Origin of the sequence: Streptomyces sp. NPDC002619 (assembly GCF_042889305.1) — a bacterium.
Taxonomy (GTDB): domain Bacteria; phylum Actinomycetota; class Actinomycetes; order Streptomycetales; family Streptomycetaceae; genus Streptomyces.
Window position 1 is genome coordinate 1 of the sequence record NZ_JBIAQV010000046.1, and the last position, 50,171, is coordinate 50,171.

Below are 50,171 nucleotides of genomic sequence, written 5' to 3' on the forward strand. Positions count from 1 at the left end.
GGGCGAGGCCCAGAACGACAAGAGCCGTATGACGGGAGACTGTCACGTACGGTTCCGTGGGAGCCCGGGGGTGAGAATCCCCCGGGCGACCCGACTACTAGTGAGCGTTTTTCATCCTCGGTCTGACTGGTCAGATGCAAGTGGGGACGGCCTGAACCAGGGTGGTGATGCGGATGTTGGAATACCTCAGCTGCCGCAGCAGCCGCCAGTCCTTCAGCGTGGCCGTGGCCTGCTCGCCCAGGGCCCGGATCTTCCCATGGGGGACGTTCACCGCCTGCTGAACCTGCGGACCGGTTGTCCCACTGGCTGCGGTAGGGCACCAGGACCGCGGGGCCGGTACCTTGGTGCCCCTTGTCCCCCTTGTCCGCGATGCAGATCGCCTCCGCTTCCACGAATGAGCCGCGCGCCGAGATCGCAGAAGCCTGCCGTGGAGCGGCGGCGACAGGGTGGGGTGTGCTGATGGAGTCGGCTACCTACCTCGAACTCGACCGATGCGGCGCTGAATCATTGGTCATCAGCGGCTGGTTCTGCGTCGTAGGGCTCGAATTCGATGTAGTCGAGAGGGTCCTCGTCGCGGCGTCCGAGCGGGGGCAGGCCCTCGGTCGCGTACCGGCCGCGCAGCCACTCCAGCAGGGTTTTGGTGAGGTCGGTGTTGAGCGGTGGGCCTTGGTCGGCATGGCGCGGTACGACGATCAATGGCCAGTCGTCCGGCGTGGCACCTTCGGTCAGCCAGCACAGTTGGTCGCCGTCGATGGAGTCGGCGAAGGGCAGGAATCCCCCGGGCTCGGGATAGACAGCCAGGGGATGATACTCAGGGAACTTGGCTCGCTGCCCCTGGTAGGTCTCCGCGTACCACTCGGCCCACGGTGCGAGCGCGTACTGGTCCTCGCCGAAGGGGATGTTGAAGCGCAGCCAGCCGCACCAGGAGCCGGCCCCGTACCGCTCCATCAGTCGTACGTACTCGCCGGGCAGACGTGTACCCAGCCGTTCGTACAGCCAGTCCCAGCTGTGCTTACCGAGCGCGGGTGTCTCCGGCGGCGGGACGAGTGCGATCAAAGTCTCCAGCCCGCTGCCTGTGGTGAGCGCCGCCCGCTGCTGAGCGGTTGGCTCCGGTCGCCGAGGCGGCGGTGTCCACGGGGTGCGCTCCAGGTCGGTTTGCATGCCACTTCGGGCGGCCACCGGGCGCATGCCGTCGGCCACGAGCCTGGCCAGCGTCGGCACGAGCGGGGTCGCGAAGCGCCGCCAGGGGTCGCGGCCCGCGTTCTCGTCGTCCTGACAGTGCATGACGACCGGCCACTGGTCGGGGTCGTCGGATGCGGTGGTGTCCCAGTAGAGGGTATCGGCGGTACGGGTGGCGCCGAAGGGAAGGACGCCGGGGGCGTTACGCCGAGTCTGCTGGACCCAGGCCCCATAGTCGAACCAACCGCGGTTGACGCATGGCATGTGAAGCCAGAGCCAGGCGCCAATGTCGAGTGGGCCGTACGCGGCGGCGATGGCCTTGTAGTCGGCGGGCAGGCTCGTCCCCAACCAGGACTCGACTGCCGCCCAGTCGACAGGTACGGCGTAGTCGGCCGGCGGATCGCCGAAGATCTCGGCGAAGGCGTTGACGTGCGGGTCTGAAGCATTCACGGGTCTATAGACCTTTACCGGGAGCGAACGGGTGTTGACCGGGAGGGCGGGGAAGCACATGAGCTCCTTCCAACCTGCGGCAAGGACAGGGTGGTTGGGCTGACAATGTGGTGAAGCCCCTGGTAGATGGGTTTTCGACCAAGAGAACCGTCTCCACCAGAGGCTTCGCATGCTTGTCTACCCGTCGGGCGTCGACGTGTCCAGTTCTGCCCTACGCTTCCTGTCCACCCGTCTGCGGCAGCACCGTCGCGCGATCGGCTCCCACTGGCGGCGTCTGAGCGCCGGCCGGCAGGCCCTGCTCACGCTCGCCCACCTGAGGGTGGGACACACGTATGCCCAGCTCGCGGCCGAGTTCGGCGTCGGGATCACGACCGCCTACCGGTATGTCACCGAGGCTGTCGAACTCCTGGCCGACCTCGCGCCCACCCTGACCGACGCGATACGGGCCGCGTCGACGAAGGCGTTCGTGATCCTCGACGGCACGCTCCTGCCGATCGACCGCATTGCCGCGGACCGGCCTTTCTACTCTGGGAAACACAAGAAGCACGGCATGAACGTGCAGGTCCTCACGGATCCCTTCGGCCGACTGCTGTGGGCCTCACCGGCCCTGCCCGGCGCCGTCCACGATGTCCGCGCGGCTCGCGAACACGGCATCGTCGACGCCCTCGCCGAGACCGGCGTCCAGTGCTGGGCGGACAAGGCGTATCGGGGCACCGGCGGCACGGTCCGTACCCCCTGCTGGGGTCGCTGGGAAATCCTTTCCGCCGGTCAGAAGGCCGTAAACCGGTCCCACGCGAAAATCCGCGCACTCGTCGAGCAGGCCATGGCTACCCTCAAAGCCTGGAGACTCCTCCGCAAGCTCCGGTGCTCGACCACCCGCATCACCGCTCTCGTCCAGGCCGTCCTCGCCCTGCATCTGGCCAGCTCAGAGTGAGATGGAAAGAGCTCAGTGTCGTTAGGCTGACCGTTCTGACTGATGCGGGGGATGACCGCTGTGGGGTCTGCCCCGGGAGCCGAATCCGGGTCAAGGAACGGGCAGTGGACGACACTCATCTCCTTCGCCGTCTACATGGCCGAGCCCACTGCGAATTGGGTGCTGGGGCCGATGGCCGCCCGCCGCTTGAGCGACAAGGGTGGAGCCATAAAGCATCCGCCGACCCCATTGCCACAGCCGCAGACGCCTCTGGCACGGCAGCACATGAAACTGCGTTCGGCTGTGCAGCCATGAAGAGGCTCGGCCGTATGGAGGCATGAGGAAGTGAACAACCAGGTCATCGCCGCCGAGAATGCGGGCCTGCGCCCCGAGTACCTCGCCGCGTTGCGTGAAACGTTGCATGAGCAGCGCCTGTTCCGCCAGGAGCAACTGCGGCAGATCGCAGCGTCCTCCCAGCCGCGAGCCGACCACATGCGCTGGTAGCAGGCCGCTTCGCAGATCGAGGTCCACGTCAAGCTCGCCGCTTCGGCCCGGATGGTCCTTGCCGACGTGGAAGCGGCATTGAATCGGATGGACCAGGGCCGCTACGGCAGGTGCCACCTGTGCGCCAAGCCCATCGCACTGGACCGCCTCAAGATCATGCCGCACGTCCGCTACTGCGCACGCTGCCACCAACTTCGGGAAGCAGGACAGTGACGGGCACCAGGCTCCGGAGTCGTCCTTGACGTTCCTGCTGTCGCCTTCGTTCAAGCCGAGTGCCGTGGTGCCGCAGGTCCTCTGCCCGTGGGAGGTGGGTCGGCTGCAGTGAGGTTCGGGCTATGGCTCGATGAGCCCGGCGCGGATGGCGTAACGGGTGAGTTCGAGGCGGTCTTTGAGGCCGAGTTTCTGCAGCAGGTTGGCGCGGTGGCGTTCGACGGTCTTGACGCTGATGACGAGCATGTCGGCGATCTGCTGGGAGGTGTGGCCTTCGGCGACGAGTTTGAGGATTTCCTCTTCGCGGTCGGTGATGGCCCGCTCGGGCACGGGCTCACCGTGCCGGGCTCGGTCGAGGTAGTTGCGGACCAGGGCATTGACGGCACCTGGGTAGAGGAAGGGCTCGCCGCGCACGGTGGCGCGGCAGGCTTCGACGAGGTCACGGTCGGCGACGGACTTGAGGACGTAGCCGGAGGCGCCGGCTGCGAGGGCTTCGAAGAAGTACTGCTCGTTGTCGTACATCGTCAGCATGAGGAGGCGGATGTCGGGCTGGGTGCGGGAGAGCTCGCGGGCGGCCTGCAGACCGGTCATGCGGGGCATGGCGATGTCGAGGATGGCCAGGTCCGGGCGGTGGGTGCGGGCGGCTTCGAGCGCCTCGGCGCCGTTGCCGGCTTCGGCGACCACGGTCAGGTCGGGCTCGGCATCAAGGATTAGGCGGACTCCGCGGCGGACCAGAGCGTGGTCGTCGGCGAGCAGGATGCGGGTTTCGGTCGCCTCGGGCATAGTCAGTGGCTCCCGTGGTGGGTAGGGACGACGAGACGTACCTCGGTGCCGCTGTCGGGGCCGGGGCCGAGGGTGAGGTCGGCGCCGATGAGCAGGGCACGTTCGCGCATGCCGCTGATGCCGGCCCCCTCGGGAGCGCCGCGGATGCCGTGGCCGTCGTCGTGGACGCTCAGCTCCACGCCTGCGGGGGTGTGCATAAGGGTGAGGTCGACGCGGCGGGCGCCTGAGTGGCGGGCGGCATTGGTCAGGCCTTCCTGGGCGACGCGGTAGAGGACGAGTTCGGTGTCCCGGCTCAAGGGAGACAGGTCGGCGTCGATGTGGTGGCGTACGGCCAGGGCGGGGCCCGTGAACTCGCCGGTGAGGGCTTTGAGGGCGCTGGTCAGTCCGAGTTCTTCCAGGACGCCGGGGCGCAGGCGGCGGGCGATGCGACGGATTTCGTCGAGGCCGGCGCGCGTGCTCTCCTGGACCTGGTGGAGTTCTTCACGTACGGCGGGTGGTGCGTGATCAGCGACGCGTTTGAGTTCGAGCAGGACGGCGGTGAGGGTCTGGCCGACCTCGTCGTGGAGTTCCTGGGCGATGCGGTGGCGTTCGGCTTCCTGTGCGGACAGGGCGCGGGCGGCGCTGGTGGCGCGTTCGGCCTCCAGCCGGTCGAGCATGGCGTTGAAGGTCGTGATCAGTTCGGCGACCTCACCGCGACCGCCGACAGCCGGGCGCGTTCCCGGCCGCAGCAAGTCGGTGGTGGTCATGGCGCGCGTGAGGCGTTGCAGGGGGGCGAGCCCGACGCGCAGCAGCACGCCATTGGCGATCAGCATCGCGGCCAGTCCGACGGTGAGGACGGCGGCCTCGGTGAGCAGAACGGGGGTGGAGACGGTGACCGGTCCCAGCAGCAGGGCGGTCGCTGCGGTCAGCACCACGGCGTTGAGCAGGAAGATCCGCCAGAACAGGGGCATCGACCCACCTCTCCTCCCGTCGCTGTGCCAGCGGCTGTGACCGGCCTGGCTCGCCCACCGGTGTAGGTGCCCCGGCCGACGAGGGGCCCTCGGCCTTCAAAGTCAGCCTGCGGGGTGCGGTGCGCTGGTGTCCATCGGTGCCGACGCCCACGTACCGGGCCGGTTGTGGGGGTCGGGCACCTACGGAATGGGTGCTGGACCCGATGGTGGTGCCACGAGGCCGCGTGTGAAGGTGGCAAAGACCCCGCATCAGGGCCACGGAGGGAGGAGCCATGGCACAGCCCAAGACCGATCCGCTGCGTGATCTTGAGGCACAGACGCAGCAAAGCGACTCGCATTTTGCCCGCGGTTTGCAAAAGGGGCGCCCACGCCAGCCTCGCGAGTACCGGCGAAGGCGCGGCCCGGCTCGGGCGCTGCTGGCACTCTCTTTGGCGTTGCTGGTCACGGGCATCGTGCTGCCTCAGGGGCTGCTTCTTGCGGCCAGCCTGGTCACGGCGGGAGTGGCGATGTATCTGCTCACGCCGCCATACGACTCAGACCACCCTGACCTCCCCTTATGCGCGCCCGTGCGCTCCGCCTGACCACGAGTACCGAACCCTGACCGACCCCGGAACAAAGGAGGATGTATCGGATTCCGTCACTTTCGGCATGCTATGCCCGCCGCACTGCGGAAGGTGGTGACCCGTGGGACATGCTGACACCCTGCTCGCCATGGGCGGCGCCTTCCTGGCCGCCGCCGTCTTCGCCCGCCTCGGCAGGCGGATCGGCCTGCCGACCATCCCGCTGTTCATGCTCGCCGGCATCCTGCTCGGCCCCCACACCCCAGGCCCGGTCCTGGTCGAGGACCCGCACGACTTCGAGATGCTCTCCGCGCTCGGGCTGGTGCTCCTGCTGTTCTACCTGGGCCTGGAGTTCCACCTCGACGATCTCAAAAGCGGCGGCAGGCGCCTGCTGGCCGCGGGCGGAACCTACCTGCTGCTGAATGTCGGCACGGGTCTGGGATTCGGATTCGCCCTGGGATGGGGAGCACGGGAGGCCCTGGTCCTCGCTGGCGTCCTGGGCATCTCCTCCTCCGCGATCGTCACCAAGATCCTCGTCGACCTCGGCCGCATCGCTCGCCCCGAGACCCGACTCATCCTGGGGGTCACCGTCGTCGAGGACATCTTCCTCGCCCTGTACCTTGCCGCGCTCCAGCCCGTCCTCGGCGGCGCCCAGGGCATCGCGGACACGATCCTCCAGGCGGCCAAGGCGTTCGCATTCCTGATGGTGCTGGCCATCGCGGCCCGCTACGGCACCCGCCTGATCGGGCGCCTGATCGCGGTGCGCGACAACGAACTGCTGGTCATCAGTTTTCTCGGCGCCGCGATCCTCATCGCCGGCGTCTCCGAGGTCCTCGGGGTGGTCGACGCCATCGGCGCCTTCATGGTCGGCCTGATCCTCGCTGGAACCCCCTCCGCTCCGCGGATCCGTGAACTGGTGCATCCGCTGCGCGACGCCTTCGCCGCGATCTTCTTCTTCGCCTTCGGCCTGGCCATCAACCCAGCAGACATCGCCTCCGTCGCCGTACCGGTCGCCGCCGCCGTCGCACTGACCATCGCCATGAACGTGGCCGCGGGACTGTGGGCAGCACGCCTGTACCGCTACGGCCCTCAGCCCGCCGCGAACATCGCCACCACGCTCCTCGGGCGTGGCGAGTTCGCGCTGATCCTGGCCGCCATGGCCGCCAGCGCCGGACTCGACGGCCGCCTCGCCCCGTTCATCGCCAGCTACGTCCTCGTCCTCGCCGTCCTCGGCCCCATCGTCGCCGGGCGCGCGCACCTGCTCGCCCGCGCCCTGCACGCCGCACACTCCCTGCTGCCCGGCGGCCGAGCCTGCCACCCCACGGCCGCCGTCCCGCACGCCGACCAGGCACCGGACCCGCCCGACACCACCGCTTCCCGTTCCACCAGCGACAACACTCCGCCGGCCTCGTCCGCCCTGTCCGCGGAAGCGGAGCGATAGCGCCAGCCCCGAACGGGGCAATGCCGCCAGCCGACGGCCACACGCAGGCACCATGCGCGAGACCGCCCCAACTACGGGGTCCCCGTGGCCGGGAAGGCGCGCCGGTGCGCGTGCATCAACTGCTCCCAGCCGTTGCCGGTGCGGTCCCGCGGTGACAGGCGGTTCTGCTCCACGCGGTGCAAGGCCGCCGCACGGCGGTGGCGCCGCCACCAGGTCGAGGCCGGCAGCGGCCTCCTGAGGGTCCTGGCAGAACACACCCGGGGGCTGCGGGCCGCGGTCGACGGTGAAGGTGAAGAACGAGCAGCAGCCGCTCTCGCGGGCCACGAGGTCGCGCACGGTCTCCGCCGCGCGCTTCCTGCCGGTGCGCATCAGTTCCAGACGCAGCCGCTCCGGCCGGGAGGAGCCGGCCAGTCGCTCGGCGAACAGCGTGTCGAACTCCGCGACCCGCAGCGGCTGCTCGGTGGTGGGGCGTTCCGCATGTCGTACTACTGGGCCGTCGTCGTGCCCCACGCGTTGCTGCCGATGACGCCGCCGAGCGAGCACTCGCCGGGCGGTGACGGTTCGGATCCGAACTTCAGGCCGGTCGCCGCACACCGACTACTGCATGGCCGCGGGCGGGAGAGGCTGCTCCGCCCAGATGGTCTTGCCTGGGTGTCGTGGCGAGTACCCCGGCCGATGGGCCAGGAGGCTCACCATCGCAAGGCCGCGTCCTCCCTCGTCGGTCTCGGCGGCGCGGCGGACCTGGGGCGTGGCGGTGCTGCTGTCGGAGACCTCGCAGATGAGGGACTGGCTGTGGAGCAGGCGGAGTCGGATCGGCCCTCGTGCATGGCGGGCGGCGTTGGTGGCCAGTTCGCTCACGAGCAGTTCGTCGCGCCGCAGGCGGTGGCCTCCCAGCGGCTGACGGCATTCGCCGACGGGGTCCGGCGCCGTATCGAGGAGGAGACCCGGGCCTTGGCCGCGGACCTGCGGTGCTGTGAGCGGACCGCGTCCGGATCACGCCGGTCTGTACCGAGATGAGGAGGAAAGTGATGCCGCATACCGTGGAGTGGAAGGTTCACCTCTACCTTTTCGAGGACGAGGGAACGACGAAGGCACGTGTGGTGCTGGACACCCCAGCCAGGGCGCTCACCGGCCACAGGGCCGCGCGCTGCAACCCCGTGGACACGGATGTGCCGGAGATCGGTGACGAACTGGCGGCGGGCAGGGCCATGTGCGACCTCGGCCGGCAGCTGGTGGATGCCGGCGAGCGTGACATCGACGGCATGGGCGCACCGGCGACCGGGCCAGGTACGCGCCCGACGGCGGGATGGCCCGGGTGACCGACCGCGGCGCAGCGACCGAACCTCGCGGATGCCCGGCGGGGCGGGCGCGCCGACGCAGCGCAAACAAGGAGGACGACCGATGACACTTCCCGTCCGACGCAGCAGGGGCGCTCTCCCGGTGTGGGACCCCTTCCGCGAACTCGAAGATCTGCACACCCGGATGGACCGGCTCATGCAGTCCGCCTTCCCCGGTGGCGGTGAGTTCGGCGCGGCCGAGGGGTGGGCGCCCCTGGCCGATGTCGAGTACACCGAGGACGCCTACCTGGTGGAGCTGGAGCTTCCCGGTGTGGGCAAGGACCAGATCACCGTGGAGGTCACCGCCTCCGAGCTCGATGTCCACGGCGAGATCAGGGAGAAGGAACGCACCGGCGTGGTTCGGCGGCACACCCGCCACATCGGGCAGTTCGACTACCGCACGAGTCTGCCGCCGGATTCCGACACCGAGCACATCAGTGCCGAGCTGACCAACGGAGTCCTCACCGTGCGTGTCCCGAAGGCCGAGCAGGCCAGGCCGCACCACATCGAGATCGCCGGCTGAGCCGGAAGCGGGACCCGTTGCCGAGGGCCGTGCGGGCCACGGCAAGCCGACGTCCTTGATTCCGTCCGCGAAGGGCCGCCGGTCCTGCCGTCGGCCCTTCGCCCGATCCCGGTCCGGCGATGCCTTATGGACCGGTGGGGGAAGTCCGTGAGTCGTCGGTCCGGTACGCGATGTGCTCGGCGACCGAGACCACGCCGTCGACGCTCCTGCGTTCGGTACAACTGCGTCACCGTGCTGCCAGAACCCGGTCGCTCCACGGTCGAGCCGCATCAGCGCTGCCCTCTCCTTGTGAGGAAAGCCTCCCACGGCGAGATCATTTGTCAGACACGGCCTAGCAGTGTGCCCGGAGTGCGGCCACGAATGGGTTCCCGCCGAGGCCGGTGCCGAGAGCGGCGACTTCGCCGGGGAGCGCGTCGTCAAGGACGCCGTCGGCAACCTGCTGCAGGGCGGCGACACCGTGGTCGTCGTCAAGGCGCTCAAGGTCAAGGGCAGTCCCTCGGGGATCAAGGCCGGCACCAAGGTGCGCAACATCCGGCTGTCGACGGGGTGGACGGCCACGACATCGACTGCAAGATCGACGGCTTCGGGGCGATGCAGCTCAAGTCGAGCGTGGTCAAGAAAGCCTGACCCCGAGACGGGCGCCCCCCTGCACGGAGGGGTGACCAGGGCTGTAGCAGGATGCCGAATTGCATAATTTCGCAATTGGTTAGATGCTTTGTTGGCTGTGCTTGCAGGTAGCCGCGGGCACAGCCTTTCGCGTCCGCCCCCGGGTGGGGCTCGTAGGGGAAGCCGAGGAGTCGTGTCCATTCCGCTGTACCAGGCCAAGGCCGAGTTCTTCCGGATGCTGGGGCATCCGGTCCGGATACGGGTGCTGGAGCTGCTGCAGGACGGGCCGACGCCGGTACGGGACTTGCTCACCGCCATCGAGGTGGAGCCCGCCGGCCTGTCGCAGCAGCTGGCGGTGCTGCGCCGCTCGGGCATCGTCACGTCGACGCGGCAGGGTTCGACCGTCGTCTACGAGCTGGCCGGCGGAGACGTGGCCGACCTGATGAAGGCGGCGCGCCGGATCCTGACCGAGATGCTGACCGGGCGGAACGAGCTGCTGGCCGAGCTGCGGGAAGCCGAGGTCGTCGCGCGATGACCACGGCATTCGGCCGGGTGTGGGCCCGGATCGCCGCCCTGCTGCCCGGCCGCACCGATCTGGCGGAGATACGGCGTGACCCGCGCCGGGACCTGCTGGCCGGCCTGACCGTCGCCGTCGTCGCCCTGCCGCTCGCGCTGGGCTTCGGCGTCTCCTCGGGGCTCGGCGCGGAGGCGGGCCTGGCGACCGCGGTGGTCGCCGGTGTCCTCGCCGCGGTCTTCGGCGGCTCGAATCTGCAGGTGTCCGGCCCGACCGGCGCGATGACGGTGGTACTCGTACCGATCGTGGGCCAGTACGGGCCGGCCGGGGTGCTCACCGTCGGCCTCATGGCGGGCGTCATGCTCGTCGGCCTGGCGGCACTGCGGGCCGGCAAGTACATGCAGTACGTGCCCGCCCCCGTCGTCGAGGGCTTCACTCTCGGCATCGCCTGCGTGATCGGCCTGCAGCAGATCCCGAACGCCCTTGGCGTGACCAAGCCCGAGGGCGATCGCGTCCTGGTGGTGACGTGGCGAGCGGTCGAGGAGTTCGCCAAGGCCCCGAACTGGACGGCGGTCGGCTTCGCGATCGCGGTGGCCGTCGCCATGCTGCTCGGCGCCCGGTGGCGGCCGACCGTCCCGTTCTCCATCCTGGCCGTGATCGCTGCGACGGTCGTGGCCGAGCTCGCGCACCTGGACACGGCGAAGCCGATCGGCGATCTGCCGTCCGGGCTGCCCGTGCCGTCGCTGTCCTTCCTCGACCTTGGCTCACTCGGCACCCTGCTCGCCCCGGCCGTGGCGGTCGCCGCCCTGGCCGCGCTCGAATCGCTGCTGTCGGCGTCGGTGGCCGACGGCATGACGGTCGGCCAGCGGCACGACCCGGACCGCGAGCTCTTCGGTCAGGGCCTGGCCAACATCGCTGCCCCGCTGTTCGGCGGTGTCCCGGCGACCGGCGCGATCGCCCGCACCGCCGTCAACGTGCGCACCGGCGCGAGCTCCCGGCTGGCCGCACTCACCCACGCCGCCGTCCTGGCCGTGATCGTCTTCGCGGCGGCACCCCTCGTCTCGAAGATCCCGCTGGCCGCCCTGGCGGGCGTCCTGCTGGCCACGGCGATCCGCATGGTCGAGGTCGGCTCGCTGCGGGCGATGGCCAAGGCGACCCGCTCGGACGCGCTCATACTCGTCCTCACCGCGGCCGCCACGCTCGCCCTCGACCTCGTCTACGCGGTCATCATCGGCCTGGTCGTGGCGGGCGCGCTCGCCCTGCGCGCCGTCGCCAAGCAGGCCCGCTTCGACCAGGTGCCCCTCGACAGGGGCGACCACAGCGCCGAGGAACACGCGCTGCTGGCCGAGCACATCGTGGCGTACCGCATCGACGGCCCGCTGTTCTTCGCCGCCGCGCACCGCTTCCTGCTGGAGTTGACCGAGGTGGCCGACGTCCGGGTCGTCATCCTGCGCATGTCCCGGGTCTCCACGATGGACGCCACCGGGGCGCTGGTCCTCAAGGACGCGGTGGAGAAACTTCACCGGCGCGGCATCCTCGTGCTCGCCTCGGGCATACGCCCGAGCCAGCTCCAGGTCCTCGACTCCGTGGGCGCCCTGGAGCTGCTGCGCCACGAGGGCCGGGAGTACGCCACCACCCCCGAGGCGATCCGGGGCGCGCGCGATCACCTGGAGAAGGCCGGGGTCCTGCCCGCCGTCCCGGCCCAGCCGGCCACAGCCACCAGCGAGGAAGCAGTCCGATGAGTACCCGTCCCGCCGTACTGCGTATGACCGAGGTCTCCGGTCCGGAGGCCGTGTGGCTGCTGGAGGGCAGCAGCCTGGGGCGGCTGGTGTACGTGCAGCGCGAGCAGGCCGTTGTCCGTCCCGCTCGGCACGTGTGGGAGTTCGGCAGCCTGATCGTCCGCACACCCACCCCAGCCGCGGCGGTGTCTGTGTCCGCGACGTACCAGGTGGACGAGGTGGGCGCTGTGACAGGTACCGGCTGGACCGTCACCGCTTCCGGGCCCGCCGACGCGATCACCGATCCGGACGAGGCCGCCCACTACAAACGCACCCTGCCCGGCTGGGTCCACGGTCCGCACGACACACTCGTCCGCATCCGCCCGCAGACCGTGACCGGCTTCCGCTTCGCCCAGGGTACGGAGGGCTGATGTCCACCCAGCTAGAAGCCCTGCCCTACCGGCACGTGGTCACGCTGCCCGCCGAGCCGTCGGCCGTCCGGATAGCCCGCGAGGCGGCCGAACAGGCACTGGTGGAGTGGGGGATTGGCCTGCGCCACCCAACCGTGGACCCGGCCCTGCTGATCGTCAGCGAGCTGGTCACCAACAGCGTGCGGCACGCTGCGGTCCTCTCCCCACAGGTCACGGTGATCTACGCGGCAGGCCCGGACTGCCTCGCCTTCGCCGTCCACGACCGCCACCCCTACCAGCCCGCGCTGTACGGGGCCGTCACGGGAACCGGGGCCGGGGGGCTGGGCACCGTCATGGAGCTGGTCCTCGGTCTGGGCGGTACGGCCGTCGTCCGCGCGGATGCCGATGGCGGCGGTAAGAGCATCTGGATCACCCTCCCCCTCTGAATCCAACCGGGCCGCACGGCAAGGAAGTCCACCACCATGACCATCGACTGGCGCTACACCGCCGAGGAGAACCTCGGCATCCTCTCCGTCGCCGGATACCTCGGCCCCGACGCCGTCCGCCGCTTCACCGGCGCGGTCGGCTGGGCGCTGGTGCGCGGCACCGGCCCGGTCATCGTCGATCTGACCGAGCTGCGTAGCTGGTCGGCCGAGGGACAGCTGGCGATCATCGACGCCGCCCGCCGCCTCGCCCAGGCAGGCCGTGGTCTGGAGCTGGCCGCCATTCCCGCCGACGGGTCTCTCGTCCCCGCCGGGGGCTGCCCGCCCATCCCGGTCCATGCCGACCTGGCTGCCGCGCTTGCCGCGCACGACTCAGAGCACGGGGAACAGGTGGAGGGGCGTCACGAGTGGCGCACCACGGGGTGGCCGGATGGAGATGAGCCGGGCAACTGACCTCGCCGGCTCTCACCCCGAGGCGAAGGCACCGTCGCCGTCCCGTACGGGCACGAGGGCGGAAGCGTCCTCCTCGGTGGCGATCGCCACGTCCTCGACGAAACCCATCGCGGCCAGCTGACGGCCGGAGGCGCTGGTGGCGACCGCGTGGGCGAGGTCGGCGGTGCCTTCGTAGCACGCCTTCGCGGCGGCGGCCTCCGTGGACAGCGGGCCCGCGCCCTGGGAGTACAGGTCGCAGATGAGGGCTCCGGCGCCGAGCAGGTCTTCCGCAGCGGGGCGCAGGCTGCCGTCCGGCCACAACTCGCCTGCAGCGATCACCGCGCCGGGGTGTTCGGGAGTGCCGTAGCCCCGCGCAGTGAGCCAGTTGCCGGCCGCGGTGATGTTGCGCAGGCAGGCGCCGACCACCCGCACAGCGGGCGGGGCGGCGGCCGCGATCGCGGCGCCGTTCGGCGACGGCAGCACCAGACGGGCCACGAAGGGGGCGGCACACAGGTGGGCGGGCGACAACGACCAGGGTGTGTCCGACGTGACGGCGTGGCGATGAACGGCCAGCCGGCCGCCCGATTGCCGGGCATACGCCGCAGCGGCCTGGGCGGCGCCGGTTTGTTCGACCTCGGTCGCGGGCCCGCCCGGCCACCAGAAGGGAAGGACACGGATCCCCCCTGTCGACGGCCACACTCACCGCCGTGGTGAACGACAGCACGTCCACAGCGACCAGACAGGCCGCCTCGCCCGCGAGATGGCTCGCACCTGAAGGACCCCACTCGAAGCGGATTCCGCTGCCTGACTGAACGTCCCAGTCACCCATTACGTCTCTCCCCCGCTTACCTGCCGTGCATGGGTTCAGTCGCGCTTGGTGTCCTGCGTCGACTGCGCACCACTGCCGCCCAGCGACAACCTCAACAGGCGGCTGTTGCCACAGCGCGGGCAGGCGCCGCCCGGGCCGACGGCGGTGGGGCGGCACTTGAGGCGGCAGGCGGGGCACTTGAGCCAGGTGACGCCGAAACCGCGCAGCGGCGTGATCCTCACGCGAACCTCCCTCACACGACCTCAGGAATTGCTAATATTAGCAATTCCTGAGGTCGTCACCGCTGGATTCGGCGGTACTCGTCCCCGGTGCGGATTCGGCCTGGCCGGTGCCGCAGGCGAGGATGGGCCGCATGTTCTTGACGAGTGAGTGGATGCGATACGCCAAGGCCCGGCCGGTGGGGCCGTGCTGCTGTACCGGGGAGGCGACGGCACGGTGAGTACGCCGCTGTACCAGCTGAAGGCCGAGTTCTTCAAAACCCTCGGCCACCCGGCCCGCATCCGCGTCCTGGAGCTGCTGAGCGAGCGCGAGCACGCGGTCGCGGAGATGCTGCCGGAGGTGGGCATCGAGCCGGCGCATCTGTCCCAGCAGCTGGCCGTGCTGCGGCGGGCGAACCTGGTCGTGACCCGCAAGGAGGGCTCGACCGTGTACTACTCGCTGACCAGCCCGCACATCGCAGAGCTGCTCAGGGTCGCCCGCACCATCCTGTCCGGCGTGCTCGCCGGGCAGGCAGAACTGCTCGCCGACCTGCAGGCGGCCCAGACACAGGCGAAACCGCCGTCCTAGCGACGGCCCTCAATCGGCAGCCGCCTCCTGGGAGTTGACAGCGCTCTGTGACATCGGGAGAGGAGGCGCTGGAGTGTGAGCAGGGGGGCGTTGGCGAGGGCGCCGATGGTGTGGAGGCCGTGGCGGGTCAGGAGGTCGGCGGTGGCGGGGCCGATGCCGGGCAGGGCGCGGACGGGGCGGGGGTTGAGGAAGGCGGCGATCGCGTCTGGGGTGGGTTCGATGATGGTAATGCGGCCGGGTGGGGTGGCGTAGGCGGCCATGGCGGCGATCAGGATGGAGTTGCCGCCACTGATGGTGGTCTGCGTGCCGTACAGCGCGGCGGCTCGGAGGGCGATGAGCTGGGCCAGGTCGCGGGGGTGGCGGTCGAAGTAGCGCAAGGCGCCTGTTGCGTCGAGGTCGGCGGCGGCCGGGGGCTGGGCCTGCCAGCGGGGGGTGCCCCTATGTCCTTCGTCAAGCCCGACGAGAGGATGGGCGTCATGACAGATGGCGACCAGGGGCGGGACAAGATGGGGCGCACTGCGGTGCACCATGCCGCGGCGCACGGTGACGTTGCCGGGCTGCGCGAGCTGTTGGCGGGTGGGGAGGATCCGGACGCTGTGGACACGGCGGGTTGGACCCCGTTGCACTTCGCCGCGCAGGCCCAGGACCCATTGGCCGCCGAGATGCTCCTGCCGGCGGGCGCGTTGGTGGACGTGGGCGATCAGCATGGTGGCACCGCCTTGTGGCGGGCCGTGTTCAGCTTCCGGGGCGAGGGCGCCACGCTGCGCGTGCTGCTGGAGGCCGGCGCTGATCTTGACCGGGAGAACTCGCACGGAGTGAGCCCGCGCGGCCTGGCCGGCAAGATCGCGAACTATGACGTGGCGGCCCACCTGCCTTGTGGTGAGGGATCCACGTAGTAAGCGCTGGCCTGCCTTCCGGCCTGGTCAGGCGACGGATGCTGGTCGTGATTCGTAGAAGGTGCCGTCGCGGAGCATGGCGAACAGGACGTCGACCCGGCGTCTGGCCAGGCAGAGGAGTGCTTGGGCGTGGCGCTTTCCCTGGCTGATCTTCTTGTCGTAGTAGGACCGGGAGGCTGGGTCGTTGAGCGAGGCGAACGCGGCCAGGAAGAATGCCCGTTTCAGCTGCTTGTTGCCGCGGCGGGACGGTTGCTCTCCGCGTATGGAGGAGCCGGAGTTGCGGGTCGCGGGGGCGAGGCCGGCGTAGGAGGCGAGGTGGGCGGCGGTTGGGAACGCATTTGCGTCGCCGACGTCTATCAGGATCCGAGCGCCGGTCCTGGTGCCGATGCCGGGCATGGAGGTGAGGAGCTTCGAGAGCGGGTGCTCGTCCAGCAGCTCTTGGATCCGCTTCTCCAGGAGCTTGCGCTGGTCGAAGACGGCTCGCAGGGAGCCGGCCAGGCTAGGCACGATCAGGGCGGCCGCGTCGGTGCCCGGCACGACGACGGTCTGCTCGTCGAGCGCGGTGTGGAGGTCCTCGACCAGGCGCTCGGCCATGCGCGGGGCCTTTGGCCGGGCGATGCTGAGCAGGCGGCGGCGTCCGGCCTTGCGCAGAGCGGCCGGTGAGCCGAACTGTTCTAGCAGTGCGAGGACGGCCGGGTGGTCGAGTCTTGGCCCCAGCACGCGCTCCAGGTGCGGGTGGATCTGGGTGAGGAGGCCGCGCAATCGGTTGGCGATGCGGGTCGCCTCGCCGGCCAGGTCGTCGTCGAAGCCGACGATCATCTCCAACTCGGCGATAGTCTCGTCGGTGAGCTCGATGGCGCGAAGGGTGTGTGTCATGGTGCGGGCGGCGTCCGCGATGATCGCGGCGTCGCGGGCGTCGGTCTTGGCCTCGCCGGGGTAGAGGTCGGCGATCCGGCGCATCGTCAGGCCGGGCAGGTAGGCGACGCGGCATCCGGCATCCGGCATCCCGGGCGACCGCGAGCGGCAGGGCGCCGATGGATGCCAGCTGGTCGACCACGACCAGGACGGTGCCGTGCTTGGCGGTGAGCTTGTCCAGCATGGCCCGCATCTTGGGTTCGCTGTTCGGCAGCCGCTTGTCGAAGACCCGTTTGCCGGCCAGGGGCAGGGCGGTCCCGTGGTGCTCGCCCTTGCCGACGTCCAGGCCGAGGAAGACGTCCACATCGCCGGTGTCGATCACGCTGGTCCCTTACGAGGTCGTGCTGTCCCGGCCTCGTTGGTGTGGCACCAGTCGCCGGCATCCACGTTACGAAGACCCTCCCAGCGAGCTGGTGGTCCTGCCCCTATCAGCGGTCTACCGATGCCTCCGGCCCGGTGACACCACCCCCCAGATCATGCGAACTACAGGGGGGAACAGTCATGCCGAGCCGGAGGCCGGGAGCCCCGTTGCGGGGCCACGAAGAAGGTAACGGGAGATCGTGTCGAGGACGGTCAGGAGCTGGTGGTAGAGGTCCTCATTGCCGCCGTGGTGGAAGTGGATGCGCAGGATGGCGCGCTCGTGGGTCATGGTGCTCACCCGGCGCTTCCGGGGTTCTCCAGATACCTCAGAGTGTCTCGGTTTCCTGCTGCGGACGGGTTCGTCACCATGGGCCGCGAGACGCACGCCGTTCGCAGCAGCATGACTATCCGCCTCCCAGCGCTTCGAGGGCTGCCGATGCACCTCTGAGATCAATATATCGAACATAAATCGAACATCGCGAGGTGAGTGAGGACTGCCCTTGTGCGACGGAGCACGCCAGATTGCGAGTGGAGCACGCCAACCTGCGAGTCGTATGGCCGTGGCACTCCGTGATACCGGTTCGCTGGACGGTCGTTGGAAACCCGCCTTGGAAGGTCCGTGCGGAAGTTAGGCTCCACCCATGTCCGAGCCCGTCCCCGATCCTCGTCTGAAGTCTCTGATCAACAAGCTCCGGCCGGGTTCCGTGAGGAGTGTGACGGTCGCAGGGTTCGACGGAGCGGACGTCCTTGTTCTCCTTGGGGAGTCGGGCGAGGAAGGTAGCGAAGTCGGCCGAATTTCCCGGCATGAGGTGTCGATCCGTCGCACCAACCATCCGTCCGAGATCTTCACGGTCGGCCAGCAGATCGAAGCCGAGGAGATTGGACGCTGGCGAGGGCAGCTGAACCTCTCGGCCCGTGCCTGCGAGAATCCGGAGCTACGCGCTTTCCTGGTGGCCATTCAGCCTGGACAGATCGTTTCCGGGACCGTGTCGGGGGTTCACAACTTCGGGGTCTTCGTTCATCTCGACGGCGAGCCCCAAGGGCTCTGCACTGGGTTCATTCGCGTGCCCGACCTGACGTGGGACTGGATCACTCACCCCTCGGAAGCAGCTGAGGTCGGCCAGCGGATCACCGGTGAGGTGATCATGTCTGAGACGCGCAGCGCCCAAGTCACGATCTCCTTGAAGGCCCTCCTGGAAGACCCCCTCGTCCGGTTCGCTGATCAGACTGGTCATGTCCTCAACGGGACTGTCACGAAGATCGTCCCGTTCGGCGTGTTCGTGCGACTCGGCCCCGGCATCGAGGGGCTTCTGCACGTCTCCGAGATGACCGACTCGCCAGTCGAAAGCCCAGCCCAACTCGTCAGCGAGGGAGACCAGATCACGGTGCGGGTTGCGGAAGTCGACCTTCAGCGACACCGCGTCAGGCTCCGCGCCCATGACTCCTGAGTCCGGGTCGCCACGCCGAACTCGCAACCTATCGTGCCCCGCCCTCGCGAACCATCGCGCTCCCCGAAGCCTGGGACCAGCTCACTCCTTACGATCACTCGCAAACAACCGTGGTCCGTCACACCTTGACATTCGAGCCACTGCGACTGAGCGTCTTGTAGGGCAGCGGGTCGGGAGGGGCTCCTGCCCGAGGCAGTGTCGGAACCCGTCACTAGGCTCCAGTGCCATGACCAGTGATCTCGGGTTCACCTGCTCGTGCTGCGGTGCCCACCACTCTGAGCTGCCGATGACCTACTCGGCCGAGGCCCCGGCTGTGTGGGATCCGACGTTCGCCGACGCCGACGACTGCCTGCTTTCCTCGGACCAGTGCGTGGTTCATACGCAGCACTACTTCGTGAAGGGCATGATCGAGATACCAATCGTCGGTAGCGACGAGGTGTTCTCCTGGGGTGTCTGGGTGTCGCTCAGCCGCGAGAACTACTCCCGCTCAGCGGACCTGTGGGACACGCTCGGCCGGGAGGCCGAGAAGCCGTACTTCGGCTGGCTGACCACTGATCTGCCGGTCTATTCGCCCACGACGCTCAATCTCAAGACCCACGTCCACACCCGCCCGGTTGGCGCGCGCCCCTACGTCGAACTGGAGCCCACCGACCATCCCCTCGCCGTCGAACAGCGCGCAGGGATCACCATGGACCGCGTGCGAGAGATCGCGGAGGCCGTGTTCCACTCCGGCAGCAGCGAGGAGCAGTGATGGCCGGCACATCGATGTCGTCGATCCCGGTCGCGCCTTCCGGCTTGAGCCGCAGAGCCCAGAGGTTCGTCGAAATGGACGGCATCCGTGTTCCGATGCAGGGCATCCAGCGCCACCGCGACGCCTGGGTCGGGCGCGGGATTCCCGCAGCGGAGATCGACCGGGCCATGGAATTTCAGGACCGCTGGGGCGGCCTTGCCCTGCCGCCGGCTCCGTTCTACGAGGGCGGCCCGCGCATCCTGGGCGCCGACTATCCCGAGGGCTCGGCGACGGAGGGCTGGTCGTTCCCGGCCGGGAGCGGGCGGGTGTCCATGGCCTACGGATTCATGATCGGACCTGAAGGCGAGTTCGGGATTGATGCCAACCGCTGGACGCCCCTGCACTCCAACACGGACGGATGGGTGGAGTCCTTGGCGCTCGCCGCCCATGCCGGACGCTGGGCCAAGACCGTCACCAAGATCAGGGGCAAGGCCGTCGAGTCCCTGGACCTCGGCGGGTACGAGCCGGTACCTGAAGTGCAGGGCCTGACCGACACGTGGTGGCGAGGCGAGGGCTCGCTGATCGCCCTCTACCACGGCGAAGCTGTTGGCCTTGACGCACCTCAATGCCTTGAGGCTCACCTCTACGGAGGCCTCGACGAGTGGGGCGTCCACGGCGGCTAGTGCTGTGACCGGATAGGTTCGCCGGGTTCACAGACGGGGAGTGGGCCCTGGCGGGCACAGGGAGGCGGGCGATGAGTGACAACTACCTGACGGTGATTCCGGCTGATCCGTACTGGCAGCCCGGTAGGGAGGCGGCGGATCGTGCTGCTGCCGTGCTGTCCGGGATGCTTCCCGACGACGAAGCCCGCCGTGGTCTGGAAGCCAAGTGGCACGACAGCGTTGAGATGGTCTTCTGCGGTGCCAACCTGGGGAGGATCTCCTGCCCGCACTGGGCCTGCCTGACGGCGGGTTTGTCGTCGCCGCGTCTCGCGTCCGCCGGCACGAGGACACGCACCAGGTCCAGGTCTTCGACGCGCTCGGCCGCGAGACCTCGTCCTTCTCCGTCGGGGACGCCATCGAGCACCTGCTCGTGGACGAGGCCGGCCAGATCTGGGTCGGGCACTTCGACGAGAACCCGATCGGGATCCACCGCTGGAGCTCCACAGGTCGGCACACCTGGACGTCAGACGACGCGGGCATCCCCGGTCTCTTCGACTGCTATGCCCTGAACGTGTCGGGCACCGCCGCCTGGGCGTGCCCCTACACGGACTTCCCGCTCGTCGAGATACGCCCCGACCGCACCGATCGGCCCGTAAGGGTGTGGGCGAACCGCGTGCGGGGCTCCCACGCGGTGGCCGTCCACGGTGAGCGAGTCGCCTTCTACGGCGGCTACGGCGAGGAGCGGAACCGACTCGCCCACGGAGAGATCAGTGAAACATCCGTCGAGCCAACGAACGTCGGCCTGCTCACCCTGCCCGATGGCTCTGCCCCCGGCCGCCGGCGGGTTGTCGGCCTAGGAAGCAGGATCTACGTCCAGGCCGAACCGTTCACCACCTGGGGCGTGTTCGACCTCAGCAGCTGATACCCAGCACTGGAAAGGCCATTTCTAACGCTGGCATCCCATCTGACCGCGCAGGGAGTAACGTGCCGCCGTCCTTCGTCTACCGGATCACCAAGTACGACCCCGCCGACCGTGACGAACACGGTCACTACACCGGTGCCGAGGAGGCGGTCAGTGACCATGGGCCGGTCGAAGCCGCGTACCTCGCGGCGATCGCCGCCTTCGCGGACGCCTCGGGCATCGATCGGCTGGAGATCCGCGAGCCCGCAGTCACCGGGTTCGTCCACTTCGGCGTGGAGCCGTCGGATGGGAGACATGGCCTCGACGGGCTCTTCCCGCCCGACCTCTCCGGCTACCACGACGGGGCCGAGGTCTCCCTTCCGGTCGCTCTGGAGCTGGTCCGGGTCATGCTCCGCGACCAAGGTGCCTGGTGCCGTTTGGAGGCAGGGGACGTGTTCACCGTGCATGTCGGGTGGGACCAGTACGTGTATGTGAGCAGCGACCGGCTCTGCGCGGACGCCGTGGCCCGTACACGGGAACTCGGTCTCTACCCGGAACCGATGGCGACCTCCCCCTACGCGGCGGAGTTGGAGGAGCCGGACGTGACGGAGGCGGCCGACGAGGGGTTCTGGGAGCGCGTGCGCACCGTGCTGGCCTCACAGAAGGCAGTGCTCCTGGAGGAGGGCTACGTCCGCAACGCTGCACGCTTCCACCGCCTCACGCCGCAGAACCTCGACGCGGTGCGTACCGGTCTCAGCCCCCGCGCGCTGCTGACCGTCTGGCCTGACCTGAACGCCGATGTCGGCGCGGTCCTCGCCATGCTGCCAGAGGAGGGATCCGCGGAGTTCGTCTGGGAGACACAGGACGGGACGATCAGACACGCGGTCGTCGACGACACCGAGTACCAAGAGCTCGCCACCCTGGTGGCCGGCGCCCGGGCGGCCTGCGCCCTGCCCATGTACCTCGACGAACGCCACCCGCTTCTTTGCGCCGCCCTGCCCGACAGCGACGGCGTGCTGCGCGCCCGGTGGTGACCCCGTTCACGCCGGGTTGCCACAGACCGGCAGCTCGACTGACCCGGCGTCTGTGTCCTGAACCTTGCTGCGGCAGTTTCCTCTTCGGCCGTTTGTCCGTTGAACGGAATGTCGGATGATGGGGCCGCTCTCGGGGGTCTTGTGCAGTTGTTCTTCGCGGACCAGCGCCGGGTCTGGAAGGTGGGTGCGGTCGCGGGTCGGAGCTAGGCAGAGCTGAGCGAGCTCTTCGAGCGGCGCCGACTCCCCCGGGGCACCCCGATCCTGCTCGATGACACGATGCGTCCGGTCGAACCGCTGACCAGTTGGTTCCGGGCGATGGGGCTCGCGGGCCGCGATGCGAAGACTATGAAGGCCTACGCGTACACCGCGTTGATGTTGTTCAACTTCCTGGCCACCCGTAGCCGCGATTTCGCCTCGGCGAGCGAGGCGGACCTGCTGGAGTTTCGGTTGTGGCGGCGGGAGCAAGCCGAGGAGACGGTCGGACAGGCCGCTTGGGATCGTGATGCGGCGGCACTCGGCCAGCTCTACGACTTCCTGGTCCAGCGCGGTCAGGTCCCTGGGCGGCCTTGGCGCCCCACCGGCCGTACGGCCTCGCTGGGCAGCGGCGTCAGCCGTGACCTGCGTGTGCGCCACATGGAACTCGAGCAGTACCTGTTCTGCCGTGACGTTGGATTCGGGGGGCTGCGGCCGGACGCCAGCCTGGATGGGTGCACGGTCACCCGCGTGATCAAGGACATGGATCCTGAGCTGCGGCGCATCACCGTGCTGGAGACCGGGGACGGTCTGGATCCGCTCGCGGTATTCCTCGGGCAAAGCGGGGCGATGTTGTCGTTCTCCGGCTGGGACCGGGTGCGCTGGCGGGCCTGGGAACGGATGCAGCAGTGGTCGAGCGACCGGGAGGCCCCGGTCCTTCCGCGGCACTGCTGGTGCTATCACGATCTGCGGCACACGTTCGCCTTGCGGCTTCTCATCTACCTCACCCGTGAGGCCCGTGACGACATCAAGGCCCGGCAGCTGCCGATGGCGACGTTACTGGACCACATGACCGGCAACCCGCTGCTGGTCGTGCAGCGCCGCCTCGGCCACGCCCATCCCAGCACGACCTACCGCTATATCCGCTATCTCAAGGACCCGATGCGGGAGGTCGACGACGCGTTCCGGAACTGGGACGCGGCCGGTGGGGCCTCGTACATCGCCATCGCCCGTCACCTGTTGAACCTGGAGGAACCGGGTGCCCCGCAGAGGTGAGTACCGAGGAGGCTTTCCGCTTCCGGCTACGGCAGCATCGCCGAGCACGGCGCCGCGGATCGGCGTGCGCCAGGCAGTGTCGCTGGACACGGGGCGGCGCCCGGTCACCGTGACCTTCGACCCGAGCGGATATGCGTGCTCGCACCTGGCCGCTGAACTCGCGGATGAGTGGGTGGAGTTGATGGCAGCTGCCGTGCTGTCGACGGGAGCATGCCGCGGGTTCCGCAAGGCCATCAGCGACTTCTGCACGTACCTGGACTCGGCGGAGCCGAGAGCCGCAGAGGCCTCGTTGGCGGCGGTCGAACCCGATCTGCACGGTGCGGTCACGGAGTGGATCCGGCTGCTGCCGACCGCCTACCGAGCAGGTTCGCCGAGCCCGGCCTGGCTCGCCAGCCGGCTTCGGCAGTTGATCGCCCGTCGTATCGCCCACCCGGACCGCCCGGTGGCCGGACACCTGCATGGCTGGGTGAAGGGTGCGCTCGGCGTGAGCAAGGGGCAGTGCGTCGAAGTCGACGAGTTCAGTCGGGCCGACAAGAAGCAGATCATCCAGGCAGCTTGGGCAGCCCGGCGTGCGACCGAGGAGAGGATCATGAAGGGTTGGGCTCTCGCGGCCGTGGGGCGCGACCCGCGGGTCGACGGGTGGGCGGAGCCGGCCAACCTGCTGTGGGCCCTGGCTCACGGGGTGTGGACCTGCGAGGACATCGCGGAGCGCCTCCCGCCCCCCTGCGCAATGGTCGGCGCCGCTGCGCGAGCTCCTCCCGCCCGGCACCCTGCCGCAGCACACTTTCAACTGCCTGCTGCGGCACCTGGTCGGCATGCTCTACCCGCACAACCTCGACCTGCACAGCTATCGGATCCTGCTGATGGCAGCAACCGGCCGTACGTCGGAGGAAGTCGTGGCCCTGCACGAGGATGACATCGAGTACGGCCCCCGCAGTGTGCTGATCGACTTTACGAAGCAGCGAGCTCGGACCACACGCCGTAGCGCGTACAGCACACCGGCTCAGAAGGAAGATCGGGTGCTGCATCCCAGCAACCCCCGCCTGGATGTCGCCGAGGTGACCCGTTCCCTGCTGGCCCTGGCCCGTCCGCTAGCCGAACGCTCCGCCACCACGCCGGTCCCGCTCTTCCTGCGCGCCGCGGTCAGCCACCACACGATGACCGTGCAGTCCTTCCGCGGGACCGGCTCGGGACTGCGGCTCACCGACTGGCTGAACATCCACAACGTCCGCATCGACGGGCCGGCGGACATCCGCCGGCTGCGGAAGTCCGGCAAGGTTGAGAAGGCCCTGACCTTCAAGGGCCGCATCAGCGACATCGCCGACGACCACACCGAGGAGACGTTCCGCCGCAGCTACGCCCACGGCACCACGCTGCGCGTCATCGCAGGCCAGGTCATCACCACGGCCCAGCAGCACTGGCTGTCCAAGGCCCTCGCGGGCCCGGTCGTCCTCGACCAAGAACAGTCCCTCCAGGATCCGGACGCCGAAGCGGCACTGGGGCTATCGGCGCAGGACATCGAGCAGCTGCGAGCCGGTGAACTCGACATGGCGTCTCCAGTTGCCGCGACCCCTTCACTTCCCCGTTCGGGCGCCCGGGTCAGATGTGCCCGGTCGCCCCGACCCGCTGCCTGGAATGCCGCAATGCGTTCATCCTGCCGTCCAACCTTCCTCAACTTCTGCTGTTCGCCGCCCATCTGGAACAGCTGCGTCACCGGCTCGCCCCGCGCCACTTTCACGCTTTGTGGGGGCAGAGCCAGGCCAACCTCACCGAAGTTCTCGGCCTGCGTACCGGCGCCGAGATCTCCCGGGCGCGCCAGCGCATCGCCGACGAGGGCCTGACGCTGCAGCTCCCCATCTCCTCGCAGGCGGAGTTCGACGTATGAGCGGCCAGCCGGCCCCATCCGGCCGCCCCAGCGTCTTCGCGGACGACGAACCGGTCCTGCAGTCCCTGCCGTTGCTGCCCAGGGCACGTCCACCCTTGTTCGGGGAGATGCAGACCTGGGACTTCAACGACGTACTGCGCCGCCCTGCCCGGCTCGTGCCCGGGCAATGGCGTCTGACGCTCATGCAGCTCACCGAGGTGCAGAACCTTCTCGCCCGCGAGCTGGCAATGATCGAGTTCAACCCACGCCATCCCAAGATCCTGGCCCGAGGGCTCCATCTGCAGCCTCGTCCACGCAAGGTCGGCACGGTACAGCGGCACGTCGGCATCCTGCGCGCACTGGCTACGTTCGGAGCTGGCGAAGGCCTGCCCGAGGACTTCGGCCAATGGTCAACAGCCGACTTCCACCGCTACCTCACCGACCGCCGCGAACACCTTGACCTGACCGCGGTCCGGCCCCACATCCTGACCATCAAGCTGCTGCACCGACTGGCGCCCGCGCTCACGCATGGCGGGCTCACCGCGGACCCGTGGCCGGGACAGACCGGTGCTCAGGTGCTCGAGCTGTCGCGCAACAGGCCGCTACGAACGCCCGTCATCCCGCCGCAGACCTGGTTTCCCCTCATCCACTCTGCCTGGACATATATCGACACCTTCGGTCCTGACATCCTGCGAGCCCGCACCTACTGGCGAGACCTTCAAGCAACCGCCCGTCCAGTCCCTCTATCCGAGGCACGCCAGCTGTGCGAGAAGTGGCTGGCCGACCCCTCCCACCGCATTCCGGTGTGGCTGGCGAACGACATGACGCGGAACAAGAACGCCACCACGACCGTGAACTGGTCCGTGCTGGCCACGATGATCGGCGTCGCGCAGCCCACCACCGTGTTCGCCGCAACCGCACCGCACGGACGCCAACTGCGCGCGCGTGTCAAGGAACTGGCCGCCGAGGGGCGTACGCAGAGTGGTCTGCTCTGCGACCTCACCCAGGTCGACCGGCCGGACGGCACCGCGGGGCCTTGGTGCATGAGCCTCTATCCGCAGCGCCTTTGGATCGAGTTCACAGCGCTGCGCAATGCGGCTCTGGCGTTCGTCACCGCGCTGTCGATGATGCGGGACAGCGAGGTCCGGGAAATCCTCAAGGACTCGGTCGTCGAGCACTACGGCAGCCCGGCGGTGAAGTCGACCCTGCACAAACTCAACCCCAACCTGCCCGTCAAGCACTGGTGGATCATCAAGCCGGTCGCCCAGGCCATCCAGACGGCCGCCGAGCTCTCCGTACACGACACGCTTGCCTTTGCCTCGGTACAGGCCAAGTCGCCCATCGCCCACCTGGACAGCTGCCAGGCGATCACGAGCTTCCTTCAGCACGTCAATCGCCACCGGGACATCACCGGTCTGCCGGGCATTCCCGAGCAGAAGCTGAGCCCTCACATGTTCCGACGCACCATGGCCATGCTCACCCGGGACTTCCCCGGATCGGAGATCGCCGTCGGAATGCAGCTCAAACACGCCGCAACGCGCGCACTCGCCAACACCACCACCCAGGGCTACACCGAACCATCCCCGGCCTGGGCCAGCCACCTCACCACCGCCATCAGCGAGCGCCGCTTCGAGCAGCTCAAGGAACTCTTCGACGCCGACGGACGAGGCGAGAACATCGGCTACGGCCCGGGCGCTGACCAGCTCCGCGGCGCCTTCGCCACCGTACGAACCCAGGCCGAACACCTCCGCGCCAACCAGAAAGCCCAGCGCGGAGATCTCCGGGTCGAGTACGGCCTCCTCCGCCAAGTCCACCTCACCGTGCGCTTCGGCAAGCTCAACCACTGCACGATGGACGAAGCCAACCCCGTCGGCGCCAAATGCCTCGAGGACGCCGTTGTTCCCCAAGGACATCAAGGCCCTCTCATCGACCGGTGCCAACCCGCCCGCTGCGCCCGCAGCATCATCGCCCCCGCGCACCTGCCGATCTGGACCGCCGAGCGAGCTTCCATCAAGGATCTGCTGGCCACCCCCAAGCTCCCGGCCAATCGCCGCAAGCAACTGGCCGAGCAACTCAACGAAGTCGAGCGCGTCCTGCGAAGGACCACCTCATGACCTCAGCCGAGCGTCCGAGCGTCTCACCGCGCACAGAACGCACCCTGCGCGACGCCATGGAACGGCTCTTCGCCGGCCGCCCAGCCCGCACCGACGGAAAACTCACCAAGAACAACCTCTGGCGGGAAGCCGGCGTCAGCCGCGCCACCATGAACCGCGCCACGAACGTGCTGGCCGACTGGGACAACCGCATCGGGCACAGCCCAGCCCGTGCCCAAGACCGCAAGCAGGCCGAGACCATCACCGCACTACGCCAGCATCTCCGAAAAGCCCGGACAGACCGCGACCGTCTCCAGGACCAAGTCGACGCCGCAGCAACCGTCATCGCCGCCCTGTACGCCGAGAACGCGGCTCTCCGTGAGCAGATCTCGAACCAGTCGGCGATCGTCGTACCTCTTACGCCACGACGGTGACCCCGCTCGTCATCAAGCTCAGCCGGAGATGCGCCCGCTGTCTCGTGAGACATCTAAAGATCTGGAGAACCGGGGCTGGTGTGGCCGAGTTTGGTGAGGTCGGCGGCGCGCTGCCCGGCGGGCTGGAGGTCGGCCCAGGGGTGCAGGGCGGCGCCGGTTTCGTGGGTGATGGTGCGGTGCGGTTCGGTGCGCGGGGCTGGGGGGACGTGAGGGTCGGCGCCGAGGAGGCGCTGGACGGCTTCGGGTCCGTGGTCGCGGCGGGCGGTGGCGAGGTGCTCGAGGTCCCAGGCCATCTGTCCGGTGACGGTAGGGCGTGGACCTCGTCGTCATCAAGGAGTTGTTGGGCCACGCACACATCGGCGTCACCGCCGGCGTCTACGCCCACGTCCGACTCCGACTCCGACTCCGACTCCAACGCCAACGCCGACGCCAAGCCATCGACACTCTGAACGACGCTCTCCGCCCAACCGTCGGCGGCCCTGACGCCCAGCCGGACCCGGCAACCGTCCGCTGACGTTGCCGTCACCGTTGCCGTCAAACAGCCCAGCGGCCCCCGCCGTGAATTCGACGGGGGCTGCTGATAGTCCTGCTGAACGCGCTGGCGCCCTGGTGAACTATCTCCCTACGCGAAGTCCCTCACGCGCCAGGAATTCAAGGAAGCCGGTCGCCGCAAATTGCACTTGGCCATCCTCGTGATCCCAGAAATCAACCTGGTTGGCGCAGCGGCCCTCGTGGACCGCGAAGCCCCACCAGTCACCTGTGCCGACCGGGGCCACAGCGACAAAGCTGCCATCCTTGAACTCGGCTACATTCACCCTTCTCAGGTCATCCTCCTGAGCATCAGGAGCAACGACTGGCAGAAGGTCGAGAAACAGGAACATTCCTCCACCGTGGCGCTTCATGAACTCCCTGTATTCGCTAGGGAGCTGCACCCGGAGAGATTCCTCTACCTCCAATAGTTCGGCTTCGGAAGCCACCCGGGACTCAAATACGTCAAAGCCTTCTGGACTGCTCAGACCAGCGCGTTTTGCACGAGCCGCAGACAAGTGGACTTCAAACTCTTCAAACTCCACGATTTCACCTAACCGATCAACCGGGCCAGTTGTCGAACCAGTGTTCCGGGCTGTACGTACCCCAGCCCTGCTCCTGCGACCGATACCACCAGTGCAGCTGGGTGTCTTCCCTCCGCATGTCCCCCGTAACGCCGCGATTATGCGGATTATTGCGATGAAGATTCGTTCCGGCGCCTCGGTGAAAATTCTGATCCAGCTCGTGGATCGCCGATCCGGGCATCTGGTCTCCATGGTGAAGCTCGATCCGATCCCCAATCTGATTTGGGCGAAGCCCAAGCGAGCCCCTAATAATGTCGGAACGAGTCCAAGGTCCGGAATTTCGGATTGGCGTGTCTGCTGGTCCAGCATCCGTACCGGGTCTGCAAATGCATTGCACCCCAGGAGGAGTGTCCCCGCAGTTATGAACAAGGACCGGAGTAGAGCCCGCCAGCACATAGTACGTGTGGTACTCGACCCTGCTCTACCTGCGTTTTCGCTGGTGAGCGGTTCCCGTGGTTGTGCGGGTTTTTTTTACCGTTGACGGTAAAGCTCCCCACACACCGAAGTGGCCTCACCGGAAAAAACTCCGGCGGGACGACTCTGATTTCTTCTACGGAACTCAGAGATCAAGCGTTGGAAGCATTCGAGATCAATCTGTGCGGCGAAAAGGACCGAATCGAGAAGGCGTCATAGCATTACCCTCATCCTCATGCCATTCACAGTGCGTTGCCCCGTAGCGCTTCAAAACGGCTTCACAGGCTCTGACCTGGGAGGTTGCCCCTTGATCAACTCGCCCTGTGGTTTAGATTGGAGACGGCTTGCCGCCGCTCGATCCTGGCGGCGGGGAAGGGGATGATGTTCGGGTCGTCGAGGGGGGCGAGTTGATCTCGGCCTTGGTGCGGCCGGTGTCGGTTGAAGTGGGTGGCGTACTCGTGGAGGATCTTTTGCGCGTGACCGCGGTCGTAGATCAGGAGCCGGTCTGTGCATTCCTCCCGCGCGGACCGGACGAAGCGTTCGGCGTGAGGGTTGCGGTTCGGGCTTCTCGTGGGAATCTTGGTCACGGCGATGTTTTCGCTGGCGAAGACGGCATCGAACGCGGCGGTGAACTTGGTGTCGCGGTCGCGGATGAGGTGGGTGAACTCGGCGGCGCAGTCGCCGAGTTGCCACAGGAGTTGCCGGGCTTGCTGGGTCGCCCAGGCGGCGGTGGGGTGGGCGGTGACGCCGAGGATATGAACGGTGCGGGTGTGGACCTCCATAACGAACAAGGCGTATAGACGCTGCAGTCCGATGGAGTCGACGTGGAAGAAGTCCGTTGCGAGCAGGCCGCTGGCTTGGGCTTTCAGGAATGCCGCCCACTCGCCTCGGGTCGACTGGTGTCGCGGTGCGGGTCCGAGGCCGGCCTGACGCAGGACGCGGCGGATGGTGGCTGCGCTGACCTTGTGGCCGAGGCGGCGCATTTCGCCGTGGACGCGGCGGGCGCCCCAACGGGGGTTCTCAACGCCGAGCCGGATGATCAGGTCGCGCAGCTCGTCGGATATCGGTGGCCGTCCCGGCGATCGGGGCTGGGTCCACTTCTGCTTGACCAGGTGCTGGTGCCAGGCGAGCAGGGTGCGCGGGGAGACGATCCGGTGGTCGCGCAGGATCCGCGGCAGCAGCCGGGCCAGGGCTGCGAACAGGGCGCGGTCCGGCCAGGTCGGCTTCGGGGCGTCGACCTGCCGACGCAGCACTGCGACCTCGTGCCGAAGGATCAGTATCTCGGCGTTCTTGGCGGCGGAGGATCGGCACAGCAGGACAAGCCAGGTGAAGATCCGAATGGCGAGTAGGTAGATCATCCGTACGAGCACAAGTTCCGATGATGCCGGACGGTCGTCCGGTCGGGCGCATCGGACCAGGTCAGCAGGGGTGAAGGGGTTTTGAAGCAGTACGGGGCAAATGGGGTCGGCGGCGCCTTGGAGGAGCAGGAACAGCATGGTGATGTCCTGCGGACCGGCGGCAGGCGAGCGCTCCCGGTAGCGCTCAGGCGACTGGGTGGAGGAGCCGATCAGGACTCCGAAAAGTAGGATCCGAATCCTTTGTTCCCCCGGCGGGAAGGGCTTCCAGGTCCAGTTCCGGAAACAGCAGGGCCGCGCAGGCGTACATGTCGGTGGTGACCAGGAACGCCGCAGCGGTGAAGCCACTGCCGCGGCAACCGCGGATCGCCAGTCGGCTGCGATCAGCCACTCCCTCGTCAGCAAGAGTCTGCGGCGCCGCGACACGGTCCTCCATGTCGACGGCGCCCCACTGCTCCCACAGCCGTTCGCGATACGCGCGGCCACAGCCGGGCATCCCACCGCAGTTGACGTCTGCCACGCCGATGTCGCGCGAGGTGAAATGGGCAATTTCGAGGTTCTGGCCTCAGTTTCGGATGCTGTTGGTGATCTTCGCTCGATCGAGTGAAGATCACCAACAGCATCCATTCCGTGACGGCCAGGATCGTGGTTGGAGTTCTGCAGGCCCGAAGGCCAGCACCTGATCCCGGGACGGCCGCTCTCCAGCGCATTCCGTACCGCCTTCAATGCCCCGGCGAGGCCCCGACGACCGCTCGTTCAGGGTGCGTTGGCGCTTGCCGTACACGCCTCCTGCCCGCTTGCGGCAGTCCGGGTACCGGTCTGGACGTGCGCAGTGAACACCGCCTCATCGACCGGCTGCTGGTTATCCTGGGCCTGCCCGCGCCCGGGGTTGCCGCACGAGGCCTTGCCGAACCTCAGTCGCCTGCGAAGAAGTCGAGGTAGGCCTGGGCCAGGGTGGTCGGGTTCTCGAGCGCGATGTTGTGTCCGGATGCGAGGATGACGACGCCGCGGACGTCGCGGGCCACTTGCGCGAGCTGTCTGGATACTTCGTCGCCGAGATAGTTCTGAGCGCCGACGGCCAGGACCGGGCAGCTGATCGGGTCGGCGTAATGCGGGCGGTTCTGTTCGGCGTCGGTCTGGCGGGCTCGGTACATCTCCAGGATGGCCTTGGTGCCGCCCGGCTGCTCGGCCGAGTGCACGATGTCGTCGATGTCCTCCTCGGTCAGCGCGCTGGGGTCCCACATCTGACGTCTGGCGTAGTACGTCCAGAAAGGCCGTTCCCGTCCGGCCAGCAGCAGTTCGGGCATGTGCGGCAGGCTGAAGAAGCTGAAGTGCCAGCCGGTGCGGCCGTCGTCGGCGGCGAGTGAGGGGTCTTGTTCGCCGCCCGGCAGTCCAGGGCTGGCCGGCAATCCCGGCAGGAGCGTTTCCTGGAAGACCAGTTGCTGCACCCGGGGCCGGTGGAAGGCGGCGACCGCGTAGGCGATGGCCGCCCCCCAGTCCTCGCCGGCGACGCGGAACTGGTCGAAGCCCAGGTGGGTGGCCAGTTCGGCGACGTCGCCGGCCATGGTGGCGGTGTCGTAGCCGGTCAGGGGACGCTGGGAGCCGCCGGCGCCTCGGTTGTCGACCGCGATGACGGTGTAGTGCGGGGTCAGCAGGGGCACGACGTGGCGCCAGTACGACATGGTCTTCGGTACGCCGTGCACCAGGAACACCGGCTCGCCGGCGCCGCCGATCGCGTAGTGGATCTCCACACCGTTGACTTTGGGCTTTCCGTGTGTGAGCCGGACTCCGGCGTGGTCAGTGAGGTTCATCTCGGCGACCTCCTTCTTGTCTTCGGCCATGCGGGCGCCGACCGAGTGGCGGATCTTCCGGGGCGGCATCTCTGTTCTGCAGTTGGCCCGGCGTCCACGGTCGGCGTGGAAGTTTCACCCGCTACAACCGCGCCTTCGTTGCCGCTGATGTCGCCTGCGTCGCACCTGTCTCAGATGGAGCCCATCTGACGATCAGATGGTCGCGGCATGGGCGCACCGGCGGCCGCGCCACTTCTGGGTCGACAGGGCTGCGTTGGCCAACAGGCGCCGGGTCAGCTGCCCGCGGGGTGAATACGCAGCAGCTGATCGGCGAACTGCCGGGCTGCCGGGCTGGTCTCGCCCGCCGAGGGCAGCATCAGGTAGATGTGCCTTTCCAGATGCACGCCCTCGACCGCGATCAGCCGCAGAACGCTGTCCGGTGCGGTCAGCACCGGGTACTGCAGGCCGACTGGAGCGAAGCCGATACCGACGCCTGCGCTGACCAGTTCGAGGAACAGTTCCCAGTCGCCGACCTCACAGACGACGCGGCGTTGTATTCCTTCGCCGGTGAACGCGGCGTCACTCAACAGGCGGGCCGTCCACTCCGGGGGTACCTCGACGAACCGCTCGTCGGCCAGTTGTCCGATGTTGACCTCGGTGCGCTCCGCCAGGCGATGATCGGCGCGGCAGACGAGGTGCAGCGGCTCTCGCGCCAGGCGGGTCATCCGGACGCCCGGGACCTGGCTGACCGCGGGTCCGATCACGCAATCCAGTTCTCCGGCCTCGAGCATCGAGATCATCGTCAGCGCGGGCGCGTACTGCAGGCGCAGGTCGATGCCGGGATGATCGCGAGTGAACTCGCCGAGATAGGAAGCGAACGGCACCAGATGCTGAGCGGAGAGCGAGACGCCGAGGCGCAGTGTGCCGATGAGCACGTCACGGGTGTGATGTACGGCCTCTTCCGCCTGCGCGGCGCTGGTCACGGTCCGGCGGGCCGGGCCCACCAGAGCCTCGCCGGCCGCAGTGAGCCGGACGGGCCTGGTCCCGCGGACGTAGAGGGCCGTACCGAGTTCGCGTTCGAGGGCCTGGAGCGAGTTCGACAGGCCTGACTGCACGATGAGTTCGCGCTTGGCGGCGCGAGTGACGCTGCGTTCCTCGACCAACGCCAGGAAGTGACGTAGCTGTCTGAGTTCCATCGGCCACCGCCTCTAGGCCTGAACTGCAGCACATCTGGACAGTTCCATCTGCCAGACAGATGCAGTCTATCTGTGCGCGCTGCCGCCGGACCGCCATCGAAGTTCCGGCGGGCGTGGTTGACGCCGACGAACCAGTAAGGAACACCGCCAGGACAGGGGATTCGCCCATGGCAGACCACCCGAAGAATGACGCCACGCCTCGGCACGCTGCGAGCGGCTCACAACGGACCGCGTTTGTCGTCTCGCTGATCTGCGCCGCCCAGTTCGTGCTGCAACTGGACTTCAGCATCGTGAACGTGGCGCTGCCGTCGATCCAGCGGGAGCTGGGCATGCCCGCAGCGGAGTTGCAGTGGATCGTCACCGGGTACGCGCTTGCGTTCGGATCGCTGCTGCTTGCGGGCGGCCGCCTGGCGGACCTGCTCGGCAGGCGGCAGGTCCTGGCCCTGGGCCTGGCCCTGTTCGGGATCGCGTCGCTGGCCTGCGGGCTCGCCCAGTGGCCGATCATGCTGATCATCGCCCGGATTGTGCAGGGCGCGGCCGGGGCGATGGCCTCCCCGGCCGCGCTGTCGCTGCTGACGACGACCAATGCAGAAGGGGCCGCCCGTAACCGGGCGCTGGCGATGTGGCAAGCCACCACCGCGGCGGGCGCGACCGCCGGGATCGTGGCCGGCGGGCTGCTCACCCAGTACCTCGGCTGGCGGGCGGTGTTCCTGATCAACCCGCCGGTCATCGCCATCATGCTCGCGCTGGTACCGCGACTGCCGGCCGCGAAGCGGTCCGGCAGTCGCGGCAGCGTCGATGTGCGCGGGGCGCTGCTGGTGACCACCGGCATCGCCGCGCTGATCTTCGGACTCAGCAGCGGGCAGCAGCACGGCTTCACCGCGCCCGCCACCCTCGTCACTCTCGCCCTGGCCGTGTTTCTGACCACGGGATTTGTGTTCGCCGAGAAGCGGTCCGCGGCACCCATGCTGCCTCTGTCGATCCTGGCGGAGCCGGCCCGGCGGGCCGCGATCGCGGCAATGCTGCTGATCGGCGCCATCCTGGCCGGCTACGTCTACTTCGCCTCGCTCTACCTGCAGAAGGTGCTGGGGTTCAGCCCGGTGGCGACCGGCCTGGCGCTGGTCCCGTCGACCGCCACCGTCGTGCTCGTCTCCACCCTCGGCACCCGTCGGCTGCTGGCCCGGTTCAGCATCAGGGGCCTCCTGCTTGCCGGGCTGGCCAGCATGGGCGCCGGACAGCTGTGGCTTGCCCAGATCACCGCCGGGGCCAGCTACCCCGCAGCGGTGCTGCCCGGCCTGGTGCTGACCGCGGCCGGGGTCGGGCTCGCCCTGCCGACCGCGTCGATCGCGATCACCAGCGGAGTCCGGGCCGGCGACCAGGGACTGGCCGGGGCTCTGTTCACCACCAGCCAGCAGACCGGCGCCGCGGTCGGCCTCGCGATTCTCGCCACCGCCGCTGCGGCCGCCTCTGGCCACAGCAGCTCTCTGGTGGACGGCTACCGCCTGTCGTTCCTCATCGCGACCGGTCTCGCAGTCCTCGCCGCGATCATCGTCGCGCTCCAGCTCAGCTCGAAACCCCACCGCGTTGAAGCCGAGCACCAGCACGCCGACGGACCGCCAGCCGCGCCGACCGAGGCACAGCTCGACAAGAAGTGACAGGTGCAACGGCAGCCTGACCGGCAGCGTCTGCCCGGCGAGATGTTCGCGGGGCCAGGGGCGTGTCATCGATTCGGAGTGCGACGCGGGCTCGGCTGTGGATGAGGGATCCGTCATCAAGGTCGACGCCCCCCACACCTCCACTCCGCGAACAGTCGCATCACCGAGGTTGGTGCCATCTGGCAGCCTGGCTTCGCAGACAGAGGCGATCTGGCCGGCCCGCTCGGATGTCCGCCGGACCGAAAGGAAGACCCGAATGGACAATTCAACGCCAGCGGTGACCGACCGGGCACCGATATCCGACAGCTCGCAGCATCCGCCGGATGCAGCTATAGCGCCGTCTTTGAGCACCACGAACTGTTCGTGAAGGAACTGAGGGTGGTAGTGCCGTGAGGCGGTTGAACGCGTTGATGAGTTCGTGCCGCCAGGGCCAGGTCGCGGCGATCCGCAGGCGAAGGCGGCGGCCGCCGCGAGTGATGCGGGCGGTTGCGTGGAGCAGCCGGTAGCGCAGCTTCTTTGGCTCGGCGGTGGCCAACTCTCCTTGCAGCAGCAGGGTCTGGGTCCAGGCGAGCAGGTCGGTGGCGGCGAGGGACAGCTCCAACCACGCTTGGTTGAGGGGGAAGTGGCGGGAGGGGAAGCGGCCGAAGCCGGTGGTCTTTCCGCAGCGGATGCGGTCCTCGACGCGTGCGTGCGCGCGGTGACGGACCTCCAGGTGCTGCAGCGAGCTTTCGCCGTAGGGGGTGTCGGTCAGGAAGACCTGGTGGCGCATGCCCTCGTCGAGGTCGAACAGGGACAGTTGGGCGCCGGGGTGCGGGCGTTCGCGGCGGACGATGATCCGGGTGCCGTCGGGGTAGCCGTCCAGGTCGAGCATGCCGGTCAGCTCGGCGACCTCGGCGCCGACGCGCAGGGTGCCGTCCTGCTCCAGCGCGGGGTGCCAGACCTCATCGGGCAGGGCGCGGATCGCGCGGCGGACCGGCTCGGTGACGGGATGTCCGACCGAGAAGGATGTGTGGACGCCTCGGGCGCGCAGGGCCCGCAGGTGAGCCAGGAACGCTTTGGCTCCTCCGGCGCTGTCAGTGCGGACGAGGATGGGGGTGCCGTGGCGGCGGTCGTCGGGGATCTGGGCGAGCGCCGCATCGAGGACGGTGATGTGGTCGGCGGCGGTGTTGGCGCCGGCGTTGCCTGGCCGCAGCAGTCCGGCCAGGGCTTCGCCGGTGTTGTCCAGGAAGCACAACAGCGGGTGATAGCCGAAGCGCCGCTTGTAGGTGGGTGCGGCCTGCTCTTTCTCGGAGTGGCAGGTGACCAGGGTGGCGTCCATATCAATGACCAGCCCGGGCAGGTCCCGCCCGCCGGCCTGGGCTGCGGGTATGCCGCTGTCCGTCTCGGTGGCCTGCAGCCAGGCGACCTCGCGTGCTGCAGCTCGGGCCGTGCGCAGTGCTGCCAGTGCCGTGTGGTCGATGCCGGCCAGGAGGCGCCAGGCGGTCGGGGTAGAGGCCACTGGGCCGAAGACGTCGGCCTGGTCGCGCAGTAGGGCCAAGTCGGCGATGGTTTCGCCGCCGTCGGCGAGCATCACCGCCACGTCCACCGCGATCCTGCCCGGGTTGTGTCCGGTGCCGCGTGGCCGCAGGCGGCGCAGCGCGTCGGTGAACGCGGCGGTCAGGCCGGTCGCGTCAGCGAGATCGGCCAGCAGACGGGACCCGGCATGGCTGACCACCCCGTGGCCGTCAGCCGAGACGATGAGCTTGGGGCGCGCCCCGGTAGTGTGCACGCAGAAAGTGCCTTCCTGCTGGGATGACAGAGACCTTCGACAAGCCTCATCTTCCCAGCTCAGAGGGCACTTTCGCGTTTCGGATCAAGATCCGGACACCGCGGCAAGTGAAACGCACAGGCTAGGGCATTCCGGGAGGGACGGGCTCCGCGGTACCGCGCCGCGCCACGAACACGAACTCCCTGCCCGGCCGGTCGGGTGCGTCGCGTACGTCCTCGACGACGAAGCCGTGCTCGTGCAAGTCCCGCTCGATCTCCGTACGTTCGCGGAAGCGGAGTGTCGATTCCGAGGTCAGTACGTCCCCGTCCGCAGCGAACACGTGCGTACCCCGGAAGCTCACCAGCGGCAGGCTCACGTCCGTCAGCTCGGCCCAGGTCTCGACGTGGCCGACGCCCGGGATGTCCGTCATGCGGTACGTGGTCTCGCGCGTCCACTCCGCCCACTCCTCCCACACGCGCTGCGCTGGATCGCGCGTCTCGAAGACAAGCCGCCCGCCGGGCCGCAGCGCCTCGTACGCGCCGCGCAGCGTCGTACGCCACGCCTGCGGATCGGCGATCGCCTGGGCGACGTTCCCGGTCATCGTCACCAGGTCGATCTGCATGGGTGGCAGGTCCCCCGCGTCGCCGTCGAGCCAGCGCACCCGCTCCGCGCCCGGCTTGCCACGCGCGACGTCGACGGACGCCCGCGCGGGATCGATCCCGGTGACCGTAATCCCGCGCTCGGCGAGCAGCAGCGCGAACACGCCCGTACCGCACCCGATGTCCAGCACGGACCGCGCGCCGAACTCCTCCGCCATCGCGAGATACGCGTCGAGATCGCTGCGGTCCGGATCGAGTGGGTCGTAGATGGCGGCGAGGCGCGGATGCCCGAAAGTTGCGTCAACCATGGAGGCGAACGTATGTGGCCCCGAGCCCGCGCGGCCACTGCTTTTGCGGGTTACGGCGCCAAGCGGGCGCGGCGAAGTGCGCCGCTGATCCCGGCGCCCCTATCGGGCACGGCCGTACCGAAGCGAACCTCGGCCAGGCCGTTTAGGAGTTGTCTTCAAATGTCACGCCCACATCAGGAGCGAGGCGAGGGTGACGGCCGCTTGGTAGGACTCGGCGGTCTTGTCGTAGCGGGTCGCGATGCCACGCCACTGCTTGAGGCGGTTGAAGCACCGTTCAAGGAGCAAGCCGCAGTGCTGACATAGGCGAAGGCTGGATGGGGAATGCCCCGGTCATAGGGGTTGATGCCCTGTTGGCGCTGGTCGGAACGGTCCGGCGGCTTCGGGAGGGACAGGGCGAGGCAGACGAGGGGGGTGGGTCGCGATGGCTGGAGAAGACACGGCCGTGCCCCCCAGTCCGGAACCGCGTCAGCGGGTCCGCCGAGGTGGGAGTCCTTCCCGGAGGTGAACCGGGTGGTGGTGCAGCGCTTACTGGGCCTGCTGGTGGAGCGGATGGCGACGGCGATGCCGCCCAAGGGCTCGGGCGGGGGTGTGGATGATGACGGCGGTGGGGCTGTCGTGGGAGCGCCTGGAGGGCAAGGTCCAGCCCTGGCACCGTGACCGGTTCGCGGCAGTGTATGTCCGGCAGTCCATTGCCGGGCAGGTGAAGGACCATCAGGAGTCCACGCGGCTGCAGTACGCCCTGGTCGAGCGGGCGGTCGCGTTGGGGTGGCCGTCGTCGCGGGTGCTGGTGATCGACGAGGATCTCGGGCACTCCGCGTCCGGGATCGATGCGCGGCCCGGCTTCCAACGCCTGGTCTCCGAGGTCGGGTTGGACCACGTGGGGATCGTGCTGGGCATCGAGATGTCCCGGCTGGCTCGCAGTGGCCGCGAGTGGCAGGAACTACTTGAACTGTGCGCCCTGGCGGGGGCTCTGCTCGGTGACCCGGACGGCGTCTATGACCCCAGCGATCACAACGACAGGCTGCTGCTGGGCCTGAAGGGAACGATCAGCGAGGCGGAACTGTGTGCGGCGCCAGCGGTCAGCGATCGATGCTGGTCATGTTCGCCTCGTCGTGGCGCTCGCCCGCGATGACGCATCATGTGGAGTGCGTGGCGATCCTTGAACCTGTCGCGAAGGGTTCCCGCCCAGACCGCAAAGCGCTCCCCGGAGTTCGCCGACGCCTACCAGCGCATCGCCCGACGCCGCGGCAAGAAGATCGCCACCACCGCCATTGCCCGCAAACTCCTCACCCGCGCCTGGCACCTCCTGCGCGAGCAGGCCGACACCCCGCACGGCAGGAAGCGCCGATGACTACAGAAGCCCACCACACCTCCCGCCAGGCGGCGGAGCACCGACTCCGGGTGCGCTCGCAAAACCGCATGAGCAGGCCCTGCCGCGCTCGATGACCTGACTGAGCAGCCCGGATCCCCGGACCACGGTCATGGCGCCACAGCCCGTCGGGCCACGGTGCCGAATGGGTGCATGTGAGATCTCTGAGATGACCACGCGCGCTCCGGGGGACGAGACAACCGTCGTCGTATCCAATCGCCTGGAACAGCTCCCACGCCGCAGCGCAAACACAAACGCCGCAGGCCAGGGACCGTACGCCCTTGACAGGGCCGGCCCTCATGGGTGCGGTCATGAGCATGGTCGGCCGGCAAAACGACACGGTCATGAAGGTGCAGGGGACGGTTCAAGCCCTGGTGCTACTGGGGCTGCTCGGGCGCTTGCGCATGTTCGGTCGTGCAGTCTTCGATCCAGCGGGCGATAACACTTGTGTGTGGGCGTCACAGCTTCGGGGCCGCCGATCAGTCAGAGCCGCTCGCAGGCCCGGCCGGCCCATGGTGGGTGAAGCCCGGCGCAACGCCGTCGAGGTCGCCCTTGACAGCCCGAGGCTACGGCGAGATCGAGATGAGGAGTAGCTTCTCGAAGTCGATCCGGGCTTCGGTCTCACCCGTCGCATCCTGTGCCGATGCGGGCGAGCACGGCCGCACTGGTGTCCCGTCCCGAGACGATGTGCATCGCCCGGGCCCTGGCCACCGGGAACGCCAGCGGCTGCGCGGCGCCTGGCAGCACAGCGATGACCAGATGTCCCTGGCCCCTGCTGCCCGCTGACGGGCGGCCCACGTTCCAGGCCCCGTTGTCTTGAGCGGGCCCTTCTCATGCCCCCTTGACCGGGCCCTGAAAGGCCAAACGCATGAAGCCCGACTTCAGCAACGACCCCGAGACCGCAGCGATTTACCGCCCGCGTGGCAACGGCAGTTCGGCCCAGACACACTTGCCGTTCGGCGTCTCCCGGGAACCGAAACGGGAGGCGAGCGTAGCGACGATCGCCAGACCACGGCCGTCCTCGTCGGTCGGTCCGGCGCTGCGCGCCCGCAGCGTGTTGAGGCTGCGGTCGAAGACCTCGCACACCAGCACCTGGTGGCGGATCAGGCGCAGCTGCACCGGGCCCACCGCGTGGAGCACGGCGTTCGCGAGCAGTTCGCCGATGATCTGCTCGGCGGCGGGCACGAGCCGTTCCAGCCCCCAATCCGCCAGCGTCCGCACGGCCGCGGCGCGGACGCTGGCGACGGCCGCGGCGTCGGCGGCCAGCTCCCACCCCATGACCTGCTCCGGACCGAGCGAGCGGGTCCGCGCCAGAAGCACCGCGACATCGTCGGACTGCTCTCCGGTCGTAATGGTGCCGACGACCGCGGAGCACAGGTCCTCCAACGGGGCCCCCGGCCGCTGGGTGAGGGCGCAGCACAGACGGTTCAGCCCGAAGTCGATGTCGCGGTCACGGGTCTCGATGAGACCGTCCGTGTAGAGGACGAGCACGCTTCCCTCGCTCAGCTCGTGCTCCACGGCCTCGAAGGTCCGAGTGCCCACGCCTAGCGGCGCCCCCGGGGGGACGTCGAGCAGCGTGACGGCACCCGAGGGGTCGACGAGCACAGGCGGCGGGTGGCCGGCCCGCGCCGCGGTGCACCGATGACTGACCGGGTCGTAGACGATATACAGGCAGGTGGCCCCCATGATCGTGGTGGGCATGGTCTGAGCTTCGACTTCCTCCGCCGCGAGACGGGCGAGCAGGTCGTCGAGGTTGGCCAGCACCCCGGCGGGGGGCAGGTCCAGCGCGGCGAGAGTGATCATCGCGGTGCGGACCCGACCCATGCTCGCCGCGGCGTTGAGGCCGTGGCCGACGACGTCGCCGACCACCAGGGCAACCCGGGCGCTGGACAGCTGGATCACGTCGAACCAGTCGCCACCAACGCCACCCCGCGTGTCCGACGGCAGGTAGCGCCACACCACGTGCACGGCGCTCCCGCCGCTCAGATGGCGCGGCAGCAAGTCGCGCTGCAGCGTCAGGGCTGCGGTGTGCTCGCGGGCGTAGCGGCGTGCGTTGTCCAGACTCAATGCCGCCCGGCTGACCAGTTCCTCCGCGACCAAGCGATCGTTCTCGTCGAACGGCACCGGATTCTCCGTACGGACGAGAACCGCGACGCCCAGGATCTCGCCGCGGGCGTGGATCGGCACGATCAGCAGGCTGCGCATACCGAGGGTGATGATTCTCTCGCGCCGTCGCGGGTCGTGATCCAGCCACGTGCCGGGAGAGGCGTCCAGGACGGGCTCCAGGTGGGACCGCCCGGAGGAAAGGACCTCGATGAAGGGCGAGTGCGGGGGGACGAAAACCGGTTCGCCACGCGGCCACAGGGACTCCGGTATGCCCTCGTGGATCGACGCCACGCCCCCGCGGTGGAACGCAGGGATACCGCCCTCGCCCGTCGCGCCGAGCCGTGCGAGCGGCTGGTCGCCGACTTCGACCGCGTCCGCGAGGTCGATGGTCACGTAGTCAGCCAGCACCGGCACTAGGACGTCCGCCAGGTCCTGCGCGGTCTGCATGATGTCCAGGGTGGTGCCGATGCGGGTGCCCGCCCGGCTCAACAGCGTCACCCGCTCTCGCGCTCGCCGCGAGCTGGTGACGTCCACGTTCAGGGAGCACACCCCAGGCTCGCCGTCCCGCGCGTTCTCCACCGGGTACACCGACAGCGCGTACGTGCGACGCCGACGACGGTCCCGCTGGTCCAGTTCGTGGTCGATCATCGGAACGCCGGTCTCCAACACCTGCCGCAGCAGTGCCCCGACCTGGCCGGTGTCCGCGTACAGCGGCGACTCCTCCAACGGCCGGCCGAGCCGCTCCTCCCGGGAACTTCCGTAAGCCCGCGCGAGGGCCTCGTTCAGCCACGCCATGCGCAGCTGCGAATCCCAGACCGCCATGGGGAAGGGACAGTTCTCCGCAACCGACACCGCCGGCGTCGATTCAGCCGCCCCGATCACCGAGACCAGCCAGTCCACGGTCCCTTCCGCCCCCGGCAGCGCGGACACCCGCAGGCTCACACCCACCGCCTGCCCGTCACGACGGCGCAGCGCAACGCGCCCCGACCACTCATTCTCGAACCAGCCCCGGGCCACACTCGGGGACGCCAGCAGCGTCCGGGCCGGCCGCCCCAGAACCTCCTCGGCCCGATAGCCGAGCAGCTGCCACGCGGCGTCCGTCCACCGTGTCACCGTTCCCACCGGGCCGACCACCGCAAGCGCCGCGCCAGCGTTCCCGAACGCCGGACCGGCATCGGACGCTGTGTCAAGGTCGGCCACTTTTCCACGCTAGGTCTGCCGTGTGGCCCCTGCAACCGTCGCAGAGCCTGTGCGGACCTTGTACTGCACCGGGGCCCGTCACAGCCCAGAGTCACCCGGCTATGGTCTGTTGAAGGTCTCGCACGCCACGTTGTTGAGGGTGTCTTGCAGGCAGATGTACAAGAAGTCCGCTCCGTCGACGGTGTCCGCGGGGACGGTCACCGAGATGCTGATCGACTTGCCGCACACCGGTTTGGTAGTGCGCTCGCTCAGCCGTGTGTAGTCGGGGCCGCCGTCGGAGCGGTAGGCCGCAATGTAGGTCTTGCGGCAGCTCGATGTACTGACCGATTTTTGCTCTCCGCTGAGCTGGACTGAGCTCTAAGCCATTAAACGAGGCTTCGCGTCCGCCATCAGGCCCGCCTCCAAAGACCTCCACGGACGGCCCGAGTACCCGAAGGGCAAGAGCTTGGGACAGTTCCTCGAACCGGTGCGGTCCGAGGTGGGTGAGGGCGTAGTCGGTCATGGCGAACATGGTGCTGCACGGCACTGACAATGAGACTCTGCGTCTCGCGGCGGTGGACGGCCTGGTCCCGAGCCGTGATGCGCGCCGACACGCCGTTCAGCGGCGGATTCCTGCGGCTCGCTTGGAGGCGACGTTTCTTGCCTTCTGTTCGCTGGTGGTGTTGTGCTCGCCGGTGAGTGTCCTGGCGATGGCGCGTGCTTGTGCGCGCATCGGCTGGACTGCGTGCCCGAGTGCCTCGGCAGTGTCAGTGTCGGTGTGGTCGTGAACAAGAGATGCGAAGTTGGGCGTTTCCCCTTGATCGTGGACACCCTGATCATTGGATCGTGATGATCCATAGGACAGGAGTTCCCGTTGGGGACGTCGAAGTACTCGTCTGAGTTCCGGGCCGATGCCGTCGCGCTGTATCACTCGAGCCCGGGTGGGACGTACGCGTCGGTGGCCAAGGACCTGGGCGTCAATCACGAGACGCTCCGCACGTGGGTGCGGGATGCCGAGCAGGCCGCCCGGCCCGGGGCGGTGGAGGCCACCGCGATGGAGAAGGAGAACCGGCAGCTGCGGGCGCGGGTGAAGGAACTCGAGCTCGAGCGGGAGATCCTGCGGAGGGCCGCGAAGTATTTTGCGGCCGAGACCAGCTGGTGAGCAGCCGCTTCCAGTTCGTCGAGGATCACCGTGGCGCCTTCGGCGTCAAGCGGCTGTGCCGGATACTCGCGGTCTCGCGGTCCGGCTTCTACCGGTGGCTGGCTGGCGCATCCGTGCGGGCCGGCCGGGCGAGGGCGGATGCCGAGCTCGCCGAGCACATCAACCGGATCCATCAGGAATCGGACGGCACCTACGGAGTCCCGCGCGTCACCGCCGAGCTGAAGGACTCCGGTCGGCGGGTCAATCACAAGCGGGTCGAGCGCGTCATGCGCAAGTTCCACATCGTCGGGCTGCACCTGCGCAAGAAGGTCCGCACCACCATTCCCGAGCCGTCGGCGACACCGGTGCCGGACCTGCTCCAGCGGGACTTTGCTGCCCAGGAGCCGAACACCAAGTACGTGGGAGACATCACCTATCTCCCGATCGGCAACGGCCAATTCCTTTATCTGGCAACGGTGTTGGACCTGTGCTCGAAACGCTTGACGGGCTGGTCGATCGCCGACCACATGCGGACCTCGCTGGTCACCGACGCGCTCAGGGCCGCAGCGAGGGCCCGCGGTGGGGACGGTCTGCGCGGGGCGATATTTCACAGCGACAACGGGGCGCAATATGTGTCGAAGGAGTTCGCCCAGGTCTGTGACGAGCTCGGCGTGACCAGATCACGCGGCGCGGTCGGCACAAGTGCGGACAATGCCGCCGCGGAGAGTCTGAACGCGACCATGAAACGCGAGACGCTCCAGGGACGCAAGCGGTGGAACGGGGCCCGTGAGGCCCGCCTCGCGGTCTTCCGATGGGCGACCCGCTACAACACCCGCCGACGGCACTCCCGCCTCGGCCAGATCAGCCCGATCACCTACGAACAGCGATCAACTACGCTGGCCACCGCCGCATGACAACCGGTGTCCACAATCACGGGGAAGGCCCCGTTTTCCACGAACGCTGCTGGCGCGCTGTCCGGATGTGACTCCGCCAGTGTGCGGATCATTGTGGCTGCTCGATGCAGTGCATCGTGGCCTTCGGCGGCTGTTGTGAGCGCAGTGGTCCACACGGCCGTCGGGTCGGGGATGCCCTTGACGGCCTTCTGAGCCCGATCAGGCTGCCACGCGGGAGCCTCCAGCAAGTCCTCGACGAACTGGTTGACAGCGGCCGATGTCTCGTGGGCCTCCCGGAGGAGCTGTAGGACGCTTTCCAGGTCCTCGCCGGCGAGTTGCAACGCACCGAACAGTACGGACGCGGGAGCTTCTTCGGCTTGCCGCGCCAGTTCCGGGCAGCGTCCTCGTTCGCCTGCCAGCAGTCGGGCGCGATGGTTCTCGTTCAAGGCGACCCAGAGCCGCGGGGCCGCCTCCCACGGTGAATCGGCGGCAGGGTCAAGGAGATGCTCCCAAAGCAGTGGTGTCAGATGCTGCGCTGCCGCGTGAGGAGCCAAGAGGTCGTCCCGGCCTGCCGCTCGCAGGACGAGATTGCGCTCGGGAGAGGCGAGGGTGCCCCACTGCTGCGCGATCCAGACCAGCCACTGGTCGTTTACCGCGGGTTGGTCCGCATAGTGGGCAGCGAAGACCATGGCTGGGCCGGGTTGGCCCGCATTGATCCACTGCTGCACTCTCGCCAGTGCGTTGGCCAGTTGCTCGTCTCGTACGACAGGGTCACTGAAGAGTTGGTGCAACAACCCGGTCATCAGCACTGCGTGCGCGGTGGCCTGAGGCGGGATGGCGTTGATGATCCGTGCGGCGAGGGCCGGAGCCTGAGTTGCGCCCTGCTCGGTGGACAGCAGATAGGGAAGGCTTTCGCGGGAGAAGTCCCCTGCGGGAGGCTCTGCCTCCAGGCCAGCGGTGAGACCGTCGATGACCCGGGTGGTGGCTTCAGCGGTTCCCGGGTCGGTGCTGTCCTTGGCGGCGTGGAGGAAGTTGATCAGGGTGGTGCGCAGCGCTGGGTCGATGGTGGGGGCGGGGGAGCGCTGCGGGTCAAGCTTGGCGGCCAGTGCTGCCGCATAGCGGGCCAAGTCCGGCTCGGGGAGCAGTGGGACCAGTTCGGCCGTGGCCTGAGCGAGTTCCTGGCTCGTGTCGGCGGTCTCGGCGAGCGCGTCGATCGTCAGGTCGATGGCAGTGCGATTGGTGGTCGCCACCCAGTGCGGGAGCCAGGAGCGCAACAATGCAGCGGCCTTGTCGGCTTGGACATCGTCCTGCTCCTCTCGAAGCGTCGAGGCGACTTGGTCGGCTAGAAGACTGCTGAAAATCTCGGGTTCTGGCCCCGACTCGGCCGGGTCGGGGCCAGTCTTGTAGGCATGCAGGGGGAATGGGCTGGAGAGTTGGTCGGGCCGGATGTGTGGGAGACCTGCCGGGAGTTGATCCCGGCGGGGAGCGTGTTCGCGTTCCTGGCCGAGCACCGGGAAGCACTGTTCCCGCCGTCGATGTTCGCGGACATGTATCCGTCGTCCAACGGGCGGCCGAGTCTGCCGCCGCAGGTGCTGGCCGCGACCGTGGTTCTGCAGAGCCTGCAGGGGCTGTCGGATTTCGAGACGGTCCAGGAACTGCGGTGCGACCTGCGGTGGAAGGCCGCCTGCGGGCTCGGCCTGTACGACATGGCGTTCGATCCGTCCCTGCTGACGTACTTCAGGCGCCGCCTGCGTCACTCGGCCGATCCGATGCGGATCTTCACCAAGGTCAAGGACGTGGTGGCCGCGACCGGTGTGCTCAAGGGAAAGCAGCGGCGGGCGCTGGATTCCACCGTGCTCGATGACGCGGTGGCCACCCAGGACACCGTCACCCAGATCATCTCCGCGATCCGGCGGGTGATCCGGGAGGTTCCCGGTGCCCAGGAGGTGGCTGCCAGTCACTGCCGGGCGCACGACTACACCGATCCGGGCAAGCCGAGGATCGCCTGGGACGACGAGTCGGCCCGCGCCGTGCTGGTCGACGCGCTGGTCACCGACGCCCTCAACCTACTGGGACGTCTGCCCGAGCAGAACCTGGGCGAGAAGGCTGCGAACGCGGTGGGCCTGCTGGCCCTGGTCGCCGGGCAGGACGTGGAACCGGCCGAGGACTCCGACGGACGCGACGGACGCTGGCGCATCGCCCGGCGCACGGCGGTGGACCGGACCGTGTCCACTGTCGATCCCGACGCACGCCACATCCACAAGAACCGCACCCGCCACCAGGACGGCTTCAAAGGACATGCGTCCTTCGAGCCGGAGAGCGGGCTGTTCACCGCCGTTGCTGTCACCGGCGGCTACGGGCCCGACAACCACGAGGCCGCCGTCGCCGCCGGCCTGCTCGCCGACGAGGAGCAGGACGCGGAGTTAACCGTGCTCGGCGATTCCACCTACGGCACCGGCGACCTGCGCGCACAGTTGCAGGCCGACGGCCACTGCCTGGTGATCAAGCCGCCGCCGCTGCGGCATGCGGTCCCCGGCGGCTTCACCGTCGACGACTTCCGCATCGACACGGTCGCCGGCACCGCGACCTGCCCGGCCGGACACACCGCCAACCTCGGCCAGGTCAAAGTCGACGGCGCCCGCACCGCCCAGTTCAAGCGCGCCTGCACCGGCTGCCCCCTGCGCGAGCGCTGCACCACCTCCAAGACCGGACGCACCCTCAACGTCCACCCCCAGCACGAACTGCTGTCCGCCGCCCGGGCCCAGGCCGCCACCGATCCCGCCTGGCAGGACGAATACCGCAGATGGCGGCCCCCGGTCGAACGCGCCATCGCCTGGCTGGTCGCCAAGGGCAACCGCCGAGTCCCTTACCGAGGCGTCATCGCCAACAACATCTGGCTCCACCACCGGGCCGCCGCCCTCAACCTCCGCCGACTGATCAACCTCGGACTCACCCGGGCCGGCGACACCTGGCGCCTCGCCCCGGCCAACGCATAGCGAAAGGGGCCGCCCGGCCTACAACCGGACAGCGCCCCCGCAAGATTTTCAGCAGTCTTCTAGGTGGACGGCGATGGTGGAGGACGCGGGCAGAGACTGACCGCGTCCTTCGTCGTGCCCCCATTCATCCGTGGGAATCTCCACATGGCCGAGGAGTTCCAGGGCAGCCTGGCGCATGTGCTCGCCAGCACCCAGGCAGTCCAGCAGGCCGAGGATGACGGGGCGCCCCCATCTGTGGCGGGAGGCACCGGACGAGATGATGTCGGTGACTTCCGGCAGTGGGGCGTCGTGGTCGGCGGCGTAGGTGAGCACGAAGGCATAGGCGCTCGTGGGCCAGGTGGCCAGCGCGCCGTCCAGGGGTACCGCGAGCTGGCCCGGAGCACCGGCCGGACCATCCCGGTACTGGTGGAGGTCGATACCGGCATGAACCGGGTGGGTGCCGCCCCCGCCGCCGTCGTCAAGCTGGCCGAGGAGGTCTCCCGGGCCCCCGGGCTGGAGTTCCGCGGGGTGATGACACACGCCGGACACAGCCACGACGCGTCGGACGAACTCGGCATCGAGGCCGTGGGACGACAGGAGGCCGCCGTGATGGGTGGCGTCCGGGAGGATCTGGAAGCCGCCGGGCTGGACGTTCCGGTCGCCTCCGCGGGGTCCTCCATCACCTCCGCCTACCTCACCGCGGCCGACGGCATCACCGAGATCCGCCCGGGCACCTACGTCTACAACGACCTCCGTATCCTGGGGCGCCATGCCTGCACCCCCGACGCCCTCGCCGCGACCGTGCTTGCCACCGTCGTGAGCACCTCGGGCCGGCGCATCACGATCGATGCCGGCAGCAAGACGCTGACGCCGACCAAGGACGCCACTTACGGGTACGGCCACCTGCGCCACCGTCCGGGAGCGGTCTTCACCCGGCTGTCCGAGGAGCACGGCGTGCTGGACGCGCGGGACGACCTCTCGATGCCCTCCATCGGGGACAAGGTGCAGGTGCTGCCCGTCCACGTCTGCGTCTGGATGGACCTTCAGGCCGAGGTGTACGGGGTCCGCGGCGGCCGCGTCGTGGAGCGGATCACCGTCGATGCCATGCGCCATAGCCTGTGAAAACCCTCGCATGCGGCCCCTCCTGTACCGCCGCCCAACGTCGGGGAGCGGCACCGGGCCGCCGCTCCCCGGCCCGTTTCCGCAATCACCACCCGAGAGCCGAGGACGCCGTCCGATGACCGCATCCGAAATTCCGCAGGCGACCATGCTGCTCAGCGGACCCGACATCAGAGAGTAACTGTCAAATCCTGTGGATCATCGCGGAGAACCTCAAGCCAGTTGTAGCCATTGATCGAGGACTGCGAAGTCCTGGTCGGTGAGGCCGCGGGACGACGCGACGCGATGGAGGATCGCCTGTGCGGGGTGGTGGGTGGATACCCAGTCTCGGTCGGCGTCGGTGATCTCGTCGTCGACCCAGGCGAACGGGCGTCCGTCCGCCCACGCGACGAGGGTTCGGGTCTTCCAGTGGAGCCCGAACCACTGGTCTTCGCGTTCGTGGGCGGCTGAGGGCTCTGGCCAGTTCACGACCGGCAGCTGCGGCAAGCCGAGCCGCGGTGCCAGCTCGATATTGGCCTCTTCTTCCCAGGTGGTGGCCCAGACCAGGTCGCACGGTAGCGCCGCGAGCCGCGGCCCGATCTGCGGGTCGAGCCGCGCCAGGTGCGAGTTCGATGCGGTGCCCGCCAGATCGTGCTGCGGGCCGTCACCGAACGGCAGGAGCGGCCCGTCGACGTCCAGGAAGAGCAATGGACGGTTCCCGTGCCTGGTCATGCTGCGCTCACTTCGGGACGCTCGACGAGGTAGCCGTTCTGGAATGTGGCGCCGTTGCGGACGAGGGCGACGAGGTGGGGTGCGGTGATCGCGCGCCAGCGGGCCTGGGCGGACTCGGCGAGCTTGAACACCATGGCCAGGGCCGCTGCGGGGCTGCCAGCTCCGCGGGTGACCCGGGTCCTCAACTTGACGGTGCTGAAGGTGGATTCGATTGGGTTCGTCGTCCTGAGGTGGACCCAGTGTTCGGCGGGGAAGTCGTAGAACGCCAGGAGTTCATCGGCCTCGTCGGTGACCTTCTTCACCGCCTTGGGCCACTTCGCGCCGTAGGCGCGATCGAAGTCCTTGACGGCCTTCTCGGCGTGGTCACGGTCTTCGGCGTTGTAGATCTCCTGCAATGCCTTCTTCGCTCCGGGATGGGCCGACTTCGGTAGGGCGTTGACCACGTTCCGGGTTTTGTGAACCCAGCACCTTTGGTGCCTGGCCTGCGGAAGCACCTCCGTAAGAGCCCGCCACAGGCCCATCGCGCCGTCACCGACCACGAGCTCGGGGGCCCGCATGCCGCGCCGCCGGCAGTCACGTAGCAGGTCGGCCCAGGACTCGGTGGACTCGCGCAGTCCTTCGGCGAGCGCGACGAGCTCCTTGCGGCCGTCGGTGCGCACTCCCATGAGGACCAGGACGCAGGAGCGGGCCTGGCCGAGGCGGATCTTGGGGTGGACGCCGTCGGCCCACATGTAGACGTAGTCGGATTCCGACAGGTCGCGGGCTTGGAAGACGGCGTGGTCATCGCTCCATTGCTTGGTCAGCCGGGTCACGGTGGCCGGCGAGAGCCCGGCCGAGCTGCCGAGGAACTGCTCCATGGCGGGCACGAAGTCGCCGGAGGACAGTCCGTGCAGGTAGAGCAGGGGAAGGACCTCGCTGATCTTCGGGGACTCCCGGCACCAGGGGGCCAGGATCTTCGACGAGAACCGCTCGCGCTCGCCCGTGGCGGCGTCGACGCGCTTGTCGTTCACGCGCGGCGCCTTGACCGGGACCGGGCCGGCGGCTGTGGTCACGGTGCGCTCGCGGTGATGGCCGTTGCGGACCACCAGCCGGCGACCGGCTTCGTCCCGCTGGTCGGCCAACTCGGCTATGTACTGGTTGACTTCGGCTTCCAGGGCCGCGGCGAGCATCCGCCGGGCGCCCTCGCGGACGATGTCGTCTATCAGGGAGCCGGTCTCGGTGGTTCCGTCGTTGTTCACTACGCTGAGCAGTCGGGTAGCTCCGGGGCATTGCTGCACCGGAGCCCCCTCAGAACCGGACGTGCGAGTCATCCCCGCATCCGGCTCAAGC

Annotated in this window: 46 protein-coding genes and 7 pseudogenes; 30 read left to right on the forward strand and 23 right to left on the reverse strand. The window is 68.5% G+C overall.

The annotated features are described in order from the left end of the window. Positions 1-130 precede the first annotated feature (130 nt). A pseudogene (locus tag ACFYXB_RS38050) lies at positions 131-449 on the reverse strand (IS5/IS1182 family transposase); the annotation flags it as partial. A gap of 55 nt (positions 450-504) precedes the next feature. Then, a complete protein-coding gene (locus ACFYXB_RS38055) occupies positions 505-1,629 on the reverse strand; it encodes an SMI1/KNR4 family protein (RefSeq protein WP_389589567.1) in 1,125 nt (374 codons plus the stop codon). A gap of 169 nt (positions 1,630-1,798) precedes the next feature. On the opposite strand from ACFYXB_RS38055, the gene ACFYXB_RS38060 reads away from it, so the two are divergent. Both ACFYXB_RS38060 and ACFYXB_RS38065 read left to right on the forward strand, forming a co-directional pair. Next, positions 1,799-2,563 carry a transposase family protein gene (locus ACFYXB_RS38060; RefSeq protein ID WP_389589568.1) on the forward strand — a complete coding sequence of 255 codons (765 nt, stop codon included), beginning with the start codon at positions 1,799-1,801 and terminating at the stop codon, positions 2,561-2,563. A gap of 324 nt (positions 2,564-2,887) precedes the next feature. Next, positions 2,888-3,259, forward strand: a pseudogene (locus ACFYXB_RS38065) (TraR/DksA family transcriptional regulator). A gap of 120 nt (positions 3,260-3,379) precedes the next feature. On the opposite strand, the gene ACFYXB_RS38070 reads toward ACFYXB_RS38065, so the two are convergent. Both ACFYXB_RS38070 and ACFYXB_RS38075 read right to left on the reverse strand, forming a co-directional pair. Next, positions 3,380-4,039, reverse strand: coding sequence for a response regulator (locus ACFYXB_RS38070; RefSeq protein ID WP_389589569.1), 660 nt, complete (start codon positions 4,037-4,039; stop codon positions 3,380-3,382). 2 nt (positions 4,040-4,041) lie between these two features. Further along, complete coding sequence (locus tag ACFYXB_RS38075) at positions 4,042-4,989, reverse strand: HAMP domain-containing sensor histidine kinase (RefSeq protein WP_389589570.1); 948 nt, start codon at positions 4,987-4,989, stop codon at positions 4,042-4,044. Between the two features lie 272 nt (positions 4,990-5,261). Here ACFYXB_RS38075 and ACFYXB_RS38080 point away from each other — a divergent pair, with 272 nt between their 5' ends. Both ACFYXB_RS38080 and ACFYXB_RS38085 read left to right on the forward strand, forming a co-directional pair. Beyond that, positions 5,262-5,570, forward strand: a complete 309-nt coding sequence (locus ACFYXB_RS38080; RefSeq protein WP_389589571.1) for a DUF3040 domain-containing protein — start codon at positions 5,262-5,264, stop codon at positions 5,568-5,570. A gap of 103 nt (positions 5,571-5,673) precedes the next feature. Next, positions 5,674-6,990 (forward strand): cation:proton antiporter, encoded by a 1,317-nt coding sequence (locus ACFYXB_RS38085; protein ID WP_389589572.1) that lies wholly within the window; start codon positions 5,674-5,676, stop codon positions 6,988-6,990. A 597-nt stretch (positions 6,991-7,587) separates the two neighbouring features. Here ACFYXB_RS38085 and ACFYXB_RS38090 read toward each other — a convergent pair. Beyond that, on the reverse strand, positions 7,588-7,848 hold the full coding sequence (locus ACFYXB_RS38090) for an ATP-binding protein (RefSeq protein WP_389589573.1): 261 nt from the start codon (positions 7,846-7,848) through the stop codon (positions 7,588-7,590). Positions 7,849-8,018: 170 nt separating this feature from the next. Between ACFYXB_RS38090 and ACFYXB_RS38095 the strand changes: the two genes are divergently transcribed. The 8 genes and pseudogenes from ACFYXB_RS38095 to ACFYXB_RS38130 all read left to right on the forward strand — a co-directional run bounded on the left by ACFYXB_RS38095 (position 8,019) and on the right by ACFYXB_RS38130 (position 12,994). After that, positions 8,019-8,309, forward strand: a complete 291-nt coding sequence (locus ACFYXB_RS38095) for a DUF1876 domain-containing protein (RefSeq protein WP_389589574.1) — start codon at positions 8,019-8,021, stop codon at positions 8,307-8,309. Between the two features lie 82 nt (positions 8,310-8,391). Beyond that, entirely contained in the window at positions 8,392-8,850 is a 459-nt protein-coding gene (locus ACFYXB_RS38100; RefSeq protein WP_389589575.1) for an Hsp20/alpha crystallin family protein, read from the forward strand. 331 nt (positions 8,851-9,181) lie between these two features. Next, positions 9,182-9,477: pseudogene (locus ACFYXB_RS38105) on the forward strand (zinc ribbon domain-containing protein YjdM); the annotation flags it as partial. Positions 9,478-9,649: 172 nt separating this feature from the next. Next, positions 9,650-9,991 carry an ArsR/SmtB family transcription factor gene (locus ACFYXB_RS38110; protein ID WP_389589576.1) on the forward strand — a complete coding sequence of 114 codons (342 nt, stop codon included), beginning with the start codon at positions 9,650-9,652 and terminating at the stop codon, positions 9,989-9,991. Then, the gene (locus ACFYXB_RS38115; protein WP_389589577.1) at positions 9,988-11,712 is read left to right on the forward strand and encodes a SulP family inorganic anion transporter; all 1,725 of its coding nucleotides are present in this window, start codon (positions 9,988-9,990) and stop codon (positions 11,710-11,712) included. Before ACFYXB_RS38110 ends, ACFYXB_RS38115 begins: the two co-directional genes overlap by 4 nt. Then, positions 11,709-12,119, forward strand: a complete 411-nt coding sequence (locus ACFYXB_RS38120; RefSeq protein WP_389589578.1) for a pyridoxamine 5'-phosphate oxidase family protein — start codon at positions 11,709-11,711, stop codon at positions 12,117-12,119. The genes ACFYXB_RS38115 and ACFYXB_RS38120 overlap by 4 nt, the downstream gene beginning before the upstream one ends. Then, positions 12,119-12,544 carry an ATP-binding protein gene (locus ACFYXB_RS38125; RefSeq protein WP_389589579.1) on the forward strand — a complete coding sequence of 142 codons (426 nt, stop codon included), beginning with the start codon at positions 12,119-12,121 and terminating at the stop codon, positions 12,542-12,544. Before ACFYXB_RS38120 ends, ACFYXB_RS38125 begins: the two co-directional genes overlap by 1 nt. A 36-nt stretch (positions 12,545-12,580) precedes the next feature. Then, positions 12,581-12,994, forward strand: coding sequence for an STAS domain-containing protein (locus ACFYXB_RS38130; protein ID WP_389589580.1), 414 nt, complete (start codon positions 12,581-12,583; stop codon positions 12,992-12,994). Between the two features lie 12 nt (positions 12,995-13,006). Here the strand turns inward: ACFYXB_RS38130 and ACFYXB_RS38135 are convergent, their stop codons facing one another. After that, positions 13,007-13,501: a 2-phosphosulfolactate phosphatase gene (locus ACFYXB_RS38135; RefSeq protein ID WP_389589581.1), complete on the reverse strand. Its 495-nt coding sequence runs from the start codon at positions 13,499-13,501 to the stop codon at positions 13,007-13,009. Positions 13,502-13,837: 336 nt separating this feature from the next. Continuing rightward, entirely contained in the window at positions 13,838-14,023 is a 186-nt protein-coding gene (locus ACFYXB_RS38140) for a hypothetical protein (RefSeq protein ID WP_389589582.1), read from the reverse strand. 214 nt (positions 14,024-14,237) lie between these two features. Here ACFYXB_RS38140 and ACFYXB_RS38145 point away from each other — a divergent pair, with 214 nt between their 5' ends. Then, a complete protein-coding gene (locus tag ACFYXB_RS38145; RefSeq protein WP_336542276.1) occupies positions 14,238-14,588 on the forward strand; it encodes a metalloregulator ArsR/SmtB family transcription factor in 351 nt (116 codons plus the stop codon). Here ACFYXB_RS38145 and ACFYXB_RS38150 read toward each other — a convergent pair. Then, positions 14,585-14,965 (reverse strand): hypothetical protein, encoded by a 381-nt coding sequence (locus ACFYXB_RS38150; protein ID WP_389589583.1) that lies wholly within the window; start codon positions 14,963-14,965, stop codon positions 14,585-14,587. The two genes, ACFYXB_RS38145 and ACFYXB_RS38150, sit on opposite strands and share 4 nt — an antisense overlap. Before the next feature lie 99 nt (positions 14,966-15,064). On the opposite strand from ACFYXB_RS38150, the gene ACFYXB_RS38155 reads away from it, so the two are divergent. Further along, complete coding sequence (locus tag ACFYXB_RS38155; RefSeq protein ID WP_389589584.1) at positions 15,065-15,484, forward strand: ankyrin repeat domain-containing protein; 420 nt, start codon at positions 15,065-15,067, stop codon at positions 15,482-15,484. Positions 15,485-15,511: 27 nt separating this feature from the next. Here ACFYXB_RS38155 and ACFYXB_RS38160 read toward each other — a convergent pair. Continuing rightward, a pseudogene (locus ACFYXB_RS38160) lies at positions 15,512-16,721 on the reverse strand (IS110 family transposase). Between the two features lie 177 nt (positions 16,722-16,898). Beyond that, complete coding sequence (locus ACFYXB_RS38165; RefSeq protein ID WP_389589585.1) at positions 16,899-17,057, reverse strand: hypothetical protein; 159 nt, start codon at positions 17,055-17,057, stop codon at positions 16,899-16,901. A 343-nt stretch (positions 17,058-17,400) separates the two neighbouring features. Between ACFYXB_RS38165 and ACFYXB_RS38170 the strand changes: the two genes are divergently transcribed. The 9 genes from ACFYXB_RS38170 (at position 17,401) to ACFYXB_RS38210 (ending at position 27,173) form a co-directional block, all read left to right on the forward strand. Continuing rightward, on the forward strand, positions 17,401-18,207 hold the full coding sequence (locus ACFYXB_RS38170) for a S1 RNA-binding domain-containing protein (RefSeq protein ID WP_389589586.1): 807 nt from the start codon (positions 17,401-17,403) through the stop codon (positions 18,205-18,207). 286 nt (positions 18,208-18,493) lie between these two features. Then, on the forward strand, positions 18,494-18,958 hold the full coding sequence (locus ACFYXB_RS38175) for a DUF2199 domain-containing protein (RefSeq protein ID WP_389589607.1): 465 nt from the start codon (positions 18,494-18,496) through the stop codon (positions 18,956-18,958). Then, entirely contained in the window at positions 18,958-19,620 is a 663-nt protein-coding gene (locus ACFYXB_RS38180; RefSeq protein WP_389589587.1) for a hypothetical protein, read from the forward strand. Before ACFYXB_RS38175 ends, ACFYXB_RS38180 begins: the two co-directional genes overlap by 1 nt. A 409-nt stretch (positions 19,621-20,029) precedes the next feature. Next, entirely contained in the window at positions 20,030-20,521 is a 492-nt protein-coding gene (locus tag ACFYXB_RS38185) for a hypothetical protein (RefSeq protein ID WP_389589588.1), read from the forward strand. A gap of 62 nt (positions 20,522-20,583) precedes the next feature. Continuing rightward, positions 20,584-21,534 carry an RNA-binding protein gene (locus tag ACFYXB_RS38190; protein WP_389589589.1) on the forward strand — a complete coding sequence of 317 codons (951 nt, stop codon included), beginning with the start codon at positions 20,584-20,586 and terminating at the stop codon, positions 21,532-21,534. Between the two features lie 276 nt (positions 21,535-21,810). Then, the gene (locus tag ACFYXB_RS38195; RefSeq protein WP_389589590.1) at positions 21,811-22,782 is read left to right on the forward strand and encodes a site-specific integrase; all 972 of its coding nucleotides are present in this window, start codon (positions 21,811-21,813) and stop codon (positions 22,780-22,782) included. Between the two features lie 815 nt (positions 22,783-23,597). Beyond that, positions 23,598-24,623, forward strand: coding sequence for a hypothetical protein (locus tag ACFYXB_RS38200; protein ID WP_389589591.1), 1,026 nt, complete (start codon positions 23,598-23,600; stop codon positions 24,621-24,623). A gap of 40 nt (positions 24,624-24,663) precedes the next feature. Further along, positions 24,664-26,760 carry a hypothetical protein gene (locus tag ACFYXB_RS38205; RefSeq protein ID WP_389589592.1) on the forward strand — a complete coding sequence of 699 codons (2,097 nt, stop codon included), beginning with the start codon at positions 24,664-24,666 and terminating at the stop codon, positions 26,758-26,760. Beyond that, positions 26,757-27,173, forward strand: coding sequence for a hypothetical protein (locus tag ACFYXB_RS38210; protein WP_389589593.1), 417 nt, complete (start codon positions 26,757-26,759; stop codon positions 27,171-27,173). The genes ACFYXB_RS38205 and ACFYXB_RS38210 overlap by 4 nt, the downstream gene beginning before the upstream one ends. Positions 27,174-27,226: 53 nt before the next feature. Here ACFYXB_RS38210 and ACFYXB_RS38215 read toward each other — a convergent pair whose 3' ends face one another. Next, entirely contained in the window at positions 27,227-27,466 is a 240-nt protein-coding gene (locus ACFYXB_RS38215) for a hypothetical protein (RefSeq protein ID WP_389589594.1), read from the reverse strand. Between the two features lie 17 nt (positions 27,467-27,483). Between ACFYXB_RS38215 and ACFYXB_RS38220 the strand changes: the two are divergent. Then, positions 27,484-27,687: pseudogene (locus ACFYXB_RS38220) on the forward strand (hypothetical protein); the annotation flags it as partial. A gap of 100 nt (positions 27,688-27,787) precedes the next feature. On the opposite strand, the gene ACFYXB_RS38225 reads toward ACFYXB_RS38220, so the two are convergent. From ACFYXB_RS38225 to ACFYXB_RS38245, 5 genes are all read right to left on the reverse strand, one after another. Further along, the gene (locus tag ACFYXB_RS38225) at positions 27,788-28,246 is read right to left on the reverse strand and encodes an SMI1/KNR4 family protein (protein ID WP_389589595.1); all 459 of its coding nucleotides are present in this window, start codon (positions 28,244-28,246) and stop codon (positions 27,788-27,790) included. A gap of 764 nt (positions 28,247-29,010) precedes the next feature. Beyond that, positions 29,011-30,057 carry an integrase core domain-containing protein gene (locus ACFYXB_RS38230; protein WP_389589596.1) on the reverse strand — a complete coding sequence of 349 codons (1,047 nt, stop codon included), beginning with the start codon at positions 30,055-30,057 and terminating at the stop codon, positions 29,011-29,013. A gap of 184 nt (positions 30,058-30,241) precedes the next feature. Continuing rightward, positions 30,242-30,604 (reverse strand): prolyl oligopeptidase family serine peptidase, encoded by a 363-nt coding sequence (locus ACFYXB_RS38235; RefSeq protein WP_389589608.1) that lies wholly within the window; start codon positions 30,602-30,604, stop codon positions 30,242-30,244. A 364-nt stretch (positions 30,605-30,968) separates the two neighbouring features. Beyond that, positions 30,969-31,934, reverse strand: a complete 966-nt coding sequence (locus ACFYXB_RS38240; protein ID WP_389589597.1) for an alpha/beta fold hydrolase — start codon at positions 31,932-31,934, stop codon at positions 30,969-30,971. A 203-nt stretch (positions 31,935-32,137) separates the two neighbouring features. Beyond that, positions 32,138-33,040, reverse strand: coding sequence for a LysR family transcriptional regulator (locus ACFYXB_RS38245; protein ID WP_389589598.1), 903 nt, complete (start codon positions 33,038-33,040; stop codon positions 32,138-32,140). A gap of 167 nt (positions 33,041-33,207) precedes the next feature. Between ACFYXB_RS38245 and ACFYXB_RS38250 the strand changes: the two genes are divergently transcribed. Beyond that, the gene (locus ACFYXB_RS38250) at positions 33,208-34,695 is read left to right on the forward strand and encodes an MFS transporter (protein WP_389589599.1); all 1,488 of its coding nucleotides are present in this window, start codon (positions 33,208-33,210) and stop codon (positions 34,693-34,695) included. Positions 34,696-35,074: 379 nt separating this feature from the next. On the opposite strand, the pseudogene ACFYXB_RS38255 reads toward ACFYXB_RS38250, so the two are convergent. From ACFYXB_RS38255 to ACFYXB_RS38265, 3 genes and pseudogenes are all read right to left on the reverse strand, one after another. After that, positions 35,075-36,463 (reverse strand): annotated as a pseudogene (locus ACFYXB_RS38255) (IS1380 family transposase); the annotation flags it as partial. Between the two features lie 121 nt (positions 36,464-36,584). After that, on the reverse strand, positions 36,585-37,349 hold the full coding sequence (locus ACFYXB_RS38260) for a bifunctional 2-polyprenyl-6-hydroxyphenol methylase/3-demethylubiquinol 3-O-methyltransferase UbiG (protein WP_093931067.1): 765 nt from the start codon (positions 37,347-37,349) through the stop codon (positions 36,585-36,587). Between the two features lie 162 nt (positions 37,350-37,511). After that, positions 37,512-37,628: pseudogene (locus tag ACFYXB_RS38265) on the reverse strand (IS5/IS1182 family transposase); the annotation flags it as partial. A gap of 313 nt (positions 37,629-37,941) precedes the next feature. Here ACFYXB_RS38265 and ACFYXB_RS38270 point away from each other — a divergent pair. Further along, positions 37,942-38,481, forward strand: coding sequence for a recombinase family protein (locus tag ACFYXB_RS38270; protein WP_389589600.1), 540 nt, complete (start codon positions 37,942-37,944; stop codon positions 38,479-38,481). Between the two features lie 27 nt (positions 38,482-38,508). Beyond that, positions 38,509-38,700: a hypothetical protein gene (locus ACFYXB_RS38275; protein WP_389589601.1), complete on the forward strand. Its 192-nt coding sequence runs from the start codon at positions 38,509-38,511 to the stop codon at positions 38,698-38,700. A gap of 927 nt (positions 38,701-39,627) precedes the next feature. Here ACFYXB_RS38275 and ACFYXB_RS38280 read toward each other — a convergent pair. Beyond that, complete coding sequence (locus tag ACFYXB_RS38280) at positions 39,628-42,024, reverse strand: SpoIIE family protein phosphatase (protein WP_389589602.1); 2,397 nt, start codon at positions 42,022-42,024, stop codon at positions 39,628-39,630. Between the two features lie 853 nt (positions 42,025-42,877). Between ACFYXB_RS38280 and ACFYXB_RS38285 the strand changes: the two genes are divergently transcribed. Then, positions 42,878-44,058 (forward strand): IS3 family transposase gene (locus tag ACFYXB_RS38285; protein WP_389589603.1). Its coding sequence is split into 2 segments (ribosomal slippage): positions 42,878-43,145 and positions 43,145-44,058, totalling 1,182 coding nucleotides; the frame shifts between segments, so codons are not numbered across the junction. On the opposite strand, the gene ACFYXB_RS38290 is transcribed toward ACFYXB_RS38285, so the two are convergent. Beyond that, the gene (locus ACFYXB_RS38290) at positions 44,019-45,287 is read right to left on the reverse strand and encodes a hypothetical protein (RefSeq protein ID WP_389589604.1); all 1,269 of its coding nucleotides are present in this window, start codon (positions 45,285-45,287) and stop codon (positions 44,019-44,021) included. The genes ACFYXB_RS38285 and ACFYXB_RS38290 overlap by 40 nt on opposite strands. Before the next feature lie 159 nt (positions 45,288-45,446). Here ACFYXB_RS38290 and ACFYXB_RS38295 point away from each other — a divergent pair, with 159 nt between their 5' ends. Next, on the forward strand, positions 45,447-47,033 hold the full coding sequence (locus ACFYXB_RS38295) for an IS1182 family transposase (RefSeq protein WP_389589605.1): 1,587 nt from the start codon (positions 45,447-45,449) through the stop codon (positions 47,031-47,033). Positions 47,034-47,177: 144 nt separating this feature from the next. Then, entirely contained in the window at positions 47,178-48,134 is a 957-nt protein-coding gene (locus ACFYXB_RS38300) for an alanine racemase (protein ID WP_389589606.1), read from the forward strand. A gap of 210 nt (positions 48,135-48,344) precedes the next feature. On the opposite strand, the gene ACFYXB_RS38305 is transcribed toward ACFYXB_RS38300, so the two are convergent. After that, a complete protein-coding gene (locus ACFYXB_RS38305; RefSeq protein ID WP_327129489.1) occupies positions 48,345-48,842 on the reverse strand; it encodes an HAD domain-containing protein in 498 nt (165 codons plus the stop codon). Then, a complete protein-coding gene (locus ACFYXB_RS38310) occupies positions 48,839-50,092 on the reverse strand; it encodes an IS256 family transposase (protein ID WP_389589609.1) in 1,254 nt (417 codons plus the stop codon). The genes ACFYXB_RS38305 and ACFYXB_RS38310 overlap by 4 nt, the downstream gene beginning before the upstream one ends. Positions 50,093-50,171: the final 79 nt, after the last annotated feature.

Coding starts and splice junctions, on each gene's coding strand:
- ACFYXB_RS38060 (WP_389589568.1), top strand. CDS start 1,799: ATGCTTGTCTACCCGTCGGGCGTCGACGTGTCCAGTTCTGCCCTACGC.
- ACFYXB_RS38070 (WP_389589569.1), bottom strand. CDS start 4,039: ATGCCCGAGGCGACCGAAACCCGCATCCTGCTCGCCGACGACCACGCT.
- ACFYXB_RS38075 (WP_389589570.1), bottom strand. CDS start 4,989: ATGCCCCTGTTCTGGCGGATCTTCCTGCTCAACGCCGTGGTGCTGACC.
- ACFYXB_RS38080 (WP_389589571.1), top strand. CDS start 5,262: ATGGCACAGCCCAAGACCGATCCGCTGCGTGATCTTGAGGCACAGACG.
- ACFYXB_RS38095 (WP_389589574.1), top strand. CDS start 8,019: ATGCCGCATACCGTGGAGTGGAAGGTTCACCTCTACCTTTTCGAGGAC.
- ACFYXB_RS38100 (WP_389589575.1), top strand. CDS start 8,392: ATGACACTTCCCGTCCGACGCAGCAGGGGCGCTCTCCCGGTGTGGGAC.
- ACFYXB_RS38115 (WP_389589577.1), top strand. CDS start 9,988: ATGACCACGGCATTCGGCCGGGTGTGGGCCCGGATCGCCGCCCTGCTG.
- ACFYXB_RS38120 (WP_389589578.1), top strand. CDS start 11,709: ATGAGTACCCGTCCCGCCGTACTGCGTATGACCGAGGTCTCCGGTCCG.
- ACFYXB_RS38125 (WP_389589579.1), top strand. CDS start 12,119: ATGTCCACCCAGCTAGAAGCCCTGCCCTACCGGCACGTGGTCACGCTG.
- ACFYXB_RS38130 (WP_389589580.1), top strand. CDS start 12,581: ATGACCATCGACTGGCGCTACACCGCCGAGGAGAACCTCGGCATCCTC.
- ACFYXB_RS38155 (WP_389589584.1), top strand. CDS start 15,065: ATGACAGATGGCGACCAGGGGCGGGACAAGATGGGGCGCACTGCGGTG.
- ACFYXB_RS38170 (WP_389589586.1), top strand. CDS start 17,401: ATGTCCGAGCCCGTCCCCGATCCTCGTCTGAAGTCTCTGATCAACAAG.
- ACFYXB_RS38175 (WP_389589607.1), top strand. CDS start 18,494: ATGACCTACTCGGCCGAGGCCCCGGCTGTGTGGGATCCGACGTTCGCC.
- ACFYXB_RS38180 (WP_389589587.1), top strand. CDS start 18,958: ATGGCCGGCACATCGATGTCGTCGATCCCGGTCGCGCCTTCCGGCTTG.
- ACFYXB_RS38195 (WP_389589590.1), top strand. CDS start 21,811: ATGCGTCCGGTCGAACCGCTGACCAGTTGGTTCCGGGCGATGGGGCTC.
- ACFYXB_RS38200 (WP_389589591.1), top strand. CDS start 23,598: ATGCTCTACCCGCACAACCTCGACCTGCACAGCTATCGGATCCTGCTG.
- ACFYXB_RS38205 (WP_389589592.1), top strand. CDS start 24,664: ATGAGCGGCCAGCCGGCCCCATCCGGCCGCCCCAGCGTCTTCGCGGAC.
- ACFYXB_RS38210 (WP_389589593.1), top strand. CDS start 26,757: ATGACCTCAGCCGAGCGTCCGAGCGTCTCACCGCGCACAGAACGCACC.
- ACFYXB_RS38215 (WP_389589594.1), bottom strand. CDS start 27,466: ATGGCCTGGGACCTCGAGCACCTCGCCACCGCCCGCCGCGACCACGGA.
- ACFYXB_RS38230 (WP_389589596.1), bottom strand. CDS start 30,057: ATGATCTACCTACTCGCCATTCGGATCTTCACCTGGCTTGTCCTGCTG.
- ACFYXB_RS38240 (WP_389589597.1), bottom strand. CDS start 31,934: ATGCCGCCCCGGAAGATCCGCCACTCGGTCGGCGCCCGCATGGCCGAA.
- ACFYXB_RS38245 (WP_389589598.1), bottom strand. CDS start 33,040: ATGGAACTCAGACAGCTACGTCACTTCCTGGCGTTGGTCGAGGAACGC.
- ACFYXB_RS38250 (WP_389589599.1), top strand. CDS start 33,208: ATGGCAGACCACCCGAAGAATGACGCCACGCCTCGGCACGCTGCGAGC.
- ACFYXB_RS38260 (WP_093931067.1), bottom strand. CDS start 37,349: ATGGTTGACGCAACTTTCGGGCATCCGCGCCTCGCCGCCATCTACGAC.
- ACFYXB_RS38270 (WP_389589600.1), top strand. CDS start 37,942: ATGATGACGGCGGTGGGGCTGTCGTGGGAGCGCCTGGAGGGCAAGGTC.
- ACFYXB_RS38295 (WP_389589605.1), top strand. CDS start 45,447: ATGCAGGGGGAATGGGCTGGAGAGTTGGTCGGGCCGGATGTGTGGGAG.
- ACFYXB_RS38300 (WP_389589606.1), top strand. CDS start 47,178: ATGGCCGAGGAGTTCCAGGGCAGCCTGGCGCATGTGCTCGCCAGCACC.
- ACFYXB_RS38305 (WP_327129489.1), bottom strand. CDS start 48,842: ATGACCAGGCACGGGAACCGTCCATTGCTCTTCCTGGACGTCGACGGG.